Source organism: Collinsella aerofaciens (assembly GCF_015558785.1).
Taxonomy (GTDB): domain Bacteria; phylum Actinomycetota; class Coriobacteriia; order Coriobacteriales; family Coriobacteriaceae; genus Collinsella; species Collinsella aerofaciens_P.
The window spans coordinates 1-44,063 of the sequence record NZ_JADMOP010000002.1; the positions used below are offsets into that span (position 1 = coordinate 1).

Genomic DNA, 44,063 nt, shown 5'->3' on the forward strand with positions numbered 1-44,063 from the left:
CCATATCGTTGGGGCCAGGCCCGATTTTGCCTCTTGACAATGTCCTGCTCATATTAAAAGGAACGTCCCTAACTGCCGGGTTTAGGCTGTTAGGTCGAGTTCGTAGAGGAAGCTTTCGCGCGGCATATTGTGGCGGCGTTCCTCGCGGTTGGCGCGGTGCGTAGACGTGCGCTTAAAGCCGTGCAGCTCGTAGAACTTCCACGAGCAGTTGGAGTCGGTGTACAGGTGCGCCCTCGTCGCTCCAAGCGAGGACAGGTGCGAGACCGCGGCATCGAGCAGAACCGTGCCAACGCCCAGTCCATGGACGTCGCGATCCACGGCAAGCAGCGTGACCTCGTTGTCGTGCGGCAACGGGCTGCTCTCGAGCAGACGGTTGTTGGTTCGGATGGTTGCGCGCACAAACGAGAGATACTCGGCGCAGGCATCAGGCTCCAGCTCACGCATCTGCGATAGCAGTGCGCGTTCGGTATCCATCCAATGCTCGTTGATAGTGACGCCGGAGTTCTGTCCTGCGCGTGCAAGTGCAATGCCGCGCGCCTCGCCGTCAATCACCGCAACCTGTGAAAACGTCGACGACGAAAGGCAATAGGCGAGGTCGCACGCGGCCTCGAGGCGGTTGTACTCATCGTTATCCGAATTGTTATGCCAAAGCTGCTGCAGAATCAGCGCGATGGCGTCGAAGTCTTCGGTATCAAACGGTCGGTAGAGAACCCGCGAGACCATGGTGCCTCTTTCTTTTGCGGATGCATATCGAGCACAGTTCTACCACGCCATTGGCATCAAATTATGGTGCCCCTGTGTTCCATGAACTCACCGTGCCCAGTGCCGTGTCCATCCCCTCTGCTCGCAAACTTTTTCTGCACATGCGCCCGTTGCGGGGTGCATCGATGCGCTCGATGCGCTACATTAAATCAGTATTTTCATTGCCGCTGCGCGAGCGCTGCAGATCGACGTATCACCGACTCACAGAGCACGGCGGCGTACCAGACAGGAGGACTGCATGGGATCTGATGTGAAGATCGCACGCGCGTTGATCTCGGTTACCGATAAGACGGGCGTCGTCGATTTCGCACGGACGCTGGTCGATGACTTTGGCGTCGAGATCATCTCTACGGGCGGCACGGCTCGTGCCATCGAGGACGCGGGCGTTCCCGTAACCCCCATCGAGGAGTTCACGGGCTATCCCGAGATGATGGACGGCCGCGTTAAGACCCTGCACCCCAAGGTTCACGGCGCGCTGCTGGCCCGCCGCGATTCCGAGCAGCACATGCAGGAGGCCGCTCAGCACGGCATTAAGCTGATCGACCTGGTCGTCGTCAACCTGTACGAGTTCGAGAAGACCGTCGCCAACCCCGAGGTCACCTTCGCGGATGCCATCGAGCACATCGACATCGGTGGCCCCTCCATGCTGCGCTCTGCCGCCAAGAACGCCACGAGCGTTACCGTCATTTCCGACCCTGCCGACTATGATGCCGTCCTGGCCGAGATGCACGAGACCGGTGGCTGCACCACGCTTTCCACCCGTCGTCGCCTGCAGGTGAAGGTCTACCAGACCACCGCCGCCTACGACACGGCTATCTCCCGTTGGCTTGCCGCCCAGGCAAGCGACGTGGCGGACACCTCTGCCAAGCTCGAGATCTCGCTGGAGAAGGTCGACGACCTGCGCTATGGCGAGAACCCGCAGCAGAAGGCTACGGTCTACCGCTTTGCCGAGGGCTGCGAGAACACCGCGAGCTCGCAGTTCCCACTCGTGGGCTCCGAGCAGATCCAGGGCAAGCCGCTCAGCTACAACAACTATCTGGATGCCGATGCCGCTTGGAACCTGGTCCGCGAGTTCGACGAGCCGGCCTGCGTGATCCTCAAGCACCAGAACCCCTGCGGTTCCGCCGTTGCCGAGGACATCACGGCTGCCTACGACCGCGCCTTCGCCTGCGATCCCAAGAGTGCCTTTGGCGGCATCATCGCCTGCAACCGCGAGGTTCCCTATGAGCTGGTTGAGCACTTTGCCGATCAGAACAAGCAGTTCGTCGAGGTTATCATCGCCCCGAGCTACACTGCCGAGGCGCTCGAGCGCATGGCCAAGCGCCCCAACCTGCGCGTGCTGGCCACCGGCGGCGTGGACCACGGCGCCCAGGTGGAGCTGCGCTCCATCGACGGCGGCATGCTGGTGCAGGAAGTCGACCATGTGACCGAGGATCCCGCGACCTTTACGTTCCCCACCGACCGCAAGCCCACCGACGCCGAGATGGCCGAGCTCGAGTTTGCCTGGAAGGTCTGCAAGGGCGTTAAGTCCAACGCCATCCTGGTTTCCAAGGGCAAGGCCGGCATTGGCATGGGCCCGGGTCAGCCTAACCGCGTTGACTCTGCGTTGCTTGCCTGCGAGCGCGCCGAGGACTTCTGCGAGCGCGAGGGCGTGGAGAAGGGCGGCTTTGCCTGTGCAAGCGACGCGTTCTTCCCGTTCCGCGACAATGTCGACGTGCTTGCTGCACACGGCGTGACCTGCATCATTCAGCCCGGCGGCTCCAAGCGCGACGACGAGAGCATCCAGGCCTGCAACGAGCACAATATTGCTATGGTCTTTACGGGCGCCCGCCACTTCCGCCACTAAGTAGGGAGGTGGCGCTGCGGCTTGCCCAGCCACCGCACCTTGCCGCTCATTCGTCGCTCGCGTACCCAAGTACGCGTCGCTCCTCTTTCACGGCAATCTGCGGCACCTGGGCAACCCTCGCCGACCTGTTAGGTTGACTGGGGAGGATGGGATGTTATCTCGTCCCTTGGACTGGCCTTGCTTCTAAAATAATCTCCGCAAAAGACGGCTGCTCCGTTTGGAGGGCCGTCTTTTTGGTATAAGAGGACGGAATGACTAACACGAAAGGTATGACCATGCCCCAGATTGATGATGCCGAGCTGTTTGGCAATGCCGAGGATCAGCGTGCGTACGAGGACTTTTGCGCCAATCAGGAGGCGGTCGAGAAGTTTACGCTCGACAAGCCCGCGCTTGTCTGCCGTTGGCGCATGTCCAATAAAAAGGTGCCCATGCTCAACCGCCACATTCGCGCACTGTCCGAGCGCTTGGTGCAGGGCGAGCCGCTTACCCATAACATGCTCAGCTGGGCCAAGCAGCACGTTGAGTGGTCGCTAGCCGAGGGCGACTATACCGCGCACGATGGCGTGCTCATGCTGGTGATCGACGTTAACGGCAACGCCGCCATGACGGTGGGGGAGTACGAGCCGCTAACCGATACGTCGGCTAAGGCGCTACGTGCCCGCTCCGCCGAGGCCCGCTCCGAGGCCGACGAAACCGGCGTGGCGCCCGAGCTGCTCGCCGCCGTCGATAACGGCGAGCTTGCCTTTGTGGCGCCAGCGGACGAGTGCCTGTGCGGCACGGCGACGCTCATCGAGCAGCTGGCCCAGACCAAGGACATCCCGGTCACGCGCGTAGATATTCCCGCACAGCTCAAGGGTGCCTTGTTCCTGGTGAGCGACGAGCACGGCGTGGTCCCCGCAACCGAGGCCGACGCCGCCGAGGCCGACGCCGCCACGGTCGCCTTCTTCGCTGAAGGCTACGAAAAGCTCCGCGCCCGTCGCTAAATGATTTTTCTGGGACGGGGATTAAAGAATCATTCCATCTCTGCATACATGCGTACGCTCGAGTAGAGGCTCGAGGTCGAAGTGATGGGGCCGATCGGTTTAGGACCGAGGCCCCTATTTTCTCTTAAGGCTATCGAACACTTTTGTCATATTAGGTGCCCACGGGGTCGTATCGTTGCGACGCCGTGGGCATAATGGTGTGGAAGGTGCAAGTTACGCGAAATGGGAGGACACATGGCGCTGATCTATGTCGTTGAGGACGACGAGCCCATTCGTCGTGAGCTTATCGACATCCTTGCCCGCGCCGGGTTTGAAATCGAGGCCTGCGAATCGTTTGAGCATGTCTCGCGCGATATTCTCGCTGCCGCGCCCGACCTGGTGCTGCTCGACCTGACGCTTCCCGTCAAGGACGGCCAGCATATCTGCCATGAGGTTCGCCGCGAATCCGAGGTCCCCATCATCGTCCTCACCTCGCGCACGACCGAGATTGACGAGGTCATGGCCATGACGCTTGGCGCGGACGACTTTGTTCCCAAGCCTTACAGCGCCCGCGTGCTCGTGGCGCGCATCAATGCCTTGCTGCGCCGCACCGCGGCGGCGGGCGAGCGTAGCACGCTCGTCCACAAGGGACTGGAGCTCGACCTCGCCCGCTCCATGGTTACCAACACGCAAACCGGCACTAGCACCGAGCTCACCAAAAACGAGCTGCGTATCCTCTCACTGCTTCTGAGCCGCGCGGGCAAGATTGTTTCGCGCTCGGCCATCATGCAGGACCTGTGGGACTTCGACGCCTTCGTGGACGACAATACGCTCACCGTCAACATCAACCGCCTGCGCACCACGCTCGAAAAAATCGGCATCAAGGGGTATTTGACAACGCACCGCGGCCAAGGCTATTCGGTCTAGGGGCCGGCTATGTCGTTTGGCAAGTTCTTTAAAGACGCGCTGCTTCCCGTCGCCGTGTGGACGTGCGGCGTGCTGCTGAGCTGCTTTGTGCTGACGGTCGCCGGTGCACCCGTCTCTATCGTGGTCGTGGCGGTCGGCGTGTCCTTTATCTTTGGCATGCTCGGCATCGTGATCGAATACGCGCGCCGTCGTCGTTTCCTGCGCCAGCTGGAGCGTGCGGCAGAGGAGCTCGAGAGTCCCGCATGGGTGCAGGAGATGGTGCAATGCCCGACCTATGCCGAGGGCGAGCTCGAGTACGAGGTCTTGCGCCGGGTGGGCAAAGCCGCCTGCGACGAGGTTGCCGAAGGCCGGCGTCAGACCGATGACTATCGCGACTATATCGAGAGCTGGGTCCACGAGGCCAAGCTGCCCCTGGCGGCGGCCCATCTAATTTTGGAAAACCTGGACGGCAGCGAAGACGACCTGTCGCGCGTGGATGACCTGGGTCGCGAGCTGGCTCGCGTGGAGCGCAATATCGACCAGGCGCTGTACTACGCGCGCTCGGAAGTCGTGGAGCGCGATTACCTGATTCGCCGCTGGGATCTCAAGACCTTGGTGACGGGCGCGATTAAGGCCAACGCGCGCGAGCTCATCGCGGCGCACGTGGCCCCGGTGTGCGAGAACCTCGACTTCGAGGTCTTTACCGACGAGAAGTGGCTCGAGTTTATTCTGGGCCAGCTTATTCAGAACAGTATTAAATATGCGCGTGAGGACGGCGCAAAGATCGTGTTTTCGGGTGCGTTGCTGGACGAGGGTCTGGCAAGCGAGCGCATCGAGCTCACTGTTGCCGACAACGGCTGCGGCGTGAGTGCGGCAGACCTGCCACGCGTGTTCGAGAAGGGCTTTACCGGCGATAACGGCCGCACCACCAAGCGCGCAACGGGCATCGGCCTCTACTTGGTGACGCGTCTGTGCTCCAAGATGGGCATCGACGTCACCGCAGCATCCGAGCCCGGCAAAGGCTTTGTCGTCACGTTTGCCTTCTCAACCAACAAGTTCCAATACTTCGAGTAACGCACGCGGCAGACGTCCGCCCAAACAAAAACGTGCCGCCCCAAACAAAACGTGCCGCCCCAAACGGGGCGGCACGCCATTCTTCTATCAGACAACTCGCTGAAGTACGGTGACGAAGGCGCAAGGCCGGGAGGGGTTATCAAAGCCGACATCCCGCAGCCGCGAAGCGGCGAGGACGTCGGCGTGATAACCCCGCAGGCCTTGCGCCGGCGGGAAGGAACCTACTTCACGACCAGAATGTCGCAGTCCGTGTTGCGCAGCAGGAACGTCGAAATCGAACCCAGCAGCGCATACTTGATCGAGGACAGGCCGCGGGCGCCGCAGAGCACCAGGTCGGGCTTAACCACGTCGAGCATCTCGTCCTTGAGCGTCTCGCGAATACGGCCGGCGCGAATCATGACCTCGACCTCGGGAATATCGGGATTGGCCTTGGCCTCTTCGAGTTGCTTGGCGATGGAGTTCTTAAATGCCTCCTCTAGGCCGTTGACCAGATCGACCGGATAGGAACCGGCGCTCTCGAGCGCCGTGGAATCGATAACGTGGCCGATGATTAGCTTGGCGCCGTTGTTCGCGGCGACCTTGATGGCGCGTGCGAGCACAAAATCCTGCTGCTCAGTACCGTCGAGTGAAACAAATACCTTGGTGTAGCCCTCGTTCATGGTTTCCTCCTTGGTCTATCGCACGGGCGCGGGGCTCGTGCATCGGGCGGGCGCGGGCGCGTTGGCCGCCGGACACTTTATCTTGTTGCAGTTATACCCAAGGATTTGGGTTTGACCGCTCGCAATTCTGTGAACGGGCGAGTTTTTTGGTAAGGGTAGGCGTAGACGCGCCCGAACGGTTGATAATGGGACATCGCCCGCACCGTCCGCAGAACAATATCGGCGGGTGTCTAACGAGGGGGTCCCTTTGGATATTATCGAGCTTCTAAAATCTGCCTTCATGGGCCTGGTCGAGGGCATCACCGAATGGCTGCCTGTTTCGTCGACCGGTCACATGATCTTGGTGGACGAGTTCGTCAAGATGAACGTGAGCGAGACGTTCTGGAATATGTTCCTGGTCGTGATTCAGCTCGGCGCCATTCTGGCCGTCTGTGTGCTGTTCTTCCATGAGCTCAATCCGTTCTCGCCCAGCAAGGGCAAGGAGGGCCGTCGCGACACCTGGGTGCTGTGGGGCAAGATTGTGCTCGGCTGCATTCCCGCCGCGGCGATCGGTCTGCCGCTTAACGACTGGATGGAGGAGCATTTCTACAATGCTCCCGTCGTGGCGCTGGCGCTCATTGTGTACGGCGTGCTGTTTATCGTGATCGAGAACTGGCGCGCGAGCAAGCGCGAGGAAATGGCCGTTGCCGGTTCGTTTGGCTCGCGTGCTGTGGTGTCGGGTGGACGTCCCGCCGGTGCGCACTTTGCGGCGCCCGCCGCGGCTACCGCTGAGGATGAGGACGATGACGAGAATCTGGACTTTGGCTCCATCGCCACGCTCGAGGACCTGAGCTGGAAGACTGCGCTGGGTATCGGCTGCTTCCAGGTGCTTTCGCTGGTGCCTGGTACGTCTCGCTCCGGTTCTACCATCATCGGCGGCCTGCTTTTGGGCTGTACGCGTTCGGTGGCGTCCAAGTTTACGTTCTTCCTGGCCATCCCTGTCATGTTTGGCGCGAGTGCACTCAAGCTGGTCAAATACTTCATCAAGGGCGGCACGTTCGGCGCCAACGAGGTCGCTATCTTGGGCGTGGGCTGCGTTGTGGCCTTTGTGGTTTCGCTCATCGCCATCAAGTGGCTCATGGGCTTCGTCCGCCGTCACGACTTCAAGTGCTTCGGTGTTTACCGCATCATCCTGGGCGTCGTAGTGCTCGCATACTTCTTCGTTCTGGAGCCTATGCTCGGCCTGTAACTTGGTTGACGCCGCGCGGCGGCCAGGGAGACAACTTGTCATTCGAAGGGGGCGGCATGACCAAAAGGTCTATGCCGCCCCCTTTTCATGCCAATTTGTTCGCTCTGGCCGCCGCTCGCTGCCGTTGCCATGACATCGGCGGTTTCGTGATTGTCAATAGATTGGTGCAAAGTAACCTGACCCCATTGCGCTAAATCCGCTGGGGCGGGCCTGACGGTGACGCACGGAGTCGTGGTGTGATTTGCGTCGGTGTCCGCGCGGCTCGGTATACTGGTACGGCTCAAACTATGGCGCTGCCCGCAGGCGCGCCGTCCGTCAGATGAGGAGTCGCCCATGACCCAGCCCTTGCCCTGGGAAAAGAATGTCGCGGTACCTGTGCCGCCCGCGCCGGAACCCGTGCCGCTCGATGCATACACCGCCCCTGCTGCGCCGGAGCCCGAGCTCGTTCCGCTCGACATCTACGACGCTCCCGCGCCGGCGCCCAAGCCCGCCAAGCCGCTCGTCGACATCGACAGCCTTAATCCCGCCCAGCGCGAGGCGGTCCTGACCACCGAGGGCCCGCTGCTGGTCCTTGCCGGCGCCGGCTCGGGCAAGACCCGCGTCTTGACCTTCCGTATCGCACATATGCTCGGCGACCTGGGCGTTAAGCCCTGGCAGATCCTTGCCATCACGTTTACCAACAAGGCCGCGGCCGAGATGCGCGAGCGTCTGGCGGCACTCATCCCCAGCGGTACCCGCGGCATGTGGGTGTGCACCTTCCATGCTATGTGCGTGCGCATGCTGCGCGAGGACGCTGACCTGCTGGGCTACACCGGTCAGTTCACCATCTACGATGACGACGATTCCAAGCGCATGGTGCGCGATATTATGCAGGCGCTCGGTATCGAGCAAAAGCAATTCCCCATCAACATGATCCGCAGCAAGATCAGTTCGGCCAAAAACGCCATGATCGGCCCCGAGGACATGCTCAAATCCGCCGACAGCCCCAACGACAAAAAGGCCGCGCAGGTCTACTTGGAGCTGGAACGCCGCCTGCGCGCCGCCAACGCGATGGACTTCGACGACCTGCTCGTGCGCACGCTCGAGCTGCTGCGCACCCGCCCCGAGGTGCTCGACAAGTACCAGGAGCGCTTCCGCTACATTAGCGTCGACGAGTATCAGGACACCAACCACGTCCAGTACGAGATCGCTAACCTGCTGGCCGCCAAGTACCAAAACCTCATGGTCGTGGGCGACGATGACCAGTCCATTTATAGCTGGCGTGGCGCCGACATCACCAACATCCTGGACTTTGAGCAGGACTTTAAAAACTGCAAGACCGTTAAGCTGGAGCAGAACTACCGCTCCACGGGCCATATCCTGAGCGCCGCCAACGCCGTGGTGCGCCACAACTCGCAGCGCAAGGACAAGCGCCTGTTTACGGCCGAGGGCGATGGCGAGAAGATCCAGGCCTTCCAGGCAAGCGATGAGCGCGACGAGGGCCGCTGGATTGCCGGCGAGATCGAGAAGCTGCACTCCAAGGGCACGAGTTACGACGACATCGCCGTGTTCTACCGCACCAACGCTCAGTCGCGTATTCTCGAAGATATGTTCCTGCGCGCAGGCGTGCCCTACAAGATCGTGGGTGGCACGCGATTCTTCGACCGTGCCGAGATCCGCGACGTCATGGCCTATCTTAAGATGATTGTGAACCCGGCCGACGAGATGAGCGTCAAGCGCGTCATCAACACGCCGCGCCGCGGCATCGGCTCCACCTCGATTCAAAAGATTGAGCAGCTGGCACGCGACAACCGCTGCTCGTTCTTCCAAGCCTGCGAGATCGCAACAGCCGAGACGGGCATGTTTAGCGCCAAGGTGCGCAACGGCCTGTCGAGCTTTGTGGCGCTGGTGCGCGAGGGTCGCCGCATGGACGGCGAGCTCAAGGACGTCGTCGAGATGATCGTCGATAAGACGGGCCTGCTGCAGGCTTTCCGCGCCGAGGGCACCATGGAGTCCGAGAGCCGCGCCGAGAACATCCAGGAATTCCTGGGCGTCGCCGCCGAATTTGAGGAGACGCACGAGGATATCGAAGGTACGCTCGAGAGCTTGGAAGAGCTGCGCGCTGCCGGTGTTGCCGATGTGCCTGCTAGCGCCGAGCCCGAGCCTGTCGTGGTGAGCGCGCCTGCGCCCGAACCGGGGCCATCTGCCCCGGTATCCTCGTTTGAGGCGCTCGTTGGCGCGCGTGACGCCGCGGGCTCCAATCCGCTCGATAGCTTGGCCGCTCCGGCGCTGTCTCCGCAGGATGCCCTGGCCGCCGCCATCGCGGGCAACGCGTATGCCGCGCCGACGGAGATGCCGGCGGGTGCCGTGCATGCCGACGAGATCGAGCGCACCTACGGTCCGCTCACCTGTAAGGCGCTGCCGGCGCTCATGGAGTGGCTGGCCCTGCGCTCCGACTTGGATTCCCTGGCCGGCGAGACGCATGCCATTACCATGATGACCATCCACTCCGCCAAGGGCCTGGAGTTCCCGGCGGTGTTCGTGGCCGGCATGGAGGAGGGTATCTTCCCGCACGTGCACGACTTTGGCGGTAGTGACGATCCGGGCAAGCTCGAGGAGGAGCGTCGCTTGGCCTACGTCGCCATCACGCGTGCTCGCAAGCGCCTGTTCCTGACCTATGCGGCCACGCGTCGCACCTACGGCTCGACCTCTGCCAACCCGCGCTCGCGCTTCCTCAACGAGATTCCGTTTGAGGATATCGAGTTTAGCGGCATCGGTTCTGCCGGTTTTGAGGGCACGGGCTGGGAGAAGCGCGGCGACCGTCACGGCACCTTTGGCTCGGGCATGGGCTCGGATATGTACGGCGGCAAGGTGTTTGGCTCGCATACGCGCTCGACCGGCGGTTCCGGTTCGCGCGGCGGATCGAGCTTTGACGATTTCTTTGGCGGCAGCAGTTACGGGACCGAGCGCCATCGTGGGGTTTCGCCTGACGCCGGCCGTGTTGCCTCGACTTTTGGTTCGGGCGCGTCGCGAGCCAAAAAGCCGTCTTCCAAGGTGTCCCCGACGGTGGAGCGCAAGGTCGATCGTGCCAGCGCATCGCAGGACTTTGCCGCGGGCGATACCGTGAGCCACAAGACTTTTGGCACGGGTACCGTGATCTCGGTCGCCGGAGACATGATCGAGGTTCAATTCGAAAAGACCGGCCAGACCAAAAAGCTTATGAAGGGCTTTGCTCCGATCGTCAAGCTGTCGTGATCCCGGCGGACCTGGGCGGGCGTATGGGGCAACATCGCCTGCTCGGGCAGTCCTGCTCGCACGGAGAGCACATTAAGTGCTCTCCGGCTCGTGCGGAACTCGCGATCGATGTTGCCCCATACGCCCGTCCAGGTCCTTAGATAACGTTGCTTGCGAACGTCGCTCTGCTCGTCCGCTTTTTTGATCTGGAGAGCCGGGTGGGCTGATATATATGGACAAGGGGCTCCCCCGTTGGTGAACGGGGGAGCCCCTTGTTGCGTTTGGGTTGTTGGTGCGAACTAGAGGTGGCTGATGATCAGTTCCATCTTGCCTTCGAGGTCGATGGAGCTGACGGTGCTCGGGGCCAGCAGGTGGCTTCCCTTGTGGACGGGGTCGCCGCAGACGGTGCCTTCGCCGTCGATGACCGACAGGCACATGAAGGGCCAGCGCTGGTCGAGGGTCTTGCTGCCGTTGGCGCGCACGCGATCGACGGTGTAGCAGGGGTTGGACTCGAGCTCGGTCACGCCGTCCACCTCGGGCGCGGTCACCGTGCCGTCGGTCGGAGCCTGAGCATCAAAGTCGATGCAGTCGAGGCTCTGCTCAATGTGCAGCGGGCGCAGCTTTCCGTCGGTGCCGGGGCGGTCGTAGTCGTACAGGCGATATGTCACGTCGCTCGACTGCTGCGTCTCCAGAATCAGCGTGCCGGTCTTGATGGCGTGAACGGTGCCGGAGTCGATCTGGAAAAAGTCTCCCTTGTGAATCGGCAGCACGTTGAGCATCTCGTCCCAACGGCCCCCCTCGATCATCTGCGCGGCCTCGGCGCGGTCGTGCGCGCGCTGGCCGACGATGATCGTGGCACCGGGCTCGCAGTCCAGTACATACCAGCACTCGGTTTTGCCCAGGCTGCCGTTCTCGTGCTTGGCGGCGTACTCGTCGTTGGGATGAATCTGGATCGAAAGGTCGTCCTTGGCGTCCAGAATCTTGATGAGCAGCGGGAACTCCTTGCCCTCGCAGTTGCCAAAGAGCTCGCGGTGCTCGGCCCACAGCCACGACAGCGTGTGGCCGGCGTACGGTCCCTCCGCAATCTGGCAGTCGCCGTTGGGATGGGCCGAGATGGCCCAGCACTCACCGATGGGACCCTCGGGAATGTCGTAGCCAAACACGGTCTCCAACTGGCGGCCGCCCCAGATCTTCTCGTGGAAGATCGGCGTGAGTTTAATCAAATCGGACATGTGCATACTCCCATAAGGTTGTGCGGGTGCCGCGTAAGACGGCTCAAAACGAGCGCCCGCGTGACTACAAAAACCTATGCCAACGTTACGTTGTGCAACTCAAAGCGATCGCCAACGTTGCGCGAGATCGAATACTCAAAGGCGGCGCCGCTGTCCAAAAAGCCAATCTGGGTGAGCTCGAGCAGGGGAGAGCCAAGTTTGGTGTCCAGACGCTCGGCTTCTTCCTCGGTTGCTGCCACGGCGCGAATGGTACGGTGGAAGCTCGAAATCTTCAGCCCACATTGCTCGCGGATGAAGCGGTAGACCGATCCGTACAGGTCCTTCTTTTTAAGGCCTGGAATCAGCTCGAGGGGCATGTAGGTGTACTCGATAACGATGGGCTTCTCCTCGGCCTGACGCACGCGCACGACGTGATAGGCAAAGTCATCCTCGGCAATTCCCAGCTGGGCTGCGATGTCCGCTGGTGGATTAACGATCGAGAAATCGTAGACCACCGAGGTCACCTTCTCCCCGCGATGCTCATACGAAAAACCCTGGGTACGGTCGTTTTTGCCCTGGAAAAACGCCTGGCCGGGAAGCCCCGCCGTGTCCTTAACGTAGGTACCCGATCCGCGTCGGCTGGTAATAAGACCTTCCTCGGTGATTTGCTCAATAGCTCGTTTGACGGTGATTTTGGAAACGTTATAGAGCTTGCAGAACTCAACGACGGTAGGAAGCTTGTCGCCCGGTTTAAGAGCGCCATCCTCGATGCTTCGACGAATATCTGCAGCTATCGCCTCGTATTTGGGAATCAAGGAACCTCCTTTCCAACTTGATTGAGAATAAAAGAAAGTATAGTCAACACCTAAGTATCTCTATTGAGTTATTGAAAAGTTCGAGAAAGATAAAATTAAAAGTCGCCCCGCTTGTAAAATTAGAGCGTTTTAAATGATAAACATCTGAGTAGTGTCGTGTTGAGAAATGATCGGTCCGAGGACGGGGCCGAACCGATATAACACCCAGCGAACCGAATCTCGTACTCTGCGCTTCCCCAGATAAAACCTGCCAAAACAAACCTGTCCTTTTTGGTAGGTTTTTGCCTTGGGAGCGGTACCATACAGGCAATGTTTAAACGAGAAAGGCGGGCTCCCATGGAACCTAAGCAGTATTACATCGGCATCGACGTCGGCGGCACCTCGGTCAAGGAGGGTCTGTTCGATGAGGACGGAAACCTGCTTGCCAAGGCCAGCGTGCCCACGCCTCCCATCGTTGACGCCGCGGGCTTTGCCGCGGTGACCGAGGCTATCGACCAGGTGGTCGCCAAGGCCCAGATTCCGCGCGCCTTTGTGGCGGGTATTGGCCTGGCCGTTCCGTGCCCCATCCCGGCATCGGGCGATGCCAAGGTCAAGGCCAACATTGCCATTAACCTGCCTGAGCTGAGAGTCGCCATTCAGGAGCACTGCCCCGACGCGGTCGTTAAGTACGAGAACGATGCCAACGCCGCCGCCATGGGCGAGGCCTGGCTCGGCTCTGCCAAGGGCGTGCAGAACGTGGTGATGGTCACCATCGGTACCGGCGTGGGCGGCGGCGTTATCGTTAACGGCGACGTGGTATCGGGCGTTGTGGGTGCTGGCGGCGAGATTGGCCACATGTGCCTGAACCCGGCCGAGGAGCGCACCTGCGGCTGCGGCGGCCATGGCCACCTGGAGCAGTATTCCAGCGCCACCGGCGTGGTGAGCAACTACCTTGCCGAGTGCAAGAAGGCGGGCGTCGAGCCCATCGAGCTGACCGGCCCCTCCGATTCCAAGGACGTGTTCCAGGCTTGTCGCGAGGGCGACAAGCTCGCGCTGGCCGCGGCCGATACCATGGCCGACTATCTCGGCCGCGCACTGGCGCTTATTGCCAACGTGGTTGATCCCGAGATGTTCCTCATCGGCGGCGGCGCCTCCGCCTCGGCCGATGTCTACCTCGACAAGGTTCGCGAGCACTTTAAGCAGTACGCGCTTTCCGCCTCGCGCGAGACGCCCATTAAGGTCGCTTCGCTCGGAAACGACGCCGGCATCATCGGTGCCGCCTACGTAGCCCTGCGCGCTGCCGGTAAATAACTGGTGCAAGGGGGACAGGTTACATTGCACCAACATGGTGCAAAAGGGACAGCCTTGGCCCCCGTGCCTGCGCCCCAAAATATGCCGTGGCCCTTCCGTCTGCGAAGGCTCGGCATCGGCGTGCTACCATAGCTACGTCCAAGTACACATATCAAGTGGAGGATATCCATGGCAAACGTTCTTGTCTTTGGTCACCAGAACCCCGATAACGACGCCATCATGAGCGCCGTCGTCCTGTCCCAGCTGCTCAACCAGGTTGAGTATGCCGGCAACACCTACGAGGCCTGCGCCCTTGGTCAGCTTCCGGCCGAGTCCGCCAAGCTGCTCGCCGACGCCGGCATTGCCGAGCCCCGCGTGATCGAGTCCGTCGAGGCCGGTCAGCTCGTCGTCCTCACCGACCACAACGAGTCTGCCCAGTCCGTCGCCGGTCTTAAGGACGCCACGGTCTTTGGCGTCGTCGACCACCACCGCATCGGCGACTTCGAGACCGCCGGCCCGCTGCACTACATCTGCCTGCCCTGGGGCTCCAGCTGCACCATCGTCACCAAGCTCGCCGGCGTGCTCGGCGTTGAGCTTTCCGACGTCCAGGCCAAGCTGCTACTCTCGGCCATGATGACCGACACGCTCATGCTCAAGAGCCCCACCACCACCGATGTCGACCGCGCCGTCGCCGCCAGGCTCGGCGAGCAGGTGGGCGTCGACCCGGTCAAGTTTGGCATGGAGGTCTTCCTCACCCGTCCGTCCGGCTCCTTCACCGCAGCCGAGATGGTCGGCAACGACATCAAGATGTTCGAGCCCGCCGGCAAGAAGCTGCTCATCGGCCAGTACGAGACCGTCGACAAGAGTCGCGCGCTCGGCATGATCGACGAGATTCGCGAGGCCATGCGCGCCTACGCCGCCGAGAAGGGTGCCGACGGCATTGTCCTGTGCATCACCGACATCATGGAGGAGGGCTCGCAGGTCCTGCTCGAGGGCGAGACCGAGGCTGCTCAGAAGGGCCTGGGCATTGCCGACGAGCACGACGGCGTCTGGATGCCGGGCGTCCTCTCCCGTAAGAAGCAGGTCGCTGCCCCCATCATGGCCGCCTGCTAGGTTTAGTTGACCAAACGCCACGACCGGATCGCGGACGCCCCGCGCTCCGGTCGTTTTTTGTGCACGTCGCCGCGTCGTCTCTTGGACAGGCGTGCCCGTGCCGTTGAGCAAATAATGTTCAACCTGTGGTTCCGCTTTTCGGCCACGCCTGCGTGCCTGTCGTGCAGGGTAGGCTAGATGCAAGCGTAATACGTTAGAGCGCGGCGCCGCCACTTGGGCGGGCCGTGCTTTTTTAAGACGGGAGCTTTCCCGTGAAAGGAGCCGCCCATGGCAGCACCCGAGCAGCTGTTCAACGTCCGTGAGCGCAAGCGTTTTGAGCGCCACGACATTTGGGAGCGCATCACCGAGAACGGCACGATTTCCGCCGCCGTCATGGTCTTCGCCGCCATCGCCGCCGTCATTTGCGCCAACACCGATGCCTACGAGGCCATCCATCACTTTTTGGAGACCCCGCTGTATGTGGGTCTGGGCAACCTTACGGCCGGTCTCACCGTTGAGCTTTTCGTCAACGACTTCCTCATGGCGATCTTCTTTTTGTTGGTGGGCATTGAGCTTAAGTACGAGATGACAGTTGGCGAGCTCAAGAACCCGCGCCAGGCTATGCTTCCCATGCTGGCGGCCGTGGGCGGCGTCGTCGTTCCCGCCTGCATCTATCTGATCTTTAACCATGCCGGCGCGCACAACGGCTGGGCCATTCCCATGGCAACCGATATTGCCTTTGCGCTGGGCGTGCTGTCGCTTTTGGGCAACCGCGTGCCCAACGGCGTGCGCGTGTTCTTCTCGACGCTCGCCATCGCCGACGACCTCATCTCCATCGCCGCCATCGCCATCTTCTACGGTCAGAGCCCCAATCCGTTTTGGTTGGGCGCCGCCGCGCTTGTGACCTGTGCGCTCGTGTGGCTCAACAAGACGCAGCATTACCGCCTTGCCCCGTATTCGGTACTGGGCCTGCTGTTGTGGTTCTGCATGTTCAAGAGCGGCGTGCACGCTACGCTTGCTGGCGTCATCCTGGCCTTCACCATCCCGGCCAAGTGCGGTGTTAAGCTTGATAGCCTCACCGATTGGCTGGGCGAGTGCTTGCCGCTGCTCGATGACCGCTACGACGACGAGGCGCACATCCTGGGCCAGCATGACTTTACCGTCTCGACCACCAAAGTCGAGCGCGTCATGCACCGCGTGACCCCGCCGCTCATCCGCATGGAGCGCCTGATCTCCACGCCGGTCAACTTTGTGATCCTGCCGATCTTTGCGTTCGTCAACGCACAGGTTCGCCTAGTGGGCGTGGACATGAGCACGCTGCTCACCGACCCGGTGACGCTCGGCGTGTACTTTGGCATGCTGCTGGGTAAGCCGATCGGTATCTTTGGCATGACGTTCGCCTTGGTCAAGCTCAAGGCCTGCGAGCTGCCGCACAATGTCAACTGGCATATGATTGCCGGCGTGGGCATTCTGGGCGGTATCGGCTTTACCATGTCGATTCTCATCAGCGGCCTCGCCTTCCCGACGGCCCAGTTTGAGGTTCTGGCTGCCAAGGCCGCTATTCTCGCCGGCTCTGTCACCGCGGCCGTACTTGGCATGATCTACATGAGTGTGATCTGCAAGCACCCCGCGCCCAAGAACGAGTAGGCGCGTAGAAACAGACGCCAGAGCCTGCTCGAGCGCGTGTAAAACGCGGTTTTGAGTGGTACTTGCCACCTGCCGGACACCCCAGTGGCCAAAAAACGCCGTTTGTGAGTACTGTCACAAACGGCGTTTCATTTTAGGCGCGAAAAATAATGTACAAATCTATTCTGTCTGTGCATTAACGATTGCGTGGCTGGACGAAAAATGCTGATGCATCCTTCCAAAACCGGACACAAAAGGCCAAGACTGGCCTTTTTAATTCAAAATCGCTGTTACTAAAAAAGTAACAGTACTCATATTTGCTATTTTTTGACCACAGGCCCCAATGACTAGGTTTATTCCACGGTGCCGTAGATGGCGCCCCAGCCGTGGGCGGCCAAGGCGGAGTTGAGCTGGTCGCAAAGTGACTGGCGGTCGTAATAGCCGGGCGGTAGCAGGTTCACGATTTCCATGAGATCGGGCGCCAGGTCCAAGATTTCGGCCTGTACGATCAGATCCAGGCGGTCGATGGCGTGGCGGTCGTAAAACAGTCCGTCGACCAGGCGCTGCAGGTCGCCGAATTCCTCGGCCTGGAACGATCCATACTCCATAGTGCCTCCTTGGGCGTCCCACGCCGGCATGCGCGGCGATTCGTAATTTATTGCGATGGACTTAATCTATCACGGCTTCATAACGTTGCGGCGGTGGCGGTCTATACTTAGACGAACTGCAACGTACCGCTTCGCGAAAGGTCGCACCCCATGCAGACGATCTACCAGAAGATGGAAACCACCGAACTCGATGCTGCCATCGAGGCACTCAAAGCCGAGGTCGCCGAGGTCAAGGCCAAGGGTCTGGCGCTCGACATGGCCCGCGGCAAGCCGTCGCCCTCCCAGGTGGACATCTCGCGCCCCATGCTCGATATCCTCAATGCCGATGCCGATCTGCACGACGGCAATGTCGACTGCTCCAACTACGGCTGCTTTGAGGGCATTCCCTCGGCACGCAAGCTGGCGGGGGAGTTCCTGGGTTGCCCCGCCGAGCAGACGCTCGTGCTGGGTTCGTCGAGCTTGCTGATCGAGCACGATATTGCCGGTATGTTCTGGCGTTGCGGCTCGTGCGGCAGCGAGCCCTGGGAGGCTTATGAGGCCGCGCACGACGGCAAGAAGGTCAAGTTCCTGTGCCCCGTTCCCGGCTACGACCGCCACTTTGGCATCACCGCCGATCTGGGTATCGAGAACGTCCCCGTCGCGATGACCGACAACGGCCCCGACATGGACGAGGTCGAGCGCCTGGTTGCCGCCGACGACTCCATCAAGGGCATCTGGTGCGTGCCCAAGTATTCCAACCCCACGGGCATCACCTTTAGCGAGGACACCGTGCGTCGCCTGGTTGAGATGCCCACGGCCGCACCCGATTTCCGCATCTTCTGGGACAACGCCTACTGCGTGCACGACCTGTACGACGAGACCGACGAGCTCGCAAACATCTTTGACCTCGCTCGCGCGGCGGGCACCGAGGACCGCGTGGTGGCATTTGCCTCGACGTCCAAGATCACCTTCCCGGGCGCCGGTATCGGCTTTATCGGTGCGAGCCCCGCGGTCATCGCCGAGTTCTCCAAGCGCCTGAAGGCCGGCCTCATCAGCGCCGACAAGCTCAACCAGCTGCGTCACGTGCGCTTCCTTCCCACCATCGAGGCGGTCAAGGAGCACATGAAAAAGCATGCCGAGTTCTTGCGCCCGCGCTTTGAGGCCGTCGAGCGCAAGCTCACCGAGGGCTTGGGCGACACGGGCTGCGCCACCTGGACGCACCCCCGCGGCGGCTACTTTGTAAGCTTCGATGGTCCCGAGGGCTCGGCTCAAAAGGTCGCCGCGCTTTGCGCCGACCTGGGCGTCAAGCTCACGCCGGCCGGTGCTACCTGGCCCTATGGCAAGGACCCGCGCGATACCAACATCCGCATCGCGCCGAGCTATCCCACGGTCGAGGACCTGGAGGCCGCGCTCGATGTGCTGGTGCTGGCCGTTAAGCTTGTCGCTGCCGAGCTCGCGCGTGCCGAGCGCGCCTAACGCGCGGCTTCCCGTACTATCCGCACCTTCGATACGTAAAGGAGCATATACATGGATTTGGGTATTTCCACCAACCCCACGCCAGAGCTCTACACCATTAAGGTAACCGGCGAGATCGATATCTCTAACGCCGATAGCCTGCGCAATGCCATCGACCTGGCGCTCGAGCAGCCCACCGAGGCCGTTGAGCTCGATTTTGCCCAGGTGAGCTACATCGATTCGACGGGCATTGGCGTGCTCGTGGGCGCCGCGCACCACGCGGTCGACCACGGCAAGCGCTTTAGCTGCACCAATGTGCAGCCCCCGGTGATGCGCGTGGTCCAGCTGTTGGGTGTCGACCAGGAGATTTCGATCACCGCTGCATAATCTTTGCCCCAAAAGGGCGTGCCGTTTGGCATATGTTTGTGATGCGCTCGGACGTTTTGGCGTCCGGGCGCTATACTTGACCGAATGAATAGACGAGTTCCGGCCGAATGGCGCGGTGCGGGCTCGACTCACATCGAGCCTTGGAGGTATGTGTGTTTGGTATTGGAGAGGGTGAGCTCGCGATCATCGTGGTCTTCGGCTTTTTGCTGTTTGGCCCGGATAAGCTCCCACAGATGGGCCGTACGATCGGCCGTGCCATCCGTCAGTTCCGCGAGACGCAGGAAAAGATGACGGCCGTTGTTCAGTCCGAGATTATCGATCCGGTGAGCGAGGCCGCGTCGGCCCCGGTCAAGCCCAAGAAGACTGCCGTCGATGACGATTCCGATGCAGACGAGGATGCCGTCGAGACAGCTGCGCCCGCAAAGAAGGAGACCTTTGCCGAGCGCCGTGCCCGCCTTGCTGCCGAGAAGGCCGCAAGCGAGGGTGCTGCTGAGGGCGAAGGTGCTGCTGAGGAGGCCGAGGGCGCCGAGTCCACCGAGGCCGAGCCTGCCACTGCCACCGTCGAGTCCGAGCCTGCTGCAGAGCCGGAGCCCGAGCCCGAGCCGGCAGAGCCCACGACGGCTGACCTCTACGCCCGTCGTCCCCGCAAGCGCAAGGCCGTCGTCGACCAGCTCGCTCGCGAGCTCGAGGCCGAGGACGAGGCCGTTGCCGAGGCTGCCACCGCCGACGCCTCGAAGGGAGGCGATGAGTAATGCCTATCGGACCTGCGCGCATGCCGCTCTTCGATCACCTGGGAGAGCTCCGTCGCCGCCTGACTATCGTGGTCGTGTCGGTGTTTGCCGCCGCCATCGTGCTGTATTTCGCCACGCCCGTGGTGCTCGACATCCTGGAAGACCCCATCCGCTCCTTTGTGCCGGACGGTAAGTTCTACATCACCACCACGCTCGGCGGCTTTGGCCTGCGCTTCTCGCTGGCCATCAAGATGGCCGTGGTCATGTGCACGCCCATGATCATCTGGCAGATTCTGGCATTTTTCCTGCCGGCACTGCGTCCCAACGAGCGCAAGTGGGTTGTGCCTACGGTGCTCGCCTCGACGGTGCTGTTCTTCCTGGGCGCAATCTTTTGCTACCTCATCATTATCCCGGCAGGCTTTGAGTGGCTCATCGGCGAGACCTCTGCCGTCGCAACCGCGCTGCCCGACCTGGAGAACTACGTCAACATGGAGCTGCTCTTTATGATCGGCTTTGGTGTGGCGTTTGAGCTGCCGCTCATCATCTTCTACCTGTCCGTCTTCCACATCGTGTCCTACGCGGCCTTCCGCGGCGCCTGGCGCTACGTGTACGTGGGCCTGCTTGTGGGCTCGGCTGTGATTACGCCCGACGGCTCGCCCGTTACGCTGGGCCTCATGTATGGTGCCCTGCTCTCGCTCTACGAGATTTCGCTCGCCATTGCCCGCGTGGTCATTACCGCGCGCGAGGGCAAGGAGGGCTTGTTTGTGAGCCGTCTGGACCTGTTCTCGGACGATGAGGACGACGAGGAGTAAATCGGTATGCACGAGGTTGGCATTGTCAACGGCATACTCAATACAGTGATTCGCGCGGCGCGTGGGGCGGGGGCCTCGCGCGCCGTTTTGGTAACGCTGCGTATCGGGGATATGACCGAAGTTGTGCGCGAGGCGCTCGACTTTGCGTGGGAGACATTTCGCGATGAGGACCCGCTCACGCGAGGCTGCGAGCTTGCCGTGGAGGAAGTCCATCCACAAAGCGAGTGTCTGGACTGCGGGGAGGTCTTTGAGCACGATCGCTTCCATTGCCGCTGTCCCCAATGTGGCGGCGCCAACGTGCGTCTGCTGCACGGCCGCGAGCTCGACATCGCAAGTATCGAAATCGAAACCCCCGACGATTAGCCCGCTAGCCATCTGGTGATGGGGTATAAAGGGGCCAAAGTAAGGAGTGCCGAGTATGGCTGAGAAAACGATTGATATCGCGTCGCCGATTCTGTCGCGCAACGAGCGCCTGGCAGATCAGCTGCGACAGCGATTTAAAGAGACAAACACCTATGTGATCAATGTGCTGTCGAGCCCCGGTTCGGGCAAGACCACCACGATCCTGGGCACCAACGAGCGCCTGCGCGACAAGGCTGGCCTGCGCTGTGCCGTCATCGAGGGCGATATTGCCTCGGATGTCGACGCCATCACCATGAAGGAAGCCGGCATGCCCGCCATCCAGATCAACACGGGTGGCCTGTGCCACCTCGAGGGCAACATGATCATGGAGGCCGTTGACGCGTTCGACCAGGCGGTGGGTCTTCAAAATATCGACGTCATCTTTATCGAAAACGTGGGCAACCTGGTCTGCCCGGTCGACTTTGACTTGGGCGAGAACCTGTCCATCATGATTCTCTCGGTGCCCGAGGGCGACGACAAGCCCATCAAGTACCCGGGCATCTTCCAGCACGCTGGCGCGCAGCTGCTCAATAAGGTCGACGTGGCCCCGGCTTTCGATTTTGACATGGATAGGTATACTAAGACACTCGATGACCTCAATCCGCAGGCGCCGCGGTTTGCCGTGAGCGCGCGCAAGGGCGAGGGCATGGACGCCTGGTGCGATTGGCTCATCGGGCAGATCGAGCAAGCAAGGGCGTAAATCGGCCGCCATACGGGCGGGCGTAGCCGTAGAGATACGAGATAGGAGCCTCTTTTGAAGCTCATCATCGCCGAGAAAAACGACGCCGCGCGTCAGATCGCCGAGCGGCTGTCCACGGGTAAGCCTAAAAAGGACAAGGTGTACAACACCGCCATCTACCGTTTTGAGTGGAAGGGCGAGGAGTGCGTGACGATCGGTCTTGCCGGTCACATCCTTGCGCCCGATTTTTGCGACAGCGTGCTGTTCGATAAAAAGCTGGGCTGGTATTCGGTCACCGAGGACGGCGAGATGCTGCCGGCCGACATGCCCGATGGCCTGGCTCGTCCGCCTTACGACACCAAGCGTAAGCCGTTCCTTGCCGATGGCATCTCCATCAAGGGCTGGAAGCTCGAGAGTCTGCCCTATCTCACCTGGGCACCCGTCATTAAGCTGCCGGCCGAGAAAGAGCTCATTCGCTCGCTCAAGAACCTTGCCAAGAAGTCCGACAGCGTCATCATCGCTACGGACTTCGACCGCGAGGGCGAGCTGATCGGTTCGGACGCCCTCAACAAGGTGCGCGAGGTGGCGCCGGACTTGCCGGTTGCCCGCGCCCAGTATTCTTCGTTTACCAAGGCCGAGATCACGCAGGCCTTCGATAATCTCGTCTCGCTCGACCAGAACCTGGCCGACGCAGGCGAGAGCCGTCAGCACATCGACCTCATTTGGGGTGCGGTGCTGACGCGCTACCTGACGCTCGCCAAGTTTGGCGGCTTTGGTAACGTGCGCTCCGCCGGCCGCGTGCAGACGCCGACGCTTGCCCTGGTGGTCGAGCGCGAGCGCGAGCGCATGGCGTTTGTGCCCGAGGACTATTGGCAGATTCGCGGCATGGGTGCCGCGCAGGGCGCTGCCGAGGACGATCGCTTTAAGATCGCGCACAAGACGGCGCGCTTTACCGACAAGGATGCTGCTGAGACGGCGTACGGCCATGTTGACGGCGTCGCGACGGCAACCGTCGCCGCGGTGACCAAGCGCTCGCGCAAGCAGCAGCCGCCCACGCCGTTTGCGACCACCTCGCTGCAGGCTGCCGCCGCGGCCGAGGGCATCTCGCCTGCGCGTACCATGCGCATCGCTGAGTCCCTCTACATGGCCGGTCTCATCAGCTACCCGCGTGTCGACAATACCGTGTACCCCGCGACGCTCGATCTGGGCGCCGTGGTGAGCGACCTGGCAAAGATCAACCCGGCGCTGGCGCCCGTATGCAAAAAGGTGCTTGCCGGCCCCATGAAGCCTACGCGCGGCAAAGTCGAGACCACCGACCACCCGCCTATCTATCCCACGGGCGAGGGCGATCCGTCCACGCTCGACGGCGGCCAGCGCAAGCTCTACGACCTCATCGCCCGCCGCTTCCTGGCGACGCTCATGGGTCCCGCGACCATCGAGAACACCAAGCTCGAGCTCGATGTGAACGGTGAGCCGTTCGTGGCTTCGGGCGATGTGCTCGTGACCCCGGGTTTCCGCGAGGCCTACCCGTATGGCCTTAAACGCGACGAGCAGATGCCGCCGCTTGAGCAGGGCGATACGGTCGACGTATTCGACATTAAGCTCGAGGCCAAGCAGACCGAGCCGCCCGCGCGCTACAGCCAGGGCAAGCTCGTGCAGGAGATGGAGAAGCGCGGCCTGGGCACCAAGTCCACGCGCGCGAGCATCATCGAGCGCCTGTACGCCGTGCGCTATCTCAAAAATGATCCCGTTGAGCCGAGCCAGCTGGGTATCGCCATCATCGATGCGCTGTCGCAGTTTGCCCCGCGCATCACGAGCCCCGATATGACCAGCGAGCTCGACGGCGACATGACCCGTGTGGAGCGCGGCGAGGATACCGAAGAGCATGTCGTGATGCACTCGCGCGCGCTGCTGGCTGGCGTGCTCGACGAGCTGCTCAAGCACACGCAGGAGCTGGGCGACGCCATCAGCGACGCCGTCACGGCCGATGCGCGCGTGGGAGCTTGCCCCAAGTGCGGCAAGGACCTGGTTATGAAGACGAGCGCCAAGACCCGTGGCAGCTTCATTGGCTGCATGGGCTGGCCCGACTGCGATGTGACCTATCCGGTGCCGAGCGGCGTCAAGGTGAGTCCGCTCGAGGGCGAGGCGGCCGTGTGCCCCGAGTGCGGCGCGCCGCGCATTAAATGCCAGCCGTTCCGTCAGAAGGCTTTCGAGATCTGCGTGAACCCCACGTGCCCCACCAACTACGAGCCCGACCTTAAGGTGGGCGAGTGCAAGGTGTGTGCCGAGGCCGGACGTCATGGCGACCTGATCGCGCACAAGAGTGAGAAGAGCGGCAAGCGCTTTATCCGCTGCACCAACTACGATGACTGCGGCGTGAGCTATCCTCTGCCGGCGCGCGGTAAGCTCGAGGCGACGGGTGAGACCTGCCCCGAGTGCGGCGCCCCCATCGTGGTGGTCAACACGGCGCGCGGCCCGTGGCGTATCTGCGTCAACATGGACTGCCCGACCAAGGAGAAGAAGCCCGCCCGCGGCCGCAAGACCACGACTAAGGCGAGCACGGCCAAGAAGACGACGGCGGCCAAGAAGACGACGGCTAAGAAAGCCACTGCCGCCAAGAAGACGACCGCGAAGAAGTCGACTGCCAAGAAAGTAGCCTCCGACAAGTAACGGCGCGGTCGAAACATTGCCTAAAAAACGAGCGAGGACCCCACGATCCTCGCTCGTTTTTTTGACCGGCAGTTAGGGACGTTCCTTTTCTGCCGGCAGTTTAGGAACGTCCCTAACTGCCGGGTCGGGAACGACAAAGCGCTAGTTCACTTCGACGGGTTTGGCGCCGGGATAGCGCTCCTCAAAGTCTAGGCGATACTTATTGTCATTGGTGCCCGCCACGTTGTCGCGCGACAGCGGCGCCACGATCTCATTCTTGTGGTCCGCAGGCTTGGCGTATTTCAGGCTGATCTCCCAGGCATCACAGATTGCGTCAATGCGGTGATCCAGGTCGTCGTACAGGGCGATGATGTCCTTCCAGGAGCTATAGTTCTTGGAGCTCGTCGGGACGTCTAGGTCCTCGACGATGTCGTAATACTGCTCGATGGTGTCCTCTGTGCGCTCGGCGACGTCGGCGAGATTTTGACGGGTGGTCCGATCCTCTTCCAGATAGCTGCCGTTGAAGTTCTGCGCGCAGCCACGGACGTAGTTGTCGAGGTCTTCGAGCAAGTCGTAGTATTCGCTCAGGCGACGGTAGAGGTTCTGCTCGGAGAGCGTTGCTTCGCCGCCATCCTCGTCGTCATCGTCATCATCGTCGTACAGGCTGTTGGGATCGCCGAGAGGCTTTAGGTCATCGTCGTCGACGTCATGGTGCAGCTTAGCTACCTCGGCAGTCGTCTGCGTGGCGGCGCTGTCGAAAGGCTTGATCACAAAGAAAACGACCAGGGCGATGATGATCGCCACCAGCACAACGATAACGGCGATAAGCGGCCCGGCGCCGCTCTTTTTGGGAGCGGGGGTCTGTGGCGAAGCGGGCGCGTATGCGGGAGCCGGCTGCTGTTGGGGCGAGCCGCTCGCGATGGGTATGCGCTGCGTGGTCTCGACGGCCGCGGGGCTTGCGGCGGGGTCGGGGCGATAGGCGAGGGGGTCGTCCGCCTTGGCTTGCGGCGCATCAAGGGAGCCGGTCTGCTCAAAAGCGGGCTGGCTATCGCTCGCGGTTGTTTGCTCAACGGGTGCACCGCACGAGGTGCAGAACTTGGCATTATCTGCAAGAAGCTTGCCGCACGAGGCGCAATACCGAGACATTGCCACTCCTTTCGCCACATTTCAATGCAATACGACGATTGTACCCAGCGTCCAAAATTCCCCATCATAAGTTGCGGTGAAATAGGGACTGTTTGGCGGTCTCAGAGCTTCAATCAGTCCCTATTTCACCGCAACTTTGGAAAGGCACCTTTAGCCATTGGGGACGCACCGAGCACTGGGGTATCATGGCTTGGTTGATATATATCTGCATTTACGCGCCTTGTAGGAAGGGGCTGCGCCCATGGCTTTTGAGCCCGCTCAACATAGCTTCATTACGCTCGAGGGTGTCGATGGCGCCGGTAAATCTACGCAGGCGCGCCTGCTTGCCCGTGCGCTCGAGCTCGCTGGCTACCAGGTTGTGAGCCTGCGCGAGCCGGGCGGTACCGCCATCAGCGAAAAGATCCGTGCTCTGCTGCTCGACCCTGCCAATACGGCGATGGGCGACACCTGCGAGTTGCTGCTCTACGAGGCGGCACGCGCTCAGTTGGTGCACGAGGTCATCGCGCCCGCCCTTGCTGCCGGCAAGGTGGTCCTGTGCGATCGCTACTACGATTCCACGACCTGCTACCAGGCGTTTGCCGATGGCCTCGATCGTCAGATGGTGCGCGATGCCAACAACCTGGCCGTCGCGGGTACGCACCCGGCGCTCACGCTCGTCTATCACATCACGCCCGAGCAGGCGGCGCTGCGCATGGCAGCCCGTGGCGCGGCAGATCGCATGGAGGCTAAGGGCATGGCCTTCCAAGAGCGTGTCTACCAGGGTTTTTGCGCAATTGCCGCCGAGGAGCCAAACCGCGTAAAGCTCATCGACGCGACCGCGTCCATCGAGGACGTATTCGCACAGACGGTCGAGCAGGTTCGCGCCTACGGCCTCGACATTTCCCAGGATGCCGTCACCGCCGCGCTTGCCCAGGAGGCCGAGTAACATGGCCCCCGCTCAGGCAAGCCTGCTGGCCAAGCTTGACACCCAACAGCGCGTGCGCGACTTTTTGACCAATGCCGTCGCCAGCGGTCGCGCATCGCACGCCTACCTGTTTTTGGGCGCGCCCGGCGCGGGCAAGCTCGACGCCGCGTGGGCGCTCGCCCAAGCCTTCCTGTGCGAGCAGGATGGCTGCGGCTCATGCGATAGCTGCGTGCGCGTCGCCCGCCATACGCACCCCGACGTGCACTATTACACGCCCGAGAGCGCCACGGGCTACCTTATCGCCCAGACACGCGAGCTGCTCGACGACGTGCCCCTGGCGCCCATCCGTGCCAAGGCCAAGGTCTACATCATTGACCGTGCCGAGCAGCTGCGCGCCAACACCGCCAACGCATTGCTCAAAACTCTCGAGGAGCCGCCCGAGGGCGTTATGTTCATCCTGCTGGGCACCTCGGCAGACGTGATGCTGCCCACTATCGTGAGTCGTTGCCAGTGCGTGCCGTTTCGGCTGGTATCGCCCGCCGTCGCCGCGCAGGCCGTGAGCCGCGCCACCGGTCAGGACCCTGCGCGTTGCCGCATGGCCGTCGCCGTGGCGGGAAGCCCCACGCGTGGCATCGAGTTCCTCAAGAGCGCCGAGCGCCAGGACGCCCGCCGTCAGATGGTTCGCGCCATCGATTCGCTTATCGCCGCCGACGAGGCCGACGTGCTCAGCCGCGCCAAGTCACTCATCGTCGCCGTTAAGGCGCCGCTCGCCGAGGTCAAGTCCACACAGGAAAAGGTGCTCGAGCAAAACGCCGACTACCTGTCGCGTGGAGCATTGAAGCAGCTTGAGGACCGCAACAAGCGCGAACTCAACGCGCGCGAGCGTTCGGGTATCATGGAAGCGCTGGCGAGCGCGCGGACGCTCATGCGCGACGTGCTGCTGACGCTTCAGGACAAGGCAGCCGACGTGGTGAACGAAGACGTGCGCGACACGATCGGTCGGCTTGCCGCCGCGACCAATGTTGCGGGTGCCACACGGGCGCTCGAGGCAGTCGCGACCGCCGAGCGCAACATCGCCAGAAACGTTACTCCCCAGCTGGCCATCGAGGTCATGCTGTTCGATATCAGGAAGGCACTGAAATGCCGTTAGTTGTACCCGTTAAGTTTACCTACGCCTCGCGCGACCTGTGGTTCGATCCGCAGGATTTGGATATCCTCGAGGCCGATTATGCCATTTGCTCCACCGAGCGCGGAACCGAGATCGGCCTGGTCACGGCCGATCCCTTTGAGGTGCCGCAAGACGAGATCGGTCAGCCGCTCAAGCCCGTGCTGCGCGTGGCGAGCGACATCGACCTGCAGCTTGCTGACGACCTGGCCATCCAGGGCGACGAGGCCATGGTCGATTTCCGCCGTCTGGTCAAAGAGCTCGACCTCGAGATGAAGCCGGTCGGCGTCGAGTACCTGTTTGGCGGCGAGAAGGCCGTGTTCTACTTTGCCGCCGAGGAGCGTGTCGATTTTCGCCAGCTCGTCAAGGACTTGTCCTCGACGCTGCATATTCGCGTCGACATGCGCCAGATCGGTGTGCGCGACGAGACCCGTCTGGTGGGCGGCTATGCCCAATGCGGACAGGAGCTCTGCTGCACGCGCTTTGGCGGACAGTTTGAGCCCGTTTCGATTCGCATGGCAAAAGAGCAGGACCTGCCGCTCAACTCGTCCAAGATCAGCGGCGTGTGCGGCCGCCTGATGTGCTGCCTGCGTTATGAGTTCGAGGCGTACAAGGACTTTAAGAGCCGTGCGCCCAAAAAGAAGACGCTCATCGATACGCCGCTTGGCAAGGCGCGTATTCAGGAATATGACACGCCGCGTGAGCAGCTGGTGCTGCGCCTGGAGAACGGCAAAGTCTTTAAGGTCAACCTGGCCGATATGACCTGCTCGGAGGGCTGCAAGAAGAAGGCTGCCGAGCAGGGCTGCAATTGCCGCCCCGATTGTGTGACGCGCGATGTGCTCGAGCGCATCGAGTCGCCCGAGATGCGTCTGGCGCTCATGGAGCTCGATCGCGAAAACGGCGTCGATGTGGGCGATGGCCTGTCGAGTGCCGACCGTCTGGCCGGCACGTCGATGCCCAAGCGCCGTCGTCGCGATGCCGAATCCGATGCTCGCGCCGGTCAGGGGCAGGGCGAGGGCCGTGGCCGCGGAAAGGGCCGTGGTAAGGTTGAGGCACCCGAGGCCGAGGAGGCCGCCGGTGGCCGTCGTCGTCGCAAACGCTCGGGTTCGGGCGACGCCGGCGAGGCCGCTCCCGCAGGCAAGAATTCCTCCCGCGAGCGCGAGGCTCAGCAGCCTCAGCAGCAAAACCGCGGCGGTGGCATGAATCCCACGCGCCGTCGCCGCCGCCATTTGTCGAGCGAGGAGCGCGAGGACGCCTTCCGCGCCGCAGCCGCTCGCGAAGCCGGTGCCGCCCCCAAGGGTGGTTCGGGTTCCGATACACCTGCCGACAAGGGTGGCAAGCAGCGCAACGATGACGAGCGCGCCCCGCGTCCGCGTCGCCGCCATTCCTCGGGCACGCAGCAAAAGCCCTCGGTGCCCTCCGTGGCCGATCAGGTCTCGGATGGCGAGGTCAAGGTCACGCGCCGTCGCCCTGGAGATGGCGGAGGGGCGGCTGCCAAGGCCGCGCGCGGCGCTGCTCGCGACGAACGCGAGTCGCGCGAAGATCGTGGTGGCGAGGGTTCGGCCGACCAGGGCCAGAAGCGCCGTCGCCGTCGTCGTTCCCGCAAGCCGCGTCAAGATGGTGGCGAGGGTTCGACCCAAAACTCGTCCGCACCGCAACCGCCCACCGGCGAATAGCGCCCGCAAACGGATTTAACCCGCCTGGCCCCAAACGCGCCGGGGTACCATAGCGCTGAATCAACGACCCTCCCTGCGACCGAGCGTAGGGAGGGTTGTGTCGTGAAGAGACATTTGAACGTGTTGGGATGCCTGCAAGGTGCCGACATCCTACCGTTTGCGGATGAATTGCTACCGTTTGCCGAGCGGGCGGCGCACGAGGCGCTTGAGGCGTTGTCGCCCACGCGATGCGCCGGCTGCGAGCGCTCCGGCGCGCTTATTTGCCAAGACTGCTTGGCGGCGCTTGCGCTCATCGACCCGCGGCATAGCTGCACTCGATGCGGCGCCCCGTTTGGAGACTTGCTGTGCACCGAGTGCTCGGTCGAGGGTACGTCCTCGGCGATGGCCGAAGCACTCGACCGGTGCCTGGCATGTGCCGTTTACACGCACCCGCTGCCGCGGATCATTAAAGCGTACAAAGACGCGGGCGAGCGACGCCTGGCGCCGTATCTGGCAGAGCTGCTATACGATACCGCCTTACATGCCCAGGTCGCGGCACCCGAACGCTTAGGCGGTGTGTTGTCCGGTGCCGATGCGGTGGTGTTTGTGCCCGCGACGGCGGCGGCGTTTCGGCGACGCGGCTTCGATCATATGGAAGCCATCGCGCGCCCATTTTGCGAGCTGTCGGGTGTTCCGCTGCTCGACGCCCTCGTTAAGTACGGCCATGGCGACCAGCGTGAACTCGGTCGTGAAGAACGCCGTGAACGCGCCCGAGGCATGTACGAGACCGTTGAGGACGTGCGGGGCCGCCGCCTGCTGCTTATCGACGACGTTATCACCACGGGTGCGACGATGGCAGCGGCTTCGGCGGAACTCAAACGCGCCGGTGCCGCGGCCGTTGATGGCCTTGCTATCGCACGCGTTTGGTAGGGGTGATTCGTGTGGCGGTAACAATCAGGCAGTGCAACAAACCGACAAAAGAGCAGCTAGCGGCTTCCGTGATCCTGACGGGCGCCTCGGCGTTGCGTATGATTCGAGCCGAGCGCCGGCAGATGGGCTACATCGGCTGGAAGAACCTTGAGCCCGAGGAGGAGCGCCGCGTGCTGTGCACGTCATCGCCTTCGGCTGAGGATATCTATCTTCCCGACCTGGTGCGAATTGGAGCCAAAAGCGGCGAGGTGCAAGAAGATCTGTGCTTGCTGGTGGGATCTGCGGCGCAGCGCCGACGCATGTCTGGCGTGGGCTGGTCCGTGTGTTCCGGGTTGCCTGCCGGCTCGATTCTAGAGGTGGAACCGGGGGTGTACAGCCTATCTCCCGAGGCCCTTTGTGTTGCCGTCGTCCGCGAGGTCGGCTGTATCCAGGCGTTTGCCCTGGCCCAGGAACTGTGTTCCAAGATTTCACTGAGCGATCGCGGGAAGTATCTACCTCCCTATACCTCGCCTGTTGCGAATAGACTTGCAAAGGACAAGGACCAACCGGCAGACGTGGGCTATTTTGAAGTCGAGCCGGTGCTGACGCCCGATCGCCTGGCAGATTACCTTGCGGCATGCAAGGGGAATGTGGCCAAACAGCTGCTGCGCCTGTGTCCCTACCTGTCAGAAAACCTGCGCTCACCCATGGAGTGCATCATGCTCGCTCTGTTTTCGCTTCCGTTTTCCTATGGCGGATTTGCCTGCGGTCCCTTTAAGACCGACTACAAGATCGAGTTCGATGACCGCGCGCAGGCAATCTCGGGGATGCCGCATGCAGTTTGCGATGCGTATCAGGAAACAGCCCGGTTTGACCTGGAATACAACGGTGAGCTGGGTCATTCTTCTCGGAAGGGACGTATCCATGATGAAAAACGCAACACGGGCTTGATTACTATGGGAATCGAGGTCGCGACGGTCAATAACGAGATGCTCTGCGACATGGAGGCAATGGAGGCGCTCGCATGGCGCATGCACCAGCGTATGCGAAAGCGGTACCGGAATCGTGTCGATGCCCGCAGGAAAAAGCAAGAGGCGCTGCTTAACACGCTGCGGGCGTGTTTTGGGCTTAAACCTGCCTAACAATGCTCTGAAACAGGGGGTTGGATATATGCTCTGGCCAAAATATAGCAAATATGAGTACTGCTACAAATTCAGTAACAGCAAAATCAGGGATTTTGGGACTGGAAGATGGGGTAAATTAGAAAGTTATTAAACAAATGTGGAATATCCTGGCATCAATCTGACGTTATAGAGCGTGAAAACAGCTTGCAGAGCCAAAAACTCCTGCTACTAAATTGGTAACAGTACTCATATTTGCTATTTTTTGGCCACGGCGCCCTAAGACGGGTGTGTTGGGGCTTTCCATAGGGGAGCGACGGGCTCAATCAGAGCGCGTGCGGCCCGTCCTGACCTGCGAAATCTGTACTCGCGATGCGAATAACGCCCCTAACCTTAAACTTTAGCTTGAACTTAGCTATAATGCGCTTCGTTCCTACCAGGCTGTGGTTGCGGACGGACGAAATGCCCGTCCTAGTCCAAGACAGACGCGGTCAAAGGGATCCACGTAAGCGACCGCGTGCGCGCGGCGCGATCATGGCGCGTCCTAGATGTAAGCCGCACCGTCCGTTCTACTTTCTTTGGGGCAATACCGCCTCGCGGGCGAGCGGGTCAGTCGTGAAGGTGGCTGCGGCCTCCCGAGCAAACACCCCGGTGCGCAAGTGTGGGGTCAAATACCAGGTCAGCTGGTGGGAACAATCTGATATTCCGCGCAACGCACGGATCGTATACGACACAGAAGGCAGGGTAGTGGACATGGTGAGGGGCAGCTTGATGCACGCGGCTCGGTTAGGTGCTGGGACCGCAGCGGTCATCGCCGTTTTGGGCCTGAGCGGATGCGCGTTCAACCCGCTGTCTACGTTCACGACTCCCACGATCGACCAGATCGAGTACGAGACCGTCACGCCGGCGGTGTCGGACGATGCCCTGGTCACTCCCGGAACCCTGACGGTCGCCCTCGATACTTCCGATGCGCCGCAGGCCATGCAGGACGCCGACGGCGAGCTCACGGGGTATGCGGTTGACGCCGCCCGCGCCCTCGCAAGCCGCATGGGCCTTAAGGTCTCCTTTGTCGATGCGTCTTCGGCAGGTTCCGCGCTCGGCGACAAAAAGGCCGATATCTTTATCGGCGAGATTAACTCCACGGACGGGGACATTAGCTCGCTCGGCACCTGCCTGTACGATGCCACTTCCGTGTTCGGTAAAACTAGCGATGGTGGGTCGCTAAGCGTTTCCACCGATACCCTTGACACGTCCACCCTGGGCGTTCAGATGTCCTCGGCCTCGCAGGAGGCGCTTGCTAAGCAGAGCATCACCGCCAACCAAAAGACCTACTCCAACATCAACGAGTGCTTTGAGGCGCTCGAGTCCGGCGAGGTCGACTATGTGATCTGCGACTCCACGGCCGGCGGCTACCTTGCACGCCTGATGAGCGAGGTCTCCTATGTCGGTGCGCTCGAGGCGCCCTCGACGCTTGGTGTTGCGGGCGCCTCGTCCAATGACGAACTGTGCCGTGCCGTGAGCGACGCCCTCGACGACATCACGGTCGACGGTACGCTCGAGGCAGTCCACTGCGTCTGGTATGGCACGATGCCCTACGACCTCACCACTAAGACGGTTTCGGGCGCTAGCGTGCAGCCGGGTGACTCTGAGTCCAGTGAGACCATGTCCTCCGGCAGCGAGTCCTCCGATTCCAACAATGAGACCGCATCCTCCGAGGACAACTCGTCCAGCCAGGAAGGCACCATCACCGACGACGACATTAACAAACTCAATAGCTAGTTATTGCTAGGGGTGGTGTCTCCTATACGTTGGAAAGGACACTTCTTCACGGTTTCAACACGCACTGCCGGGCTTCTCCAATAGGGGAGTCCGGCTTTTTCATCCCTATAAAACCAGCAGGTCAAAGCTAATTTTCGGGACCAAATACAAATCTGTCGGCTCCCTCCTATAGCGAACTTTGCCACAGAAAAGTGCGAGACTTCGGTATGCGGTATCAAGCAATCGTTATTCGGGTCTTTAGGAATCCGCGTGATTAAATACACGGCAATGGGTACATAGCCAGTACGGTAAGTCCCCGAGGCAGATTGGAGCCACGTATGGATATCAAGGTTTCTGGACGCAAGACGACGGTAACCGATGCTCTGCGTGCGCATGTGGATGAGAAGATCGGCGAGGCGCTCAAGGTTTTCGATATCGAGCCCATGACGGTCGACGTTGTACTTCGCTATGAGAAGAACCCCTCGAACCCCAACCCGGCAATCGTCGAGGTCACGGTTCGTGCCCGCGGTTCGGTGATTCGCGTTGCCGAGCACGGTGCAGATATGTACGCCGCCATCGACCTCTCCGCCGATAAGGTCACCCGCCAGCTGCGCAAGTTCAAGACCAAGGTCGTGGACAACCGCCAGGGCGGTGCCAGCGCCGCGGATGTCGCGCCGGTCGAGCGCGTCGAGGATCTGGCCGACCTGCTGCTGCCCGAGGAGGAGGACGACCTGCTCGTCCGCGAGAAGGTTATCGACGTCACCCCGATGACTGAGGAGCAGGCGCTGGTGCAGACCGATCTGCTCGGCCACGACTTCTACGTGTTCGAGAACGCGACGACCGGCCTTATCAATGTGGTGTATCACCGTAAGAATGGTGGATATGGCATCATCAAGCCCCGCATCGAAACACTTGACGAGTAAAATACGTTAACTTGCATGAGTTAACGGTTGGCGGCCATCCCATGCGGGTGGCCGCCTTTTTACGTAAGGAGTCGCTTTGATGGACAAGGCCGCATCTACCGGCCATTCTGACCGCTGCCGCATCGTCGTCGATACCTGCTGCGACTTTAGCCCCGAGGTCGCCGCGAACCTCGATGTCGATATCTTGGGCTTCCCCTTCATTATCGATGGCGAGGAACGCACGGATGACATCTGGTCGAGCATCACACCCAAGGAGTTCTACGACCGCATGCGCGCCGGTGCCCGCGTGTCCACCTCGGCTGTGTCGCTCGGTCGCTATATCGAGTTCTTTACCGAGTGCGCCAAAGAGGGTACGCCTACGGTCTACCTGTGCTTTACCTCGGCGCTGTCGTCGAGCTACAACTCCGCGTGCCAGGCGGCGAACGCCGTGCGCGCCGAGTATCCCGATTTTGAGCTGTACGTGGTCGACAACGCTCTGCCCTGCGCGACCGGCGCGCTCTTGGCGCTCGAGGCCGTGCGTCAGCGTTCGGCGGGACTGACCGCCAAGCAGCTGGTCGATTGGGCAAACGAGGCAAAGACCTACGTCCACGGCTACTTTACGCTCGAGAGCTTCGACGCACTGGCTGCCGGCGGCCGCATTCCGCCCGCGGCGGCGCAGCTCACGGCAAAGCTCGACGTCAAGCCCGAGCTCTCCTACGACCTTGCCGGCTCGCTGTCGCTGATCGGCGTCAACCGCGGCCGCAAGAAGGCGCTCAAGTCCATCCTCAAGTCGTTCCGCGAGAACTACGTGCCCGACCGCACCATGCCCATCGCCATCATGACGGCCGATGCCGAGAAGGACGGTGATTGGCTCGAGGCCGCCATCCGCAAGGAGGAAGGCTGCGCCGACGTCACCATCATCCGTAGTTCCGTCGGTCCCACCATTGGCTCGCACGTGGGCCCCGGCATGGTGGCCTGCGCGTTTTGGGGCAAGAATCGCGCCGAGAAAGCCTCGCTTTCCGACCGCATCGCGCGCCGTGTGCGCGGTGAGTAGACAGGCGCTGCGGCTGCAAGTGCCCTCAAGTCACGGCCGAAACGCTGGCACTGAGTATTCAACCTGGTAACAACACCCAACCCAAAAGGAAAGGTTTCATGGCAAACAAGCTCTCCGTCGCATTCATCGGCACCGGAATCATGGGTGCCCCCATCGCCGGCCACATTCTGGACGCCGGCTATCCCGTCACGGTCAACAACCGCACCAAGTCCAAGGCCGCCACGCTTATCGAGCGTGGCGCCGTCTGGGCCGATACGCCGGCGGATGCCGCAGCGAATGCCGACGTCGTCTTTACCATGGTGGGCTATCCCTCCGAGGTCGAGGAACTCTACCTGGCGGGCGACGGACTGCTCGCGTGCACTAAGCCGGGCGCGGTCTTGATCGACCTCACCACGAGCTCGCCCGAGCTCGCCCGTGACATTGCCGAGGCCGCCCAGGTTTCTGGTCGCATGGCGTTTGACTGCCCCGTCACCGGCGGCGAGTCGGGCGCTATCGCCGGTACGCTCACGGCTATCGTGGGCGCCACCGAGAACGACATTGCCCCGGTTCGCGATATCCTTTCCACCTTTGCGGCCAACATCTGCTGCTTCGATGGCGCCGGCAAGGGCCAGGCTGCCAAGCTCGCCAACCAGGTGTCGCTGGGCGCCTGCATGGTCGGCATGGCAGACGCCATGGCATTTGCCGAGCTGAGCGGCCTTGATCTGGAGAAGACTCGCGAGATGATCCTGGGCGGCACCGGTAAGTCCGGCGCCATGGAGAGCCTGGCGCCCAAGGCGCTCGACGGCGACTACAAGCCCGGCTTTATGGTCGAGCACTTCATTAAGGACCTACGCTTGGCGCTCGCTTATGCCGACGACCGCGAGCTCGCGCTGCCCGGCGCCGACGTCGCCTTTACGCTCTATGACATGCTCGACGCCATTGGTGGCGCCAAGCTGGGCACCCAGGCCATCACGGTCCTCTATAAGGAGGAGGCCGACGCCATCGCCGCCGGTCTGGACTGGTCGCAGTATCGTCCCGAGGAGCACGGTGCCCACGAGGACGGCTGCGGTTGCGGCGAGCATGGTGACGACCACGAGTGCGGTTGCGGCCACCATCACGGCGAGGACCACGAGTGCTGCGGCGGCCACGGCCACGATGACGGCCACGAGTGCTGCTGCGGCCATCATCACGAGGAGTAGCGCCCATGAGCTGGACGTTCGTGGTGCTTGCGCTGGTGCTCTTTCTCTTTGCGATTTACATCGGCTTTTTGTGCGGCCAGTGGGCGTGCGAAAAGCGCGTCATCACCAAGCGCGACTACTGGATTGCCAACTTTGCGGGAGCGGCGGCAGTCGTCCTGCTGACCTGGGTGTTTTCGCTGTTCCCGCTGGTGCAGTTTGCGCCGATCGGCTGGCTCGGCGGCTTTATCGCCGGCCTTAAGATGAGCTTTGGCGAGTCCGTCGGTCCGTGGCGCAAGCACGACGAGGTCTTTAACGTCAACAAGGCTCACCGCGCCGCCGCCGACGCGGGCGATGCCGAGGAGCGCCGCCGTGCGCGTCGCAACGGCGCGGCCGACCGACAGCTCATCTCGGTCACCGATGACAGCAAGGGTGCTGGCAAGCACGCTAAGAAATAGTAAGAAGAGGTAACTATGGCAGAAAACAAGGAAGAACAGCTCACCGACGAGGAGCTGGCACAGCTTCAGCTGGCAGAGGAGAACGAGAACGCCGTCGACCGTCTGGTCAAGGAGCTCGGCTGCCCCACGCGCCGCATCCGTCAGTTTGCCGCCCGCGTGCTGCACCTGCTTGCCGAGCGCGATCCGCAGCGCGTCGTGCCCTGCGTGCCCGCGCTGATCGAGGCACTCGACCGCCCCGAGGCTCAGACCCGCTGGGAGGCTCTCGATGCCTTAGCGGCGCTCGCCACTACCTGCCCCGAGCAGCTGGGTGATGCCTTTGAGGGCGCCGAGACCGCGCTGTTCGACGAGATTTCCTCCACGCTGCGCTATGCCGCCTTCCGCCTGCTGTGCGTGTGGGGCGCCACGAGCGTCGAGCGTTCGCGCGAGGCTTGGCCCATTCTGGACGAGGCCATCCAGTGCTACCACGGCGACCTCGAGTATCGCGACATGCTCGGTTGCCTGTACGAGTTTGGCCAGGGCGAGATCGACGCCGAGGTCGCCGAGAAGCTTGCGCTGCGCCTTAAGTTCGATGCCGAGAACGGCAAGGGCAGCTATCTCAAGGCCCGTTCGAGCGAGATTTGCGAAATGCTTGTTAAACGTTTTGGCCTGGATCTCTCCAAAAAGAAGAAGCGTGCTAGCGTTAAAAAATCTGAGGCTGCCGAAGACGAGGAGTAACAGATTATGGCGCACGATGTAGTCCTGATTCCCGGTGACGGTATCGGTCCCGAGATTACGCAGGCCATGCACCGCGTGGTCGAGGCCACCGGTGTCCAGATCAATTGGAACGTCCAAGAGGCCGGTGCCGGCGTCGTGGACGAGTTTGGCACGCCGCTGCCCCAACACGTGCTCGATGCGGTCGCCGAGACCAAGGTTGCCATCAAGGGTCCCATCACCACGCCGGTCGGCACGGGTTTCCGCAGCGTTAACGTCGCCCTGCGCAAGTACTTCGACCTGTACGCCTGCGTGCGCCCCTGCCTGTCGCAGCCGGGCGACGGCTCGCGCTTCCGCGACGTCGACCTGGTCATCGTGCGTGAGAACACCGAGGACCTCTACGCCGGCATCGAGTTCGATGAGGGCGCTGCCGAGGTCGAGGAGCTCTCGCAGCTCGTCGAGCGCTCGGGCCAGAAGACCTTCGCCGCGGATTCCGCGATCTCAATCAAGCCCATCTCCATCGCCAAGAGCCGCCGTATTGTGGAGTACGCCTTTGATTACGCCCGCCGCTGCGGCCGCAAAAAGGTGACGGCCGTGCATAAGGCCAACATCATGAAGGCGACCGACGGCCTGTTCCTGCGCGTTGCGCGCGAGGTGGCCGCCAACTATCCCGATATCGAGTTCAACGACAAGATTGTCGACGCCACCTGCATGGGCCTGGTCCAGAACCCCAACGACTTCGATGTCCTGGTGCTGCCCAACCTGTACGGCGACATCGTGAGCGACCTGTGCGCCGGCCTGGTGGGCGGTCTGGGCATGGCTCCCGGCTCCAACATCGGTGCCGACTGCGCCATCTTCGAGGCAACGCACGGCTCCGCGCCCGATATCGCGGGCAAGGATATCGCCAACCCCACGGCCGAGATCCTCTCTGCTGCGATGATGCTCGATCACCTGGGCGAGAACGACGCTGCCAATCGCATTCGTGCCGCCGTATCTGCCACGCTCGACGAGGGCGAGCAGGTTACCGGTGACGTGCGTCGTGCCCAGACCGGCTCCGTCGAGGGCGCTGTGGGCACGCAGACCTTTGCCGATGCCGTTATCGCGCACCTGGCCTAAGGTATGCACACTGCAAACGCCTAAATAGTACTTAAGTGTTTGCGTATAACCTAAGAATCAATACGCCCGGCGCTCTGTCGGGCGTATTCTATTGAGGACTATGTTTCCTAACAAGGAGTAGCTGATATGGGTCTGATTCAAAAGAAGGACGAGAAGGACGAGATCGACGGCATCCAGATCATCGAGCGCGGCGAAGGCCCCGATGGTGATGAGGAGGAGGAGATCGATCTGGTCGCCGGTACGTCTGCCGAACATATTGCCGCCGGTACGACGGCCGAGGAGGAGGACGCTCGCCTGGAGGCAAAGATCGCCGCGGACGCCGCCGACGAGAACCTCATGCCCGAGGAGCAGGACGAGGACGACGATATCCTGGGTTCCGACGAAGACGACCGCGCATCCAAGCACAAGAAGACGATGATTGCCGCCTTCGTGGTCGCCGTCGTGATTGCTGCCGTGGTCGGCTTCTTTATCGGCAACGGTGGTTTTGGCGGCAAAGGCGTCGGCTCGGCGACCCTCACCGAGGACCAGCTCGATTCGACCGTGGCAAGCTATAGCTACAACGGCAAGAAGAGCGACATCACCGCGCGTGAGGCCATCGAGAGCCAGTACAGCCTCGACACCGTCAAGGACGATGACGGCAACTACACCGCTCCGTCTGCCGACGTTATCCTGTCCTACGTGCGCAACCAGATTCTGCTGGACGCTGCCGAGGACGAGGGCATTACCGTCTCTTCCAAGGAAATGAAGCAGTACGCCGAGGATTCCATCGGCACCTCCGACTACAAGACCATGGCCACGCAGTATGGCGTGTCCAAGGATCAGGCCAAGCAGATCGTCCGCCAGTCCGCGACGCTGCAGAAGCTCTACAAGAAGAAGGTTGGCGATAGCTCCGCAAGCATGCCGACCGCCCCGACCGAGCCTGCTGACGGCAACGAGGAGACCGCGAGCAAGGACTACGCCGACTACATCATCAACCTTGCCGGCGACGAGTGGGATAGCGAGAAGGGCACTTGGAAGGACGCCGATAGCACCTATGCCAAGGCCTTCGCTGACGATGCCTTTACGGCCGATAGCGCTACCTATAAGCAGGCCATGACCGCCTATTACACCGCCTACCAGCAGTATTCCTCGCAGGCTTCGAGCGCCAGCTCCAAGTGGACCGAGTACGCCAACGGCCTCTACGCCAAGGCCAATATCAGCATCTACGGCCTGTTTGCGTAAAGATTGCCTGAGCCTTCGAGTACGAAGCCGAAATATCTGATGAAGCCCCCTAGAACGGAATCGTTCTAGGGGGCTTTTTGCGTTGTAGGGAAGGGCGGGGAAGAGGGTGGTAGGGGAGAGGTTATATACAAATTCTTGGAGACTTTATTCATGTAAAGTGAAAACGATTTCGGCCAAACTGGTAGTAACAATGTGGTACCACTATTCATCTGGTAGTAACCACTTTTGAGATGAAATCGAATGGAAATTGCTAAGAATTAGTTTGGTAATGAAAGAAACGCAGCACATCTACCTGCATAAATTACCGTTTATGGGCCAAAAAATAACCGTTTGGCAACGAAATAGTAATTTGAACGGAATGTGGTGGACGTTTGAATTGAGTGTGTGCTCCCGTACATACCAGCAACCCCAAATAGGGACTGGGTTGTCTAAGTTTGCGCACCAATGCCGGCAAGCGGAGAAGCCGGTATGCATAAGGCGCGGACATGGAACTCGTTGGTGAACAACGAAAGAAAGGTTGGAGGAGATACCATATGATGAAGTACCTCCAGAAGCTCGGCAAAGCGCTGATGCTTCCCGTCGCGGCGCTTCCCGTCGCAGGTATTCTTATGGGTGTGGGCTACCTGCTCGCTCCCGCAGTCATGGGTGCTGCCGGTGACACTACCGGTTTTGCCTATACCGCCGGTTTCCTGCTCATCAAGGCAGGCGGCGCTCTTATCGATAACATGGCCTGGCTGTTCGCAGTCGGCGCCGCTGTCGGCCTTGCCGACGATCACGATGGCACCGCTGGCCTCGCTGGCCTCGTCGCCTTCCTGATGATTCAGCAGCTCCTGAACCCCGCTGTTGTTGGCACCATTCGTGGTATGGACGCCGATGCTCAGACCGCTTGGCTTGCCACGACCGAGGGCATCGCGTTCTCCAAGATCGCTGGCAACTCCTTCATCGGTATCCTGTCCGCCGTCATCGGTGGTACTTGCTACAACAAGTTCAAGGACACCCGTCTTCCCGACTGGCTGGCCTTCTTCTCCGGCAAGCGTTGCGTCGCCATCATGACCGCCGTCATCTGCATCGTCGTCTCCGTCGTCCTGCTCTTTGCTTGGCCGCTCATCTTCGGTGCTCTTGTTGCTCTTGGTGAGGGTATCGCCGCCATGGGTGGTATCGGCGCTGGCATCTACGTCTTCCTTAACCGCCTGCTCATCCCGACTGGTCTGCACCACGCTCTGAACAACGTGTTCTGGTTCGACACCATCGGCCTGGGCGATCTGACCCACTTCTGGGCTGGCGAGACCTCCGCTGACGTCAAGTGGAGCCTCGGTATGTACATGTCCGGCTTCTTCCCCTGCATGATGTTCGGTATCCCGGGTGCTGCCCTGGCTATGGTTCAGACCGCTAAGAACAAGAAGGCTGCTATCGGCCTGGTTGTCTCCGCTGCTATCTGCGCCTTCGTCTGCGGCGTCACCGAGCCCTTCGAGTTCGGCTTCATGTTCCTGTGCTTCCCGCTCTACGTCGTGTACGCTGCCCTGTACGGCATCTTCACCATCGTCACCTACTATGTTGGTTTCCGTGCTGGCTTCTGCTTCTCCGCTGGTGCTACCGACCTCCTGTTCTCCGCTAGCCTCCCGGCTGCTGCCAACACCTGGATGATCATCCCGCTGGGCATCGCTGCCTTCCTGGTCTTCTACCTCGTGTTCCGCTTCGCCATCACCAAGTTCAACCTCATGACCCCTGGTCGCGAGGATGAGGATGTCGAGGAGACCTCCGCTTCCGCTGCCGCTGGCGACGACAAGTTCGCCGCCCTGGCCGCTGCTGTTCTCGCTGCCGTCGGTGGCAAGGAGAACGTCAAGACCGTTGACTGCTGCGCTACTCGCCTGCGCTTTGAGCTTGGCGATTCCGAGCTGGTCGACGAGGCCGCCTGCAAGAAGGCCGGCGCTCTGGGCGTCATGAAGATGGACAAGGGTGCTACCCAGGTCATCATCGGCACGCAGGTCCAGGCTGTTGCCGAGGAGCTCAAGAAGCTTCTCTAAGCCTTAAAGACGTATCTGTCTTACAAAGGGTCGTCCCGCTCCGTGGGGGCGGCCCTTTTTGCTACCTCAATACTTGATGCAGTGATGTAATTGGTATTACAGTGTGCAGGCTATCAACCGGCAAACAATATTGAAATATGCTGGTTGACCTGCTGTTATTCCATTAAAACTGCTATAGTACGTGGTGTCTGGTTACAACCAATTTCGAGTCATTTATCCGGCAGGTATCATTATGGCAATGGGAGCGCGCAAACAACCTCTGTACGATCAGCTCGTCGATTTGCTGACCGATAAAATCGATCACGAACTTCGACCCGGCGACTATTTGCCGTCTGAGCGTGACCTGTCGGAACGCTATGGGCTCTCGCGTACGACGGTTCGCCTTGCCCTGCAGGAGCTTGAACGCTTGGGCTTGGTGGTTCGTCAGCGCGGCCGTGGAACCATGGTGTGCGACCGCTCTCTGCAAACGGCAAATCTCACGCAGACCTATAGCTTTACCGAGCAGATGAAGGCGATCGGCCGTGTGCCCAAGACGACGATTCTCGAGTTTACCGAGGTCGAGGCTGACAAGAATATTGCCGTAGAGATGAACGCGCGCCTGGGCGAGCGTCTGTACAAGATCAAGCGCCTGCGTATAGCCGATGGTGTACCGCTGATGATTGAGTGTACATATCTGCCAAGTCGCAAGTTCTTTGCGCTTAAGCGCCCCATGATCGAGAACAAATCGCTGTACGACATGATTGAGCAGGACTTTCACGAGAAAGTTCGCGTGGCAGAGGAAGAATTCTACGCGAGTATCGCCCGCCATTCCGACGCTCGTCTGCTCGAGATTACCGAAGGCGCGCCGGTGCTGGATTTGATTCGTACCACATATGACATGAACAACGAGGTTATCGAGTATACGCGTTCGGTTGCGCGTGCCGACCAGTTTAAGTACAAGGTCTACCACAACCGCGCAGTCTAGAGTTATTGGGTATAAACGGCTTGGCGTGTTTTGCGGCGGGTGCAAATTATACCAAGCGGTAGAAGGCAACGAACAATCGCTCGAATTAACAATGCAGTGGTTTTTGATCCGCCCTAAAATGCACTGCGGGTACGGGAGCATAGATGAGCACGTATGCTATCAAGGCCGACAAGTTCTTTTTGCCGGCGGGGCCGCAGCTGGGCGGCTACCTCATGGTCGAAGACGGCGTCTTTGGCGTTTGGCAGGCCGATGAGCCCGCTTGTGAGATCAAAGATTATTCGGGTACATGGATTGCGCCGGGCATGGTGGACACCCATATCCATGGCTTCTATAACCATGCCACGACCGATAACGATGCCGAGGGCATCAACATCAGCTCGACCGAGCTCGCACGTCGTGGTACCACCAGCTGGCTTCCCACGACCTTTACCGACGGCGTGGAGCAGATTAAGGACGCCTGCGCCGCCATTGCACAGGCGGAAGAAGAGCGTGGACCCGAGTTCTGCGGTGCTCGTATTCAGGGCATCTACCTGGAGGGCCCGTTCTTTACCATGAAGCACGTGGGCGCCCAGAACCCCGCTTATCTGATTGACCCGTCCGAGGAAATTTTTGACGAGTGGCAGGAGGCCGCCGGCGGTCGTATCGTCAAGAGCGCCATGGCGGCCGAGCGCGATGGCGCTGCCGCTTACGCCGCGGCTTTGAGCGCAAAGGGCGTCGTGACCTGCATTGGCCACTCCGATGCCACCTATGATGAGTGCGCCGCCGCCATCAATGCTGGCGCCAGCTGCTTTACGCATACCTACAACGGCCAGCGCGGTCTGCATCACCGTGAGCCCGGTGTCGTCGGGGCCGCTATGACCACGCCCAACACCTATGCCGAGATCATCTGCGACGGCAAACATGTGAACCCCGCTGCTATCAAGGCCCTGCTGCAGGCCAAGGGCTGGCAGCACACGGTGCTGATCACCGACTGCCTGGGTTGCGGCGGCATGCCCGAGGGAAAGTACACCAGCGGTGGCATGGATGTTATTATGAAGGACAACCTTTGCTGGCTTGCCGATGGCTCTGCTATCGCCGGCTCGGTGCTCACGCTCGCGCAGGGCGTCAAGAACATCGTCGACTGGGGTCTTGCGAGCGCCGATATCGCCATTCGCATGGCGACCGAGGTACCCGCGCGTTCTGCTCACGTCGAGGATAAATGTGGCAGCATTATGCCTGGCCGCGATGCCGACTTTGTTGTGTTCAATCCCGACCTTACCCTGGTCGAGACGTATGTGGGTGGCAACAGCGTCGGTAACGCGTTTGCCGAGTAGCCGCCAAAGAAGCGATCCGAGAGGGGATTTAGATGATTTACGGTGCATTGGGCGATATCGAGGAGTACCGCGGAATGCTCAAGGGCCTCGATGTGCTGATTGACTGGCTCGAGGAGAACGACCCGGCGCAGCTCGAGGTCGGCA

At 61.2% G+C, this 44,063-nt stretch carries 38 protein-coding genes; 32 read left to right on the forward strand and 6 right to left on the reverse strand.

Translation table 11 applies throughout. The annotated features are described in order from the left end of the window. Positions 1-81: 81 nt before the first annotated feature. Positions 82-723 (reverse strand): GNAT family N-acetyltransferase, encoded by a 642-nt coding sequence (locus I2G40_RS01095; protein WP_195543905.1) that lies wholly within the window; start codon positions 721-723, stop codon positions 82-84. A 277-nt stretch (positions 724-1,000) separates the two neighbouring features. On the opposite strand from I2G40_RS01095, the gene purH reads away from it, so the two are divergent. The 4 genes from purH (at position 1,001) to I2G40_RS01115 (ending at position 5,550) form a co-directional block, all read left to right on the forward strand. Next, the gene (gene purH, locus I2G40_RS01100; RefSeq protein WP_022093847.1) at positions 1,001-2,608 is read left to right on the forward strand and encodes a bifunctional phosphoribosylaminoimidazolecarboxamide formyltransferase/IMP cyclohydrolase; all 1,608 of its coding nucleotides are present in this window, start codon (positions 1,001-1,003) and stop codon (positions 2,606-2,608) included. A 251-nt stretch (positions 2,609-2,859) separates the two neighbouring features. Continuing rightward, entirely contained in the window at positions 2,860-3,591 is a 732-nt protein-coding gene (locus I2G40_RS01105) for a hypothetical protein (RefSeq protein WP_195543906.1), read from the forward strand. A 234-nt stretch (positions 3,592-3,825) separates the two neighbouring features. Continuing rightward, a complete protein-coding gene (locus I2G40_RS01110) occupies positions 3,826-4,497 on the forward strand; it encodes a response regulator transcription factor (protein WP_195543907.1) in 672 nt (223 codons plus the stop codon). 9 nt (positions 4,498-4,506) lie between these two features. Continuing rightward, positions 4,507-5,550 carry a sensor histidine kinase gene (locus tag I2G40_RS01115; protein ID WP_195543908.1) on the forward strand — a complete coding sequence of 348 codons (1,044 nt, stop codon included), beginning with the start codon at positions 4,507-4,509 and terminating at the stop codon, positions 5,548-5,550. 221 nt (positions 5,551-5,771) lie between these two features. Here I2G40_RS01115 and I2G40_RS01120 read toward each other — a convergent pair whose 3' ends face one another. Beyond that, entirely contained in the window at positions 5,772-6,209 is a 438-nt protein-coding gene (locus tag I2G40_RS01120) for a universal stress protein (RefSeq protein ID WP_006235921.1), read from the reverse strand. Between the two features lie 247 nt (positions 6,210-6,456). Between I2G40_RS01120 and I2G40_RS01125 the strand changes: the two genes are divergently transcribed. Further along, positions 6,457-7,437 (forward strand): undecaprenyl-diphosphate phosphatase, encoded by a 981-nt coding sequence (locus I2G40_RS01125; protein WP_117746102.1) that lies wholly within the window; start codon positions 6,457-6,459, stop codon positions 7,435-7,437. Positions 7,438-7,770: 333 nt separating this feature from the next. Next, the gene (locus I2G40_RS01130) at positions 7,771-10,671 is read left to right on the forward strand and encodes an ATP-dependent helicase (protein ID WP_195543909.1); all 2,901 of its coding nucleotides are present in this window, start codon (positions 7,771-7,773) and stop codon (positions 10,669-10,671) included. A gap of 278 nt (positions 10,672-10,949) precedes the next feature. On the opposite strand, the gene I2G40_RS01135 is transcribed toward I2G40_RS01130, so the two are convergent. Both I2G40_RS01135 and I2G40_RS01140 read right to left on the reverse strand, forming a co-directional pair. Next, positions 10,950-11,882 (reverse strand): type I phosphomannose isomerase catalytic subunit, encoded by a 933-nt coding sequence (locus I2G40_RS01135; RefSeq protein WP_411266838.1) that lies wholly within the window; start codon positions 11,880-11,882, stop codon positions 10,950-10,952. A gap of 74 nt (positions 11,883-11,956) precedes the next feature. Further along, the gene (locus tag I2G40_RS01140; RefSeq protein ID WP_195543911.1) at positions 11,957-12,676 is read right to left on the reverse strand and encodes a GntR family transcriptional regulator; all 720 of its coding nucleotides are present in this window, start codon (positions 12,674-12,676) and stop codon (positions 11,957-11,959) included. 336 nt (positions 12,677-13,012) lie between these two features. Here I2G40_RS01140 and I2G40_RS01145 point away from each other — a divergent pair, with 336 nt between their 5' ends. The 3 genes from I2G40_RS01145 to nhaA all read left to right on the forward strand — a co-directional run bounded on the left by I2G40_RS01145 (position 13,013) and on the right by nhaA (position 16,684). After that, positions 13,013-13,966, forward strand: coding sequence for an ROK family protein (locus I2G40_RS01145; protein WP_117820909.1), 954 nt, complete (start codon positions 13,013-13,015; stop codon positions 13,964-13,966). A 168-nt stretch (positions 13,967-14,134) separates the two neighbouring features. After that, a complete protein-coding gene (locus tag I2G40_RS01150; protein WP_195543912.1) occupies positions 14,135-15,058 on the forward strand; it encodes a manganese-dependent inorganic pyrophosphatase in 924 nt (307 codons plus the stop codon). Positions 15,059-15,325: 267 nt separating this feature from the next. Beyond that, positions 15,326-16,684, forward strand: coding sequence for a Na+/H+ antiporter NhaA (nhaA, locus tag I2G40_RS01155; protein WP_195543913.1), 1,359 nt, complete (start codon positions 15,326-15,328; stop codon positions 16,682-16,684). A gap of 332 nt (positions 16,685-17,016) precedes the next feature. Here nhaA and I2G40_RS01160 read toward each other — a convergent pair whose 3' ends face one another. Then, a complete protein-coding gene (locus I2G40_RS01160; RefSeq protein ID WP_055285533.1) occupies positions 17,017-17,271 on the reverse strand; it encodes a hypothetical protein in 255 nt (84 codons plus the stop codon). 150 nt (positions 17,272-17,421) lie between these two features. Between I2G40_RS01160 and I2G40_RS01165 the strand changes: the two genes are divergently transcribed. The 7 genes from I2G40_RS01165 (at position 17,422) to I2G40_RS01195 (ending at position 24,386) form a co-directional block, all read left to right on the forward strand. Continuing rightward, positions 17,422-18,726: an aminotransferase class I/II-fold pyridoxal phosphate-dependent enzyme gene (locus tag I2G40_RS01165; RefSeq protein WP_022093863.1), complete on the forward strand. Its 1,305-nt coding sequence runs from the start codon at positions 17,422-17,424 to the stop codon at positions 18,724-18,726. Positions 18,727-18,777: 51 nt separating this feature from the next. After that, positions 18,778-19,092 (forward strand): STAS domain-containing protein, encoded by a 315-nt coding sequence (locus I2G40_RS01170; RefSeq protein ID WP_035137695.1) that lies wholly within the window; start codon positions 18,778-18,780, stop codon positions 19,090-19,092. 152 nt (positions 19,093-19,244) lie between these two features. Next, positions 19,245-19,844 (forward strand): twin-arginine translocase TatA/TatE family subunit, encoded by a 600-nt coding sequence (locus I2G40_RS01175; protein ID WP_195543914.1) that lies wholly within the window; start codon positions 19,245-19,247, stop codon positions 19,842-19,844. Continuing rightward, complete coding sequence (gene tatC / locus I2G40_RS01180) at positions 19,844-20,635, forward strand: twin-arginine translocase subunit TatC (protein WP_195543915.1); 792 nt, start codon at positions 19,844-19,846, stop codon at positions 20,633-20,635. Before I2G40_RS01175 ends, tatC begins: the two co-directional genes overlap by 1 nt. A 6-nt stretch (positions 20,636-20,641) precedes the next feature. Beyond that, the gene (gene hypA, locus I2G40_RS01185) at positions 20,642-20,998 is read left to right on the forward strand and encodes a hydrogenase maturation nickel metallochaperone HypA (RefSeq protein ID WP_195543916.1); all 357 of its coding nucleotides are present in this window, start codon (positions 20,642-20,644) and stop codon (positions 20,996-20,998) included. Between the two features lie 55 nt (positions 20,999-21,053). Continuing rightward, complete coding sequence (gene hypB, locus I2G40_RS01190; protein ID WP_055310413.1) at positions 21,054-21,737, forward strand: hydrogenase nickel incorporation protein HypB; 684 nt, start codon at positions 21,054-21,056, stop codon at positions 21,735-21,737. A 54-nt stretch (positions 21,738-21,791) separates the two neighbouring features. Continuing rightward, positions 21,792-24,386, forward strand: coding sequence for a DNA topoisomerase I (locus I2G40_RS01195; protein WP_195543917.1), 2,595 nt, complete (start codon positions 21,792-21,794; stop codon positions 24,384-24,386). Positions 24,387-24,527: 141 nt separating this feature from the next. Here the strand turns inward: I2G40_RS01195 and I2G40_RS01200 are convergent, their stop codons facing one another. Beyond that, a complete protein-coding gene (locus I2G40_RS01200) occupies positions 24,528-25,511 on the reverse strand; it encodes a zinc-ribbon domain-containing protein (protein WP_195543918.1) in 984 nt (327 codons plus the stop codon). 241 nt (positions 25,512-25,752) lie between these two features. Here I2G40_RS01200 and tmk point away from each other — a divergent pair, with 241 nt between their 5' ends. The 16 genes from tmk to nagA all read left to right on the forward strand — a co-directional run bounded on the left by tmk (position 25,753) and on the right by nagA (position 43,919). Next, positions 25,753-26,436, forward strand: a complete 684-nt coding sequence (gene tmk, locus I2G40_RS01205; RefSeq protein WP_195543919.1) for a dTMP kinase — start codon at positions 25,753-25,755, stop codon at positions 26,434-26,436. Between the two features lies 1 nt (position 26,437). Continuing rightward, positions 26,438-27,565 carry a DNA polymerase III subunit gene (locus I2G40_RS01210; protein ID WP_195543920.1) on the forward strand — a complete coding sequence of 376 codons (1,128 nt, stop codon included), beginning with the start codon at positions 26,438-26,440 and terminating at the stop codon, positions 27,563-27,565. Then, complete coding sequence (locus tag I2G40_RS01215) at positions 27,556-29,256, forward strand: PSP1 domain-containing protein (protein ID WP_195543921.1); 1,701 nt, start codon at positions 27,556-27,558, stop codon at positions 29,254-29,256. Before I2G40_RS01210 ends, I2G40_RS01215 begins: the two co-directional genes overlap by 10 nt. A gap of 102 nt (positions 29,257-29,358) precedes the next feature. Then, positions 29,359-30,165: a ComF family protein gene (locus tag I2G40_RS01220; protein ID WP_324252551.1), complete on the forward strand. Its 807-nt coding sequence runs from the start codon at positions 29,359-29,361 to the stop codon at positions 30,163-30,165. 11 nt (positions 30,166-30,176) lie between these two features. Beyond that, positions 30,177-31,286, forward strand: coding sequence for a hypothetical protein (locus tag I2G40_RS01225; RefSeq protein WP_195543922.1), 1,110 nt, complete (start codon positions 30,177-30,179; stop codon positions 31,284-31,286). A gap of 732 nt (positions 31,287-32,018) precedes the next feature. Further along, a complete protein-coding gene (locus I2G40_RS01230; RefSeq protein WP_229090602.1) occupies positions 32,019-33,044 on the forward strand; it encodes a substrate-binding periplasmic protein in 1,026 nt (341 codons plus the stop codon). A gap of 317 nt (positions 33,045-33,361) precedes the next feature. Next, on the forward strand, positions 33,362-33,946 hold the full coding sequence (hpf, locus tag I2G40_RS01235) for a ribosome hibernation-promoting factor, HPF/YfiA family (protein ID WP_035137685.1): 585 nt from the start codon (positions 33,362-33,364) through the stop codon (positions 33,944-33,946). A 79-nt stretch (positions 33,947-34,025) separates the two neighbouring features. Then, complete coding sequence (locus I2G40_RS01240; protein WP_195543924.1) at positions 34,026-34,979, forward strand: DegV family protein; 954 nt, start codon at positions 34,026-34,028, stop codon at positions 34,977-34,979. 98 nt (positions 34,980-35,077) lie between these two features. Further along, a complete protein-coding gene (locus tag I2G40_RS01245; protein ID WP_195543925.1) occupies positions 35,078-36,157 on the forward strand; it encodes an NAD(P)-dependent oxidoreductase in 1,080 nt (359 codons plus the stop codon). A 5-nt stretch (positions 36,158-36,162) separates the two neighbouring features. Then, entirely contained in the window at positions 36,163-36,591 is a 429-nt protein-coding gene (locus I2G40_RS01250) for a hypothetical protein (RefSeq protein WP_055310425.1), read from the forward strand. 15 nt (positions 36,592-36,606) lie between these two features. Beyond that, positions 36,607-37,305, forward strand: a complete 699-nt coding sequence (locus tag I2G40_RS01255) for a hypothetical protein (RefSeq protein ID WP_138113325.1) — start codon at positions 36,607-36,609, stop codon at positions 37,303-37,305. A gap of 6 nt (positions 37,306-37,311) precedes the next feature. Then, a complete protein-coding gene (locus I2G40_RS01260) occupies positions 37,312-38,397 on the forward strand; it encodes an isocitrate/isopropylmalate dehydrogenase family protein (protein WP_195543926.1) in 1,086 nt (361 codons plus the stop codon). Between the two features lie 126 nt (positions 38,398-38,523). Further along, positions 38,524-39,618: a hypothetical protein gene (locus tag I2G40_RS01265; RefSeq protein ID WP_195543927.1), complete on the forward strand. Its 1,095-nt coding sequence runs from the start codon at positions 38,524-38,526 to the stop codon at positions 39,616-39,618. Between the two features lie 533 nt (positions 39,619-40,151). Beyond that, positions 40,152-41,642 (forward strand): PTS transporter subunit EIIC, encoded by a 1,491-nt coding sequence (locus tag I2G40_RS01270; RefSeq protein WP_195543928.1) that lies wholly within the window; start codon positions 40,152-40,154, stop codon positions 41,640-41,642. A 232-nt stretch (positions 41,643-41,874) separates the two neighbouring features. After that, on the forward strand, positions 41,875-42,606 hold the full coding sequence (locus I2G40_RS01275) for a GntR family transcriptional regulator (RefSeq protein WP_195543929.1): 732 nt from the start codon (positions 41,875-41,877) through the stop codon (positions 42,604-42,606). Between the two features lie 143 nt (positions 42,607-42,749). Then, entirely contained in the window at positions 42,750-43,919 is a 1,170-nt protein-coding gene (gene nagA / locus I2G40_RS01280; RefSeq protein WP_195543930.1) for an N-acetylglucosamine-6-phosphate deacetylase, read from the forward strand. Positions 43,920-44,063 lie beyond the last annotated feature (144 nt).

Coding starts and splice junctions, on each gene's coding strand:
- nagA (WP_195543930.1), top strand. CDS start 42,750: ATGAGCACGTATGCTATCAAGGCCGACAAGTTCTTTTTGCCGGCGGGG.
- I2G40_RS01145 (WP_117820909.1), top strand. CDS start 13,013: ATGGAACCTAAGCAGTATTACATCGGCATCGACGTCGGCGGCACCTCG.
- I2G40_RS01160 (WP_055285533.1), bottom strand. CDS start 17,271: ATGGAGTATGGATCGTTCCAGGCCGAGGAATTCGGCGACCTGCAGCGC.
- nhaA (WP_195543913.1), top strand. CDS start 15,326: ATGGCAGCACCCGAGCAGCTGTTCAACGTCCGTGAGCGCAAGCGTTTT.
- I2G40_RS01250 (WP_055310425.1), top strand. CDS start 36,163: ATGAGCTGGACGTTCGTGGTGCTTGCGCTGGTGCTCTTTCTCTTTGCG.
- hypB (WP_055310413.1), top strand. CDS start 21,054: ATGGCTGAGAAAACGATTGATATCGCGTCGCCGATTCTGTCGCGCAAC.
- I2G40_RS01115 (WP_195543908.1), top strand. CDS start 4,507: ATGTCGTTTGGCAAGTTCTTTAAAGACGCGCTGCTTCCCGTCGCCGTG.
- I2G40_RS01170 (WP_035137695.1), top strand. CDS start 18,778: ATGGATTTGGGTATTTCCACCAACCCCACGCCAGAGCTCTACACCATT.
- I2G40_RS01260 (WP_195543926.1), top strand. CDS start 37,312: ATGGCGCACGATGTAGTCCTGATTCCCGGTGACGGTATCGGTCCCGAG.
- I2G40_RS01255 (WP_138113325.1), top strand. CDS start 36,607: ATGGCAGAAAACAAGGAAGAACAGCTCACCGACGAGGAGCTGGCACAG.
- I2G40_RS01165 (WP_022093863.1), top strand. CDS start 17,422: ATGCAGACGATCTACCAGAAGATGGAAACCACCGAACTCGATGCTGCC.
- I2G40_RS01135 (WP_411266838.1), bottom strand. CDS start 11,882: ATGTCCGATTTGATTAAACTCACGCCGATCTTCCACGAGAAGATCTGG.
- I2G40_RS01230 (WP_229090602.1), top strand. CDS start 32,019: ATGGTGAGGGGCAGCTTGATGCACGCGGCTCGGTTAGGTGCTGGGACC.
- I2G40_RS01275 (WP_195543929.1), top strand. CDS start 41,875: ATGGCAATGGGAGCGCGCAAACAACCTCTGTACGATCAGCTCGTCGAT.
- I2G40_RS01265 (WP_195543927.1), top strand. CDS start 38,524: ATGGGTCTGATTCAAAAGAAGGACGAGAAGGACGAGATCGACGGCATC.
- I2G40_RS01150 (WP_195543912.1), top strand. CDS start 14,135: ATGGCAAACGTTCTTGTCTTTGGTCACCAGAACCCCGATAACGACGCC.
- I2G40_RS01095 (WP_195543905.1), bottom strand. CDS start 723: ATGGTCTCGCGGGTTCTCTACCGACCGTTTGATACCGAAGACTTCGAC.
- I2G40_RS01200 (WP_195543918.1), bottom strand. CDS start 25,511: ATGTCTCGGTATTGCGCCTCGTGCGGCAAGCTTCTTGCAGATAATGCC.
- tmk (WP_195543919.1), top strand. CDS start 25,753: ATGGCTTTTGAGCCCGCTCAACATAGCTTCATTACGCTCGAGGGTGTC.
- hpf (WP_035137685.1), top strand. CDS start 33,362: ATGGATATCAAGGTTTCTGGACGCAAGACGACGGTAACCGATGCTCTG.
- tatC (WP_195543915.1), top strand. CDS start 19,844: ATGCCTATCGGACCTGCGCGCATGCCGCTCTTCGATCACCTGGGAGAG.
- I2G40_RS01270 (WP_195543928.1), top strand. CDS start 40,152: ATGATGAAGTACCTCCAGAAGCTCGGCAAAGCGCTGATGCTTCCCGTC.
- I2G40_RS01105 (WP_195543906.1), top strand. CDS start 2,860: ATGACTAACACGAAAGGTATGACCATGCCCCAGATTGATGATGCCGAG.
- I2G40_RS01130 (WP_195543909.1), top strand. CDS start 7,771: ATGACCCAGCCCTTGCCCTGGGAAAAGAATGTCGCGGTACCTGTGCCG.
- hypA (WP_195543916.1), top strand. CDS start 20,642: ATGCACGAGGTTGGCATTGTCAACGGCATACTCAATACAGTGATTCGC.
- I2G40_RS01215 (WP_195543921.1), top strand. CDS start 27,556: ATGCCGTTAGTTGTACCCGTTAAGTTTACCTACGCCTCGCGCGACCTG.
- I2G40_RS01240 (WP_195543924.1), top strand. CDS start 34,026: ATGGACAAGGCCGCATCTACCGGCCATTCTGACCGCTGCCGCATCGTC.
- I2G40_RS01110 (WP_195543907.1), top strand. CDS start 3,826: ATGGCGCTGATCTATGTCGTTGAGGACGACGAGCCCATTCGTCGTGAG.
- I2G40_RS01120 (WP_006235921.1), bottom strand. CDS start 6,209: ATGAACGAGGGCTACACCAAGGTATTTGTTTCACTCGACGGTACTGAG.
- I2G40_RS01245 (WP_195543925.1), top strand. CDS start 35,078: ATGGCAAACAAGCTCTCCGTCGCATTCATCGGCACCGGAATCATGGGT.
- I2G40_RS01210 (WP_195543920.1), top strand. CDS start 26,438: ATGGCCCCCGCTCAGGCAAGCCTGCTGGCCAAGCTTGACACCCAACAG.
- purH (WP_022093847.1), top strand. CDS start 1,001: ATGGGATCTGATGTGAAGATCGCACGCGCGTTGATCTCGGTTACCGAT.